This window comes from Turicimonas sp. TL08 (assembly GCF_054660695.1).
The window spans coordinates 1-54,821 of record NZ_BAAGDP010000018.1 but is presented as its reverse complement, the minus strand read 5'-3'; the positions used below and the strand labels follow the sequence as shown (position 1 = coordinate 54,821).

The following is a 54,821-nucleotide window of genomic DNA, read 5'->3' as shown; positions in this document are numbered from 1 at the left end:
AGGCCATAGCAGGGTGGAACCACTCCTTCCCATCCCGAACAGGACAGTGAAACGCCTCCACGCCGATGATAGTGAGTTGTATTTCTTGCGAAAGTAGGTAGCCTCCGGGCTCAATTATTTAAAACAGACCCTCGAAGTCATTACGGCTCCGAGGGTTTTGTCTTTCTTGAAGAACAATTATATTTTGCGTTCTCTCAGGATTTTTTGGATTTCATGCTTTTCTGCGTCAATCTTGTTCGGATTGGTTTTAGCACTTAAATCCTCTTTTTTCTTTTTGCCCAAGAAATAAGCAATTCTTTCAGCATTTGCGCCGGACGGATGTGGAATCTGAGGCAGCAAATTTTTTTCGTATTCGCTTCCTTTCAAAACTTTCTGAAGATAGTTGCTTACCTTGGGACCAAGAGGCAAGAGAAGAGCTTCCGGAGCCTTTTCTATTTCTTCAATGGTTAATGGTGCAGCAAAGCTGAAAAGTGCGGATTTCGGCTTTATATCGCTGGCAAAATTTGTTTCTTTTCCGTCTTTGACGAGGAAGGTTGGATAACGTATAGCGGAGGTCAGATTTCCGAGCTCTACATGTTTATCGAATAGCTCAGAAGTTGATTCAATGCCAAGGTAGTCGGCTACTCCGACATGATCCATCATTGCCACTAAGTTTTTTCTCATAGCGCCGCTGAAACTTCCAATTGGCTTGCATTTCTTCTGAATTTCTTCATCGGATAAACCTAATCGGATAAGCCGTTTTGCTTCAATAAGCATATTTTTCATTTGTTGTTCGCCGGGCGTGATGCCGATAACGAATATTTTTGCTTATGGATTTACATAGTCAAATGGCGCATAGTAGATTCTCTGCTCACTTAAGTCTTTGACTAGAAAATCGCTTTTGTCTTCAACGTCAGTAAAGTTGGCGATTGCATCTTTGTATTGGGAAAAGAGAGATTGTTTCATCTAAGGTCCTTAGATTTATTAAGATGACTAGATTTTGTCACCTATAACGCCATTTTTTGACTCATATATTTTTTAAAAAACATCCTTAATAACTGGGACGTCCTTTTTCCGTTACACGTTTGAAAAAATCTGCTAATTCATGAGGTTCTCTGAGACCAATTTTCTTTAGAGCTGCAGAGCGAATGACGTCGACGGTTCTTTTGGAAATGTTAAGCCGGGAGGCTATCAAAACCGATGTAAGTCCTTCTGCTACGAGTCTGCATACATCTTCTTCCCGCGGGGTCAGAGATGCCAAGACATGGCGTTCATGAATTATATCTGTCGCTCCAGCTCTAGCTTGTCTATCTTTATTTATTGCCCGTTCTATAGCTGGAATAAAAGTTTCTTGCTTTATTGGTTTTTGGAGAAAGTCGCAGGCACCGTCCTTCATCGTTTGCACAGCCATGTCGATGTCTCCATGACCCGTAAGAAAAACAATAGGACAAGGTGTACCCAGTTCGTTTAACCTTTCTTGAAGTTGGAGTCCACTCATCTTCGGCATCCTTACATCGAGCACGATGCAGCCTATACGACTCGGGGCATCCTTTATTAAAAACTCCTCTGCGCTTTCATAGGCCGCAACCTCATAGCCTTCGCATTCGAGTAAGAATGCCAGAGATTCCCGTAAAGAGTCATTATCGTCAACGATTCTAACTAATGGTTTCTCAGAGCGATTTGTGGTCATAACACTTTTAAGCTTTTATATAGTTTGCCGGACTAGTTTTTGGGAAAACAACTGAAACCTCAATTCCATGAGGTACTGATCTCTTAAACTCAATTACGGCCCCTAAATTTTCTATCAATCCTCGCACAATTGCCAAACCTAAGCCAAGACCTTCAGGCTTCATGCTGCTAAGAGGAGTGTTTAATGCTTCGAACTGTTCATCCGTTAACCTAGGTCCGTTATCTCGAATTATGATTCGAGGAGAGATATGAAAAGAAGAATCCTCTGGAGAAGAAGGTATATTTTCAGGAGAAGATGTGTCAGGATCTGCATTTCCATTACAGATAACAATCTCTACCTCAGGGTTTGGAGAGCTAGAAGCTGCTTCTACTGCATTTTTTAGAAGGTTGACTACGATCAATTCAATTTCCAAAGGATCAGCAAATATTTTGATATTAACTTCATTTGTCTTTATTCGAATATTGGATATATCCGTGGCTTTCTGAATAGCATACACAGCTTTGTCTACAACCGAACGTAAGTCCAAAAGCTCTCTTCCTGTTTTTTGTCCTTTGGCATATTCTCGAACTTTAGAGACTATCCGATCGGCACTGTAAGCTTCCTCCTGGATTTTCTTTAGACCCTTTAACAAAGTATTTGCCTGAGATAGATTTCCTGCTTTCTCGACAATTCTTAATAAGCCAAGTGAATAGTTGACGATGGCGCCTAAAGGCTGTCGAAGCTCGTGAGCAATAATTGTGGATATTTGACCTACAGCTCCGGTTTTCTGCAATAGAAGAATTCTCTTTTGAGCTTCATGTCTCTGCGCTTTTTCTTTTAGACGAGCTTGCTCCTGTTCGTGAAGTTCAATGGTTCTCTTTTTTAATAAATAAGATGTTCGGAACATATGAATAAGAAACCCGAATAACAAGCAACCTAGCAGAACAATTAATTCGCTTCTTTCAGCCCATATCCTTTTCCAAGTCCACTCTCTTAAGTATTCGTATGGGCCTAATTTCAATTTCTGATAGATTTGATCTACTTCTGAGAAATCGCTTGCGACACCCCATCTTCTTCCTTCTGTATCAGGTTTCATCGCCAGAACAGCAAGTGTCGCTCTTCGTGCTACTTCGGGCGCAGCATGCGGAGTGGAAAATAATGTCCAGTTAGGATACAGCTTAGTCGAGGATACGCATCCAGATGAAGTTTTTCCGATTGCACCCAATACCTTAAAAATTGAAGTATCTACCCCTTTTTCTTGGCTTTCCTCCAAAAAACAAGTTCGTAGAATTGCTACATCAGCTTCCTTGTTCTTTAATACTTCAAGAGCGTGCGGCATGTTATTGCCAAGGAGTATTTTATGGGAGAAAAATTTATCAGGATCGTAACCCTCCGAGGCGATCCTATCAAGGCCGATAAGCCATCCGGCAAAGGCGGTAATTCCTGTAATAGTAACCTTTTTCCCTTTAAGATCTGCAAGAGAGCTTAGATCTGCCCGATCCTTTAACACAACAAAAACTGAACCTTCCGCATGATTGGGATCAGGATGTTTGTTGCTAATAACTGTCGCTAAGTCTTTAGCTCCTCTTTCCAAACTTCGTCGGTAGGTGCCAGCCGAACTTAGGACTAAATCCGTATTAGAGGCGTCTATTTTTCTGCCGGAGTAGACGTAAGCCTCAAAATTTCCTCGTCCAAATTCATTTCGTAATTTCTCAAGCGTCCTCCAGAGAAGAGGTGAGTTGTCATTCGGTAATGCAAATTTTGTTATTGCCATTCTTATGAAAGGCTTTGATTTATCCCGAGGTCCTTCAGGAGAAATAATCGCAGAACCTATTGGAGTCCGTATTAGTTTTAAATTTTTAGAGTCAGTTTGTTCAGTGCTTGTGAAGAGAGTACTGCTGGAATTTTCTATTTTCTTTTGTCCATTCACTTCACTTGTTAGGCTTATAAAAAGAGCACAAAAAATAATGAGACTTGCACTTAATCTTTTCATAAATCAATAAGCGGAGAGGAGGGACCTTTTTCAGCTTACCAGCCTGACAGCCATTTAGGTTTAGTTCAGAGGTCAGGACTTCCCTGAGGTCCTAAAATCTTCCTCCACAAAAAATAGTCAAGACTTGGAGGTTGGGAAGGATAAGTAGGCAGAGACCTACAGCGTCTGAGTAGGTACTTTCAGATGGGAGTTTTTATTTATAGAGAATTAGAATTTTTTGAGTAAGTCTTGATCCAGATCAATATGCATAAGTATCTATCTCCGGAGAATGACTGACAAGGATAAAACATTTTTCTCAGTTGACTCTCAAGGATAGAAAATGATCTCTAGACGTCAGTATTTAAAAACAGGATCGACATTACTTGCTCTTTTAGGCTCTTCATGCGCTACAGCAAAAGCTGCCACTGCTCCAGGCAACCAAGTTACTCTTCAATACGATGTGGTTGTGGTTGGAGCAGGTACCGGCGGTCTCGTAACTGCGATTCAAGCGCATGATTTGGGACTTAAACCTATTGTTGTCGAAAAAATGGAGTGCCCAGCGGGAAATACTATTTATGCAATGGGATCCTTCGCAGCTTTCGGTACCAACCTACAGAATGAAGCAGGGGTTAAGGACTCAAAGGAAGCTTTCTATAGAGATTTTATGAAAGTCTCCGAGGATCGTGCAGATCCTGAACTTGTTCAGGTCTACGTAGACAATATTTCAGAGGCAGTTAATTGGCTGCAGAAAGATTTAGGAATTGCATTTAAACCGCTTAAAAAAGGCGTCTTCTCTCGTTGGCCTGCGGTGGATGGAAAAGGAATTACTGGCGGCGGCCAACTCATTCGATCTTTAGTGAAAGAAGCGGAAAAACGCAAGATTCCTTTTCTCTTCAATGCCAAAGTAAATAATCTTCTTGTCAATGAAAGAGGACACGTTATTGGCGTGACGGCTCAGTCAGACGACGAAATAAAAACTATTCATGCTAAGGATGGCGTGGTTATTGCAACCGGAGGATTTTCTGGTAATTCTGAAATGCTCAACACCTACATGGGAGGCACTCTTTCCAGACTTTGTCTTAGAGGCAGTCCATATGTTACCGGAGAGAACGTTACTCTTACCCGTCCTCTGGGTGCCCGCTTGGTGAACATGGACCAATTCCATTGCGGACCTATCGTGGCCGACACTCATTTAAACCCAAACATTGTAATTAACTCCGGAACAGGTTTTGAAATTGACGAAAACGGTAAACGCTTTGTGGATGAAAATTCGGTCTATACCGCTAAGTGTCGGACGACTGTACTGAAAACCCGCCGCAATATGGGCTGGCATATCATGTCGTCCAATTGTGAGAGAACAAAAGCTGCTGTCGAAAAGTACAAAAAGCTTAATACTGTGTTCTATGAAGGAAATACCCCGCAAGAACTGGCTCAAAAACTTGGTATCGATCCTAAAGCTTTTGTCGAATTATTTAACGCTTATAACAAAGCCGTTAAAGACAACACGCTAAAGAACTGGGAACCTCCCTGCACACTTAAAAACCCAGTGGAATTGACCGAGGCTCCTTTCTATGCTTTCCCCTTCCAAGGAGGTATTACAGCGACTTTTGGTGGGCCGAAAATTAATACGAATGCTCAGATTATCAATAATGAAGGTCGTCCGATCAGAGGTTTGTATGCTGTCGGGAATGCCGCCGGAGGATTATTTTTTGCCAACTATATCGGAGGAGCTCAGCTCGGGGGTGCAACGGTATTCGGCCGAAAAGCTGCTGCACATATGGCATTACACCACTCAAACTAAATTCGGAGCATACGATGAAAAAATTATTTAATTCTATAGTTCTTGCTTGTGCTGTGGCTCTTTCCACAAGTGCTTTGGCCTCTCCAAATGACGGGAACTTTTTGGCTCAACGTCACATGAAGAAAGGAATTCAATGCGCACAGTGCCATAGCAATAATGATGTAAACAAGCCTGTACGAAAAGCCGAGTGTCTAACCTGCCATCAGAGTTATGAAGCAATGGCAAAGCGTACGAGCGGTGTCGAGCCAAACCCTCATTACAATCATTACGGGGATCGAGATTGTTCTACTTGCCATAAGGGGCACCAGAGATCCGAGGTTTCCTGCAACACCTGTCATAAGTTTTCGCTAAAAACGCCGTAAAGGAGTTTGTAACAACCTAAGGGGATGCTGCTGCGGAGGAGTTCCTTTTCTCATCACAGTTGAAGAACTTCTCCGTACTGGTCCTCCTACCTTCCCATAGAATTTTCATCCTGAGCAAGGCCATATTGATGAAGATTTCTATGAATTTTGCTTTTAGCTCATTCGCCGAGAAACCTCCGTCCGAAAAGGCAGAGATGAGAGGAGTTTCGTTTTACCTTGATCTTGTACATATTTTTCTAACGATAATGACAGCATCCTTTAACAACGCCCTCGCCGATCGACCTGCCGAAGTTGCTTCAAAGGTTTGTCAGAAGCCGGGTTAAGAATCGCTGAATAAACGAGGAAGCGGGTTATGCTCTTTAACAATTAGAACTTTTGGAGAACTCCTTGCAGAAGTGAGGGCCTCCGGAAGATTCTCAGAATCTTTACGGCATCTAAGTGCCAAATGAACTTACCAGATCATTAAAAGGAGGCCCTCATGAACAATGATACTTCATATCACGCCACAGTCGGAATCGATATCGCCAAAAATGTATTTCAGGTTTTCAAACTCACAGAGGAAGGAGAGGTAAGCAATAGAGACGTTAAGCGTTCGGACTTTTTAAAACAGTTTCAGAACTGTCCTCGCTGCCTGATCGGAATGGAAGCCTGCGGCTCTTCTCAGTACTGGGCGCGCGAACTTCAAGCTCTCGGCCACGATGTTCGACTCATGCACCCCAAAGCCGTCAAACAATTCGTTAAAGGGTTCAAAAACGACCGCAATGACGCCGAAGGGAACCACCGGGCGCTGATTAACGGTGTGAGAGCTGTGGCTGTGAAAACTCCGAGAATTCGGGATATCAATACCCTGCTGACGATGCGGGATAAACTCATCAGAGATAAGATCAAGACAGTCAATCACGTTCGGGGAATCCTCTCTGAGTACGGTATCGTGATGAACAAGAGCGTCACGGCGTTTATGAAAAACGTTGGAGCCTCCGTCGCCGAGCTTGAATCTTAGGATGATGTATGGCCCGCTGTGGTTCTGCAAATCAAGAGCAGTCTGGAAGACATCCGCAAAACCATTGACCGGATCAAAGAGATTGATAAGCAGCTCGAAGCCTTAGCAAAAGAAACCAAGAACTATGAGAGGTTCAAAACGGCTCCGGGGGTCGGTTCGGTCACTGCCGCAATGCTGTGTGTTTTGCTGGCGGAACCGTCTTTATTTAGAAACGGAAGACAGTTCGCTGCTTACCTCGGCTTGGCACCGATGAGTTTTGGATCCGGTGGAAAGAATATATTCTGCTCCATTCCGAAGAAGAGCGGCAATATTGCGGTGAGAGCACTCATGGTGCAGTGCGCTCACTCGAAAGCAAAGAACTCGTATCCGAGCGGGTGGGTCGAGAGTATTTTAAAAGGAAACCCAAAAAAGTGGCGGTTATCGCGATTGCAAACCGGTTGGCGCACCAGCTCTGGGCTATGGCCAAGAAGGGTGAGGACCGGAAGAAGCAATCCGTCTTAGCAGCTGTTGATAAATAACATACTTAACATCAAAGAACTTCTTAAAAACTAGACTTTCAATAAATGTGAAATCGGTTACACCGACCTCTGGAAGACCTGTAGAGACTTTCAGCATATAAATGCTTTTTTCTAAATTAGGACCGGAGGTTGGTTATTCATTTTGGCCGCTGCCGTTAGTTGAGCAGATCAAGAGGTCGGATAAGAAATCAGTTTACCAATCTACAAATTGTGACCGGATACGGAAATATTGAAAGGAAAAAAAGAAGAAGTAGATGATGATGAAGTAACTTCCAATTCTTTAAAAGATAATTTTCCGAAGGCTACGGCTTCCGGAAAGAAATTTTTGTACCCTAAAGAATCCGTCGAGTCTGGTTGAGCAGGAATTTGAGCGTAAAAGTACAAGCGTGAAAGAGCATTCAGAAAACGCTTGAGGCACAGGGGTGGTTGCAAGATGCCGCGTAGTATGACGTTGAGCAAAAAATAGCCACGGTTACTGAAAGTTCTTAACTCCGGGAACCTCTCTAGAGTAATCTTCGAAGAGTTGGCTTTCAAAAATCCTACGAGATTTGAAACTGAAATTTGCGGAGGAGTTTCCTACAACGTGAATATGGTCTGCCTCTCCGTTAATTTCAAGTACGAAACAGCCTTTTGATTCTGCCAATGAACCCAAATTCCTCTGAGGTAGGCCAATACCGTCTCAGACATTTTCTTTCTTCGATATTTTGTTGTGAATATCAAATGCACCACAAGATTTGTGACCGAGTGTCTTTTTTGCAGAAGGGGTAACTGATCTGTCATACAATTAAGTAGATAAGGAAATGAGATGTTGCAGGCTACGAAAGTTCGGCTGTACCCGACTAAAGAACAAAAAGAATTTTTATCCGGCCAATTCGGAGCTGTGCGCTTTTGTTTTAATCGCTCTGCAGCACTGAAAAAGAGATTTTATGAAAAGAAGAGCATATCTCTTTCCATTATTAAGGAATTGAAGCCGCTGCTCTCAATAGCAAAGAAGTCCCGCAAATACGCTTGGCTTGCCCAATATGATTCGATTAGCTTGCAGGAAGCCGTTCGTCATGCTGACACAGCATTTAAAAACTTCTTTGCCAAAAGAGCTAAATATCCTAAGTTCAAAAGCAAAAACGGAAAACAATCCAGTTACCACTGTACAAGCGTATCCGTTGGCGAAAATTGGATAAAGATTCCGAAGTGCGATCCGATTAAAGCCGTAATCCACCGTCCGATTCTTGGCATCGTTAAAAGCATCACAGTGACAAAAGATCGTGTAGGAGAGTATTACGCCTCTGTTCTATGCGAAACAGAAGAAAAAGAACCCGAATCTATCAAGGTGCTTAAAGAATCAGCAATTAAAGGAATTGATGCAGGGATTAAAGTATTTCTTACAGATTCGGACGATCAGGAGATTGAGAATCCGAAAAGTCTAACCCGTCAGCTGAAAGCACTTCGTAAGCTGAGCAAAGCCGTCTCCAGAAAACAGAAAGGAAGTCATCGAAGAAAGAAAGCAGTAGCGAAACTGAGCAAATTCCATCGAAAAGTTTCTCGGAAAAGAGAGGACTTTCAACATAAAGTCTCAAAGCGAATGGTTGACGAAAGCCAAGCAGTCATTGCGGAGAGTTTAAAAATCAAGAATATGCTGCGCAATAAAAGGTTATCTCGTTCAATAGCAGATGCAGCGTGGGGCAGTTTTTACAACAAACTTGCATATAAATGCAGGAAAGCAGGAAAGCCGTTTGTACAAATAGACAGTTTCTATCCTTCTTCCAAGATGTGTCCCCGCTGTCTGCATAAATTTGAAGAGCTGACTCTTACTATGAGGCAATGGGTTTGTCCTCATTGCGGACAGCATAACCAACGAGACTATGCCGCTGCATTAAATATTAAGAGGCAGGGCATAGTGCAGTTAAAGGCGGCTGGGCATACCGTCTTGCGGCAATAGCCGTAACTCATGGAGACACTGTAATTCCTTACGAATGTAAGGTTGGAGTCGATGAAGTGAGAAGCCTCGTCCGAAAGGCCGGGGAGATGTCACCAGCTGAAGCTATGCGCACCCTCGCTAGGCCAATTGACGGTGACAAGCCTATCGTTGCCGGAGAGAGCGGTGCGGCAGGAGTTGCGGCTCTCATTGAAATAATGACGGATCCTCGTTTTGAAAAACAGCGTCAAGCGATGGGGCTTGATGAGAATGCAAAGGTGCTGTGCATTTCGACTGAAGGCGACACCGATAAGGCTAATTATCAAAGAATCATGGAAGGAGCATACCCAAGGCAAGAGTCGTAAACAACTTCAAAACTGAAAGTAGAGAGAAACCATTATCGGGAAGCATACTTCTGCTCGGAGTCAGGAAAATGCTTCTCGTTTTTTATTGGAATCCGCACCAATCGTTCAAATCCTACGTATCCGGTATGACAAAGTCCGCAAAAGTGCGGACCTTATTAATTGGGCGTGTGAGTTGAGCCCGGGTTTGCGTGAAGTGACTTAACAGCATACCGGCTGTACCAACCTTTCAAGAAGGTGCAGCCGGAAATTAGAGATTGGACTTCAATCAGGAGCCAAAGAGACACTTCAAAGGTTATTGATTAGGCATCTTTCTGCCGTCCTCTACTTCGACCACGTTTTTACCGCTGGTAATTTCCACATCGGCCCAGTAGCCCCAGTGGTAGACGGCATCCGTTTCGCTTACCTTACCGTCACCAAACATTAACCGGACAGTACCGCGATACGGCGTGAAAATCCCAAGGCCTAGGTAAGCATGAGCCATCCCGAAAACAGCAATGAGAATAAAACACACTACGTGAACGACTCTTGCCCAGACAATAGTAGAAGCACTCCACTCAACAGCCCATCTGCCTTCAGGTAAGAAACCGGTGCGAGACCATAGAATTAAACCGCTTATGGCTGCAATTATTACAGAGAATAACAACAGGCCGTCTGCCGCTCTTTGAGCACCTTTTACTTCTCTTTGCGGTGGCATATGAAACTTTGATGGGAAGAACATATACGGTACGAAATAGAGCCCGTACATCACATCGTCGCGATTCCATTTTTGGAAGATATCGACACGCCAAAACCTTAAGAATCCTTTGAAGTCAAAGAAAATAACCAGTAAAGGCACGACGATGAGCGGAATGGCGATTAATCGGTGCGTCCATCTCATCGCGATCGTGAAATCAGAACCTACCGCATTATTCCAAGCTTGAATTAATACGAACAAGCCGGTAATAGTTAAGGTAATTACAGAAATAGCTGCAGTCCAGTGGGTAAGTCTTGCAGTGACTGAATGTCTCTTAATATATTTCGTGATCATAGCTGAGCTCCTTTATTAGAGTCATTCTTCTTGAAGCTGTCCAAGTACTGTTCATTGATTTCCTGCTGCTTCTGATATTGGACGTTATCTTCGGCCAGACGCTTCTGGACAAGTTCTTCAGCAAAATTCTTTTGTCTTTCATTCCATGTTTCTTTGTCTTGCTCGACAGTGAGTTTGTGCTTCTTGTAGCCCAATGTCATGAAGTAAGACAGAGCTAACCCGGCGACGGTAACACCTGCCGCAATAGCGGTTGCAGGCTTAGAAACGGTATGGATGAATTTGGTTGCTGCCGAAAGAGAAGGATCGGTCGGTAAACCATAAGCCTCATGGTTATATTTGCAGACGGTTAAGATATGGAGTCCGCCCATTTCTTTTTCGCCGTAAAGTTCTGCATCTTTGTATCCTCTGCTCTTAGCAAATTCAACTTGGCGATGACCTTCTTCAATCATTTTCTCTCTCGGGCCGAACATCAGAGCTTCCGGCTGACAAGCTTTAACGCAAGCCGGAACTTCACCGTTATTCAGACGGGAATAGCACAGGTCGCACTTGTCAATTTTTTGAAGTTTGCCGTGATAACGAGGTACGTCAAACGGGCAAGCTGGCTGACACAATTCACATCCGATGCAGACTTTGTCATTGAACGTGACGGCACCGTTTTCCTCATGTTTCAGAGCACCGGACGGGCAGGCGTCTACACATCCGGCATCAGTGCAGTGGAAACAAGACTTACGTCCGAAAGCCCATTGAACCGGTCTGTAAGGGTCATCGGTTTCTTTTTCATTGAAAGTAATGATTAAACGTGTTTCACCATCGAGATCAACCGGGGACTGATAGCTTCCCGGGAACGGGTAGGCATTAAAGCCAAGAGATGAAAACAAATCATTCCATTGTTTACAAGCTATCTGACATCCTTTGCATGCAGTGCAGCGGGTGGAGTCAAATAACATCGCCATTTTTTTTCCAGTATATTCAGACATGATGGAATTCCTTTAGGCAACTTTTTCAATATTGACGAGGAACGCTTTGTATTCAGGAATAAAGCTGTTTCCGTCACCTACATTTGGCGTGAGATCGTTCATCGTGTCTCCCGTGGAATAACACGACTGCCAACTCCAGTGCCTAATCAGTCCAATGACATGAGTCTTTTTGCCGTTGATCATCAGCGGTTTAAACCGGACGGTTACCATTGCGAAAGCTTGAACGGATGCACGTCTGTTAAAGATTCTGACTACATCGCCATTCTTGATGCCTTTTTCTTCTGCCAGTTCCTTCGAGATTTCAATGAAAGGACGAGGCATAATTTGAACCAACCAAGGCTGGTTTCGGGTCTGAACACCGGATTGCCAGTGTTCGGCCATCGCATAAGTTGTAGCCACAATCGGGAATTCTTCCGGACTGCCGCGGTTAACGCCCGGCAAATCGGTAAACTGAATCATCGGATCGTTCTGATGGCCGTTGAAGACATTCTTGGTCGGCGATTCAAACGGTTCGTAAGCTTCGGAGAATGGACCGTCAACCATCTGTTGAGCAAAAAGTCTCGAGCATTCTTCCCAAGTCATATCGAAAGCTTTGTTATTAGGCGGAACCGGAACTACCGTACCGTTAGGAAGTTTTTCACTAGCAACGAAATCCGGAACGTCATTGCACTTCCATGAGCTGCCATTCCATTCAACAAGTGTTTTTTCAGGATTCCACGGCTTGCCCTGCATATTGCAGCTAGCGCGGTTATACAGAATTCTGCGGTTTGCCGGCCAAGAGAAGCACCAACCGGAATAAAGAGCAAGATCAGTCGGGTCAGCCATTGAACGTCTTGTGCAAGGCTGCATCATCGGTTCCCACTTGTGAGGATCGTTGTTGTAGTAACCGGAGTAAATCCAAAGACCGCAGGCAGTAGAGCCATCAGCTTTCAGATCACTAAAGCTCTTGATGAGTTTACCGGTCTTAGTGTTATAACCGTTTAATGCATGAGCTGCCGCTAATACATCGAGTTTGCCGTTTGGATTTCTATAGTTCCAATTGACCTTTGTGACTTGGTCAGGGCAGGCTCCGCCTTCTTTTCTATAGAGGTGCTGCAGTCTCAAGAAGAGCAAGGAAAGGATTTCGAAATCGCTCTTTGCGTCGCCCATCGGTTCGACAGCTTTCTGTCGCCACTGAATCCAACGTCCGGAATTGGTAATGGAACCTTCTTTTTCGAAGATCATCGCTGCCGGTAGCATATAAACCGTTGTATTGATCTTTGCAGGATCCATTCCCGGAGCTTTCCAGAAAGTAGCGGTTTCAGTCGGGAACCAGTCAGCCACAATCAACCAGTCAAGGTTGCGCATTGCCTCACGGGCAAATTTGGCGTTCGGCGTAGAAGTGGCCGGATTGCTGGCCATGACGATGTAGCCTTTACACTGGTTTTGGTTCATGTAGTGGAAGCTTGGCATCGTGGAGTCGTTATGCGCCAATGTGCGTTTCGGCCATAAGTCATAGCAGTAGTCATTGTCTACCGTTGCGTTGTCACCGTACCACTCCTTGAGCATGGAAACCAGAAGTTTCGGTTTATTCATATAGAAGCCGCTTCCCGGTGTCTCTGCATTCAAGTAAGCCGTAAGGTTCGGGTGCTGTTCTGCAATCGGCCATGCTAAATAACCCGGCGTGCTGTCCATACCGATACCCATGTCGGTTGAACCTTGAACGTTGGATTCGCCTCTTAAAGCATTGATGCCGCCGCCGGCAACACCGATGTTGCCGAGCAAAAGCTGAACCATACACATGCTGCGGCAGTTTTGAGAGCCGTAGTGGTGCTGAGCTTGTCCTAATGCGTAAATGATGCTGCCGCTCTTTCCCGGAGCGCCGGTCGAAGCAAATGTTTCATAGACTTTTTCCAGAACATTCTTTTCAATGCCGGTGACTTGAGAAACTTTATCAATGGTGTAGCGAGAATAGTGCTTTGCCATTAAGTTAAGAACGCAGTTCGGATCTTGAAGTGTGGGATCTTTTTTAGGAACTAATTCATCCGGCGGAGTGAACTTCGGTACACCCGGATCATTTACCCATTTGCCGTCTTCGCCATGAGCGTCTTTCCAGCTTAATTTCTTTTCCAGCTGGTATTTCCAAGTGCGTGTTTTGTAATTCTTAGCCTCAGGATCCCAGCCGGAGAAAAATCCCGTTTCCGGGTCAAATCCGAATGCCGGATCAATCAAATATGAGGCGTTGGTGTAATTTAAAACGTATTCTTTCTGATAAAGGCCGTTGGACAGAATGTAGTTCATCAAGCCGCCAAAGAAGGCGATGTCGGTACCCGGACGGATGTGAGCATAGATATCAGCTTGGGAGGCGGTACGCGTAAATCTCGGGTCGACAACAATCCATTTAGCTCCTTTGTCGATTCCTCTGTGAATCCAACGAGAGGACAACGGATGGTTTTCGCAGTTGTTGGAACCGATGGTCATATAGACATCAGAGTTTTTGAAGTCGCACCAATTGTTGGTCATAGCGCCGCGGCCGAATGACGGTGAAAGACCGGAAACAGTAGAAGATTCGCAGACGCGTGCCTGGTTATCGATTTCTACCATGCCTAAAGAGCGGCAGAATTTGTTGAAAGCGAAGCATTCTTCGTTATTGACTTTGCCGCAGCCGAAGGCTGCAATACCTTGTGTGCGGTTGACCGTGACGCCGTTGTCGGTTGCGGTAAATGTTTCGTCACGAGTTTTTTTGATTGCTTGTGCCATTTCGTTGATGGCATTGCTCCAAGAAATCGGTTCCCACTCAGACTTGCCCGGTCTGCGGACCAAAGGCTGAGTCAAACGATATGGATGCGGAACCAATTTTCCTTTTTTATCGATGATGTCGCAGAGACCTATCAAAGAAGAACCTTTTGCGCAAAGACCTCCTAAATTAATCGGGTTATCCGGATCGCCTTCTACGTTGACGATTTTTCCGTTGCGCGTAGAGGTGATGACACCGCAGCCGCCTGCACAGAAGCAGCAGATGCCAACGTTTTCTCGGGTTTCCTGCAGTTTCCAAGGAAGTTTTTGCGATGGGAGGAATCGATCTCCGGCAAGCGCCATGTTAGCGGCACCTATCAGGCCAAATGCACCGGAAGACTTTAGAAAAAGCCTGCGGGTAGTTTTTAAATTTTGCAAGGACATTTTATGCCTCAGGGGTAGTGTTAACACTAATTAGATAGTTCTGCAGACGAGTCTAGGTCTGGGGGTGTTATATAGATTTTCAAGACCTACCAGAATGGGTTTATGTCCTTGATTCGATGACGCATTTTGGGTGCGAGGAGATGTTTGAACGGATTTTTTTACTAGTTAGGAGTAAGGCTTAAAGATTAAAAGGTTAGTTTTAAAATTGAGGAGAGGGGTTGATTGGTTCGAAAGAAAAGACCTCCATCAATTATTCTTTTCTTTTTTTATAAGAGCTGTCCTTGTAGATAGCTTGGGTATCCTGTCTTCTAATTAAAACTTTGGTTTGAACGAAAGCAAATATTAAAACGTAAACTCTTTTGGAGAAGAAAACAACATCCCATTGTTTTATCTAAGAAATCTTAATCTCACAGACCATATCTTGTTCGAAGTTCAGTAAAAACAACTTCAACGGGAATGCCTTTGCCTTCTTCAATTTGTTTATATCCTTTTTCTAATTCGGCATAAAATTGTGCTGCTGAACTCTCCGCCTTACAGAGGAGTGGCCGAGGACGGAAAGTTTTGTGACACAGGAAAAATCTCTGTTCTAAAATCTTTTTTAATGCCGTAAAGTAGCGAAAACAATTTCTTCTGCAGCGTTTCATCGATCTTGAAATTAATTCCCATATTTTTAAGGCCAGAAATAAATATTCTGTGGGAGGAGTGTTGTCTTAACGGCTTACTAATGCCCGGTAATTCGAAAGAATAGAGTAGGGCTCTGCTGGAAGAACTCCCTACAGTACGGTCGACTGTCTTGATGTTGAAGCAGTTGCATCTGTTTTGTTTTACAGCAGGATATAGCGAATTTGAATAACGTAAGTGCTCTTGTTGTACGTTGTGTGATCAAAAGTTGATTGAAGGTAGAAAGACAATTTCTGCGCATTCAGCTTTAAAACTTTTAATCATTTTTCCGCAGGCTTTCGGACTGACTTAAAGAAAAATTTCCTTTGGTTGTTCCTCTAAGAAAATTCATTAGCCGACAGATAACAAGCCAAGAAGTGACAGGCAGAAACCTTTTCGAGTTCTCAGAAAAGCAATGAGACGGATACAGCTGCAGGAGATTCCATAAAAACTAAAGCAAGCGGGAAAATTTATCCATATCCAATTAGTAAAGGAGAGATTCATGAGTCTAATAGAACTTAGACAGGCATTTGAGCCGTACAGAAAGCCAATGTTGATGGTTTTTCCGGATCCGGCCGGAGGATACTTCATAGCTGAGATGTCCAAGTTGCAATTCTGTGATCTCAAGTACGCTGAGGATCCATATCTCGGGCCTTCCGTTTCGTTGTGGAGGGCAGATGAAAATGGAGAGTACTCTCGTATGTTTGTTTGGACTTGTTGCTTAGACTACATGGATATGATTGATGATTCAATTGAGACTTATATCGCTGAGGTGGCTTCCCGAAAAGGTTTCACAGTTGAATTTTTCTCTGACGCCGATAGCGTGATCGATGCGAAGTTGCCGACGTACTTCGAGGATCCTACCTACAGTGGCTTTGATCTGTTTGTTTTTCGAAAACAGATTCTTGAATATGAAGACTCTTTTCCGTTATCTGCCGAATCTCACAAAAAACTTGAAGAAGCTATCAAAGAGCTGAGGAAAAGAAATGTCCCGGGCCATATGCCGTGTCCTTGATCTGGCCGGAATACAACGGATTGGATAACTCAAGTTTGGTTAAGAGGAAGTTTTAGAGAGGTAAGGAAAAGAAACAGGCAGAGTTTTTAAGCTCTGCCCGTAGCTCAATTTTTAGAAAAATCCCGGAGTGATGCCAAGCCACTTGAAGTAAGTAGCGCCGGCCAATAAAAGTCCTGCCCAGTACAGCAGAGACATTACAAAACCGTAATAGAACGATTCGCCCATGGTGTATTTGTTTGTGCCGTACAGCATGGCGTTTGGTTTTGCATTGAATGGCAGGCTCCAGCATACGTTGATGCAAAGAGCAACTGGAATGGCCAAGGATAAGATGTCAATCTTCAGCTCTTGTGCAATGCCGATAACGATAGGCATGAAAATGATCGTGCGCATATTCTTGCTTTGGAAAATAAAGTGGCTGGCAATAAATATGCCGGTCAAAAGAGCATAAAGTGAGAAATAGCTCATGGAAGCAAGACCGAGCGTGTCCATCATGGCCTTGGTCAGCGTGTCCATTAACTTCGTTGTAGTTAAGCCTGCACCGAGAGCGTACGCACCTGCCGAGAAAATCATCAGATGCCAAGGAACATCAACGTCATTCCAATTTAAGAGTTTGAATTGAGGAGTGAGCATAATGACCGCTCCGGCCATGGCAACGACGGTAGCATTAAGACCGTGAATTTTATCGGTGGCCCACACTAAAAGTACTAATCCGAAAACAATGATGGCTTTGAGCTCATTGAGTTTAACCGGACCTAGATCCTCGTAGGCCTTCTTAAGAGATTCCATCCCGCCTTCAAGTTTCGGAAGAGTATCTTCTTTCGAGACCGGAAAGATGAATCTCATGCCGAGAGCATAACCGATGATTCCAAAACCGATGACCAAAGGAAGGCCGGCCATCAACCAATCGAAATAATAAATTGTGCAGCCGGCACCGGCTAAGAGTGCAATTGCAAGCAAGTTGGCGCCGGAGCCTGTCATAAAGGCATTGCAGCTGGCATTAATCATAACCAGGTTGTACAGCACCAAGTTTCTGGAGAAATTATTGGTTTTATCGGTTCCCGGAGCTCCGTAAACGGCAGAAATCACCATGAACAGCGGCATCATCAAAGCGGCTTTAGCAGCGGTCGCATTAATGAAAGCTGCCAAGATCACATTGATTCCTAGAAATGTCAGGAATATTGCAGAAGCATTTTTACCGAATCGAAGAATCAGCCACAAAGCGACTCTCTTGACGAGCTGAGTCTTTACTAAGGCACTAGCCAAAATAAATGCCGCAACGTTCAGCCAAATAACCGGATCGCCCAAAGTTGCCATTGCCGGCTTCGCTTTGAGTATTCCGGTTAGAACCAGTCCGCAAATCAAGATCATGGAGGTGACATAGTTTGGAACCGTTTCGCTAATCCAGAGAAACAGCGATGTCGCAAAGAGGGCGAACATAATTTGCTGTTTGTCATTGAGGATTGGAATCGGAATGAAGTAAGCCAAAAGCACGTAGATGGCCGCGGCAATAGGCAGGCCCCAACTCTTAAAGAATTCACCGACTTTTGTTAATTGTTTCTTCGGAAGCTTATTCAAAGAATAAGCATTCAAATCCAGAGGATCAAAGTTTTGCTGGCTGGTATTTGTAGTCATATTCTTCAAGGCGGTATTTCACCGCCTCCCTTTTCAGTCCACCCTAAACACGGAAGGTTCAGACCATTCCAAGTACCTGTTTAGCGGCTTTAAGATAGTTAGTATTCGGAAGTTCAGAGATCCCTAAAGCTTCCGTAGCTGTCTTCATGCTTTCGTAGTTCTCACTTTCGCAGCAGGCGGTTTCAACCATCGCACCGTTGAACCATACCTTGGCGTATTCGCAGATAACGCCGTTAACGGAGAAACCGAAGCGCTTCTTTTCGACCACAACTACAGCCAATTCGCTGTTCTTGCGGGCGATGTCTACGAATTCCTCAAGCGTGTATGTTTCTTGAGTAAGAGGAATTTCAACCTTCAAATGAGAGAGGATGACGTCGAGTTCTTCCTTTTTGACGGGGAAGCGGAACTTGCCGCGAGGTTGGAAGATTTCATAACCTTCCGGAGTTTCGCCGACCTTGGTCTTGATATCGAGCAAACCGTCACGGACTTTCACATTGGCATCATTGGTATTTCTTGACAAGAAATAGGTCTCAGCCGGCATAACGCGGGCTGCATAAAGAGTAGCTTTGCATTGCCACATGTGCTCCTGCACGCCTTTGATGATGTCTTTGCCAAAAACGCGGAACTCGGCTCTAGGAACGATCTTTGAAGCCTCTTCGGCACTAATTGCTTGATTCTTTTCATATGGATTGGCCATGACGTTCTCCTACTTGTCCCAAGTTGTGAAAGGATGTGCAACTAAGTTTGAGTTGAAATAGCGGGGATCGGAAGAGACCTCTTCGCCAAGCCAAGCCGGCTTTTCAAACGGTGTTTCTTCGGAAGGCAACTCAATCTCAGCCACAACTAAACCTTCGTTGACGCCATGGAATTCATCGATTTCCCAGGTCAAGCCATTTCCTGCAGGGATCTTGTAGCGGGTTTTTTCAATGATTGGCTTTTCGGCTAAATCGTCAAGCATCTTTACGCAATCGGCATGAGGAATGGGATATTCAAACTCAAGACGAGTGCAGCTGACGGTCAAACCCTTGATAGTGAGAAAAGCTTTGTCATCAATTGTGCGGATTCGGACGGTTCTTTCTTTTGCGCTGTTGAGATAGCCTTGACGGTAAAGAGTTCCGACGGCACCTTTCTTCCATTCATCGCCGATAACTAAAAATTTTCTTTCAATCTCTTTTGCCACTTTTGTCTCCTTAGAGTGTCCGTGAGTTACTAAGTTTGGATAGGAACATTGTGGATCCTCAGTAGCAAAAAGGAAAATTATTAATTCATATAAGACCTATAAGCTAATCTTATGAAATGGTAGCTAATCGGTTCCAGAAGTTTTGTTTTTTAACAATGAAATAAACTGAAAAGCTGCCGGAGATAAGTCTTGGTTTGGATTAATGCCTAGAAAATAGTCGGCCGTGACGCTAAAGTTCTTCACATGTACTTCTAATAGCTTTTCTTGCTTGATTTCTTCTTTAACAGCGACCAGCGGAAAAGCCGCCATTCCGATTCCGCTTTGGATTAAATGTTTTGAACTCTCAAGACTATTGACTTCAATCAATGGTGCTGACAAGAATTCAGATGCACCCACCGATCCGAACCATTCTTCTATCTTGGAGCGCATTCTGCTGCCTCTTTGGCGCATAACCAAATAGTTTTTGCCGAACTCTTCCGGAGTAATGGCTTTTTTAAGAGCTGCAAGAGGAAAAGTAGGTGAGCACACGCAAACGTAAGGCTCTTTGGACAAAAGCTCCTGATGGCAGTTTTTGAGGCCTTCTACATGCCTTGATAAAGCCAAATCAGCCGCACCTTTCTCCACCAATTCCGTGACATGGGCCGAGTCTCCCATTTCTAACCGAATATTGATGAGAGGATACGTTTTGGAAAACTCAGCGATGATGTCGGGCAAGAAGTAGTTGCCCATGACAGCACTAGCTGCGATGGTCAGCTCTCCGGTCTGCAGTTGATTGAGATCGTTGAAGACACTTTCAATTTCTTTAAATATTCCGAATAGCCGTTGGGTGTGGTTAAAAAGAATTTTTCCTCTGGCAGTAAGGCGGATTTGGCGCTTGCCTCTGTCAAAAAGAGGGTTCTTTAAAGCGTGTTCGAGGCCTTGTATTTGTTGAGATACCGCTGGCTGGCTCAGGAATAATACTTTGGCGGCTTCGGTAAAACTTCCCAAACTAGCGACAACGTGGAATGTTTTCAGATGCTCCAAATTCATCCGAGAAATGCCGGGAGCCGATTTAGTCATTTGGTCATGACCTCATAGTTGGAAGACATAGAAACCGGACGCAGGTCTTGGGTATAAAACCAAGGAAAGAATGAGCGCGCATCTCAGTCTTTAGAATGATCGCTTCTGGTGGCGTTTCTAATTTTGCGTTTAATGTTCGGGCCGAGTCTTTCTAACGCATCAATAGTGTTGAATACGGTTGCTCTGCCTTTGAGAGAAAGCGTCCGGAACTTTTTAAGCAGAACGTCTTCTTCCACGCCGGGGATGTGGCGCTCATCAGCAATGATAAAAAGGATGTCGAAGCCGATGGCAAAAAGCCGCGGCATTCTGAAGATGCCGGGATCAGTTTCACCGGCCTCAAAACGCTGGTAAGTTTCGAGAGGAATACCGAGAAGCTGGGCAATCTGCAATTCCGTGTAGCCCAGCCTTTCTCTCTCGAAACGCAGTCGGTCTCCGATTTCTTTTTTCTGCTTGGTGCTGGTAAGCGCCATAAGAGTCTCTTAAACGTTAAATAAGAAGTTCATGACGTCGCCGTCCTGAACAACGTAGTCTTTACCTTCAACTCTTAATTTACCAGCTTCTTTGGCTCCATTTTCGCCTTTGAAGTTGATGTAATCGTTATAACTGATGGTTTGAGCACGGATAAACCCTCTTTCGAAGTCAGTGTGAATAACACCGGCTGCCTGAGGGGCGAGGTCGCCTATATGAATTGTCCAAGCTCTGACTTCTTTTTCACCGGCGGTGAAGTAAGTCTGGAGGCCCAGCAGCTGATAAGCGGCTCTAATGACTCGGTCTAAGCCCGGTTCATGCATGCCGAGGTCTTCCAAGAAAACCAGTTTGTCTTCTTCCGGAAGGTCGGAAATTTCCGCTTCAATCTTGGCGCAAACGGCAACGACGATGGAATTTTCTTTGGCGGCATGTTCTTGGACTTGGTCAAGAAGCGGATTGTTTTCAAAACCGCCTTCTTCAACGTTGGCAACGTACATGGTCGGCTTCATTGTCAGAAGGAAGAGAGGCTTAATGACTTCTTTTTCTTCCGGAGTAAGTTCTACGCTTCTTGCAGGCTGGTTTTCATTGAGAGCCGGCTGAAGTTTTTCTAAGACTTTAACGAGCTTCAAAGCTTCTTTATCGCCGCCGGAGCGAGCCTGCTTGGAGTATTTAGCTAATTGCTTTTCAACGGTGGCCAAATCAGCAAGAGCCAATTCCGTATTAATGACTTCGATATCTTCGAGCGGGTTGACGTGGTTAGCAACGTGAGTGATGTTTTCATCTTCAAAGCATCTGACGATGTGCGCAATAGCGTCGCATTCACGAATGTTTGCCAAGAATTTGTTTCCTAAACCTTCGCCTTGGCTTGCACCGGCTACCAAGCCGGCAATATCAACAAATTCAACGGTTGCCGGAATGATTTTCTGAGGATGAACAATTTCAGCGAGCTTGGCAAGTCTCGGATCAGGAACTTCGACGATACCGACGTTTGGTTCGATCGTGCAGAACGGATAGTTTTCTGCGGCAATCCCTGCCTTTGTCAATGCATTAAAAAGAGTAGATTTGCCGACGTTAGGCAGCCCTACGATTCCACATTTCAAACCCATTTTTAGATTTCCTATTCTTTAAGCTTAATTTCTAATTTTTTCAATTCAGTTTCGTCAAAGACATCTATGCCGTTCTGCATAAGAAGCCGAGCAGTACAACCCGTACCGTCGCGCAGCTGGCCTGAAAAAGTACCGCCATAGATTCGGTCTTTTCCGCAAGAAGGACTTTTAGACTTTAAAACTGCTATTTTTATCCCGTTATTTTGGCAGTATTTTAAGGTGCTCTCAGCCCCTAATAAAAACTGTTTACTAACATCCGTTCCGCTTTTGTTTAATACTTTGTCCGTATGCTCATCTATTTCCGCCGGGATTCGCGGAACAGGAAGGCCCCCAAGCATCTCGGGACAAAGTTTGTGGACTTCGAAATCTTTATTTTTGAGGAAACTCAGCAGTTCACGGCACGGTTTTCCCGCACCGTCATAGCGGACTGTGTCTCCCAGCAAGCAGGCGCTTACTAAAATTTTGGAGACGGTCATGAATTAATTTTTTGCAAGGCGTCTTCAGTTTTTCCCTCTGCAATCAGAGGAAGAAACTCAATGCCTTTTGCGACGGCCTGAGAAATCAGGATTCGATCATCGGGACTCGGACGACTTAAGACGTAGTCGGCAACAGGTGTTTGAAGCTGCTTGTCTCTGGGATGGCCGATGCCGATGCGCAGACGCTGAAAGTTTTGAGATCCAATCAGAGAAGAAATGCTCTTTAAGCCGTTATGGCCCGCGCATCCTCCACCGATTTTGTATTTAATTGAGCCGGGAGGAAGGTCAAGTTCATCATGAACGACGAGGATCTCTTCCGGCTTGAACTTATAAAAAGAAATGACAGCAGAAACAGCTCTGCCCGATAAATTCATTAAGGTCGAGGGCTGCAATACGAGGATTGCATTCCCCGAGATATGGGTAGTAGCTGTTTCTCCGAAAAAGCGTTTGTTCGGTTCAAAGAAGCCTCCGAATTTTGCCAGAACTTCATCAGTAAACTGAAATCCGACATTGTGTCTGGTTCCAACATAAGGTTTACCAATATTTCCCAGCCCGACTATTAATTTAATCGGAGGCATCTTCACACCGCTCATTTACTTGCTCTTTCCTTTTTTCTTGTCCTTATCGGCAGTTCTCTTTGCTCTTTTACGAACAACAGGTTCTTCTGCGTCTAAGAAACCTCTTTCTTCAGGCGGACGATCATACCGCACTACACATTGTTTTCCTTTGATGTAGGCACTGCGTAATGCAAAAATAACGTTCTGAGCAATTTCTTCGTCAACTTCTACAAGTGAGTAGCGGTCTGCAATATCAATAGAACCAATCAGCTTGGAAGAAACACCTGCCTCGTTAGCAATGGCGCCAACCAAATCCTGAGGTCTGATGCCGGAATCTCTGCCGGTACCGATGAACAGACGAACCATTCCTTCAGATGTACGGCGCGGAGACTTAGATGGTTTTCTCGGCTTACGGCCTTCTTCCTTAACGCCAATCTGGCTCGGGATTTCAACGTCGTAAGAATCCTTCCAGTTGTTTTCGTTGGCCAGTTTGACGGCAGCGGCTGCGACATCCAAGACGTCGAAGTCATTGCTGAGAGTTTCAACGATAGAACGATAGCGTCCCAAATCGTTTTCGCCGACCAAAATTTCATGAACGGAGGCTCTTGTGAGATCGAGACGTTTAGCATGAACATCAGTTGCTGTCGGAACAGAAAGAATTTGAATCTTCTGTTTTGTCATGCGTTCAATGTTCTTAAGCAGTCTGCTTTCTCTCGGTTCCAGAATTGTGATGGCTGTACCTTCACGTCCTGCACGGCCTGTACGGCCGATACGGTGAACGTAGGTTTCAGTTGTAGCAGGAATACCGTAGTTGATAACGTGAGTTAAGTGTTCGATATCGATACCGCGGGCAGCAACGTCAGTTGCGACAATAACGTCGACTTGTTCTGCTCTGGCTCTCTTCATGACACGGTCTCTTTGGGCCTGATCCAAGCCGCCGTGCAATGGTTCTACGCTGTAGCCTCTGCCTCTAAGGCTTTCGGCAAGTTCATCAACTTCGTTTCTTGTACGTGCAAAGACGATAGCCAGTCTCGGGCTTTCGATATCCAAGATTCTGCCTAAAGCAGCAACTCTGTGGTTTCTGCCGACGATATATGCAGACTGTCTGACTTTAGGCTGTTCTCCTTCGGGAACCTTTTCCTTCGGGATAAGAATGCGGTACGGATTGTTCAGCTGATTTTCAGCCATCTTAGTAATTCTGGCAGGCAATGTAGCTGAGAACAATGCGGTTTGTCTTTCTTCAGGAAGAGCACTGAGAATTGCATCCAAATCTTCTGCAAATCCCATATCAAGCATTTCGTCGGCTTCATCGAGAACGACCGCTTGAATATCTTGAAGATGGAGGGTACCTCTGCGAATGTGATCTAAGGCTCTGCCCGGTGTTGCAACAACAATGTGAACGCCTCTGTTAAGGGCTTTGATCTGACGGCTGTAATCCTGACCGCCGTAAATCGGTGTTACATAAACACCGGAGTCTCTGCTGTAGCTCAGAATAGCTTCAGAGACCTGAATACACAATTCACGTGTCGGGGTCAAAATCAATACTTTCGGATTCTTTGGCTCACTGTTCAAACAGTATCTTTGAATCAACGGCAGAGAGAATGCAGCTGTTTTACCGGTACCGGTGGCTGCTTGACCCAAGACGTCTCGTCCTTCAAGAAGGGCTGGGATAGAATGTGTTTGGATTGGAGTCGGTTCTTCAAAACCCAACCTTGATAAAGCGTTGGCCAGCTTTTCGTCAAGGCCGAGTTTCATGAATAGATTTTCAGACATTAAATTCTCCAGTGCTGTGCCTGCACAGCAATTAATATTGTCTGCATTATGAATAAAAAACGCCCTGTACCCGAAAGGGCACAGGGCATTTTGAGTAAGTAACCTTTTGTTATTGCTCAGCAGACTTTTCAGCTGTTGCAGGAACAGCGTCAGCAGCAACTTCCGGTTCAGCCGGTGTATCAACTTCTTCAGTGATAACAACAGCGGAAGCAACTGTCGGATCTTCTTCAGGTTTGAGAACTGCAGTAACGCCTTCAGGAAGAGCCAAGTTAGAAACGTGGATCGGTTCCTGAACTGTCAAGCCGGAAAGATCAACAGTGATGAATTCAGGAAGGTTAGCCGGCAAGCAGGCAACTTCGATTTCAGTAAGAGTGTGTGTAACGTTTGCTTTTTCAACAACAACGGCAGGAGATTTTTCTTCGCCGATGAAGTGAAGTGGAACGTGCATATGGATTGGTTCGTCAGCAGCGATACGTTGGAAATCAATGTGCAAAACTTGCGGTTTGTACGGATGCATCTGGAAAGCACGGAGAAGAACTTTTTCGTTCTGACCGTCTAATTCCATATCGAGAATGGAAGCATGGAATTTTTCCTTGCGGAGAGCGTGGAAAATTTCATTGTGATCGAGCTCGATAGGAGTAGCTGGAACCTTTCCGCCATAAACAATGCCAGGAAGTTTGTCAGCGCGGCGAAGGCGGCGGCTCGCACCCGTACCTTGAGCCTTACGTGTAGATGCAGTAAATTTCATTTAAAAAACTCCAAAAACAAATCTACTGACCGCGACCAGTCAGTAGAGGAATAAAATTAATTTTTGCTTTTTTATTCGGCAAACAAGCTGCTTACCGAGGATTCGCAAGCAATGCGTGAGATTGTTTCACCAATCAATGAAGCGCATGTCAACTGTCTGATTTTCGGACAATTTAATGCGTCTTCGCGAAGCGGAATTGTATCAGTAACTACGACTTCATCGAGAGCTGAATTTGTAATTTTTTCAACTGCTGCACCGGAGAAAACAGGATGAGTTGCATAAGCCAAGACTCTCTTAGCTCCTCTTTCCTTAAGTGCATCAGCAGCATGACACAATGTTCCGGCAGTATCAACGATATCGTCAACAATAACGCAAGTTCTGTTTTCGATTTCACCGATAATATTCATGACTTCAGAGACATTAGCTCTGGGACGGCGCTTATCGATAATGGCCAAATCCGTTTCCATTCTCTTGGCAACGGCTCTGGCTCTGACAACGCCGCCGACGTCCGGAGAAACGACGACTAAGTCAGAGTAATTCTTCTTCCACAAATCACCGAGAAGAATCGGGCTGGCGTAGATGTTGTCAACTGGAACGTCGAAGAAACCTTGAATTTGGTCAGCGTGGAGGTCCATTGTCAAAACGCGGTCAATGCCGGCAGCCTGGAGCATATTAGCTACGACTTTTGCACTGATAGCGACGCGGGTTGAACGAGGACGTCTGTCCTGACGGGCATAACCATAGTAAGGAATGACAGCCGTGATGCGAGCTGCGGAAGCTCTGCGCAATGCATCAACCATAATGATCAATTCCATCAAATTATCATTAGTCGGTTGGCAGGTTGGCTGGACAACGAATACGTCCTTACCGCGAACATTTTCAAGAAGTTCTACTTGAACTTCACCGTCAGAGAAACGGGAAACTTTAGCGCGACCAAGGGGGATATTTAAGTGATTGCCAACAGCTTCAGCAAGCTTTGGATTGGCATTGCCTGAAAAAACCATCAGGTTGTCTGGGACCATTTGGACCATGATTTGTATGCTCAAATAAATAAGGGTAAGAACGGAAAGTAAAAGCCCAAAATAAATGGCAGGAGAGGAAGGACTCGAACCCTCGCATGCCGGGATCAAAACCCGGTGCCTTGACCAACTTGGCTACTCTCCTGCAACTATCTAATTTTTTTGAACTTTTAACAAGTCCAACTCCATAACGGATGTTTCTTCAAACCTTTGACAGTCCACTGTCTCCAGTTCTCAGGAAGTGGTATTTTAACCGATTTTTCACCCGGATTTTTTTCAGCCACATAAACAGCTGAACCAGACCCGGACATTCTCGGATTTCCGAAAGGAGTCAGCAACTTAACGGCTTGTTCAATCGGAGCATACAAGGATCGGGCGACTGTTTCCAAGTCATTTCGACCCCAGGGTGACTGAACAAAATTGTGCAGTTGCTGTTTAAGGTTCGCTATTGTGCACAAATTCGTATTACGTGTCAAATCAGGGTGATTAAAGATTTCTGCCGTTGAAACACGTACTCCCGGGAAGATTATTTGGAATTGCATCTCTTCAGTTTCCACCGGCTGCAGAACTTCTCCGATGCCTTCTGCAAATGCGGTTTGGCCAAAGATAAAGAAGGGGACATCGGCCCCGAGTTTTACGCCGAGTCCGCAGAGGTCCTGCCGGGTCAGTCCGAGGCCCCACATTTGGTTTAAGCCGATGAGCACAGTCGCTGCGTCCGAGGACCCTCCTCCGAGACCGGCCCCATCAGGAATATTCTTTCTGACGGTAATTCGTACGCCTTTGTCTGGGCATTTTTCTTGGAGAAGTTTGGCAGCTTTCCAGCATAGATCGCTTTCGACGGACCAGTTGATATCGCCGGCTCTTTCGATTTTTCCGTCGGGCAATTCTTCCAGATCGATGTAATCAAAAAGTGAAACTAATTGAAAAACTGACTGAAGAAGGTGATAACCGTTGTCTGTTCTCCCGACAACATGTAGAAACAAATTAATCTTTGCCGGTGCCGGTAAGTCAAAGTAATTCTTAAGTTTCTGGGTTTTCTCAGAAGAATCTTGTGATGCCATAAATTTCCCGCTCAGATGTTTTTGTTGATTCTATCTATTCAGAAAGCTTTTGCTTGGAAGTGAAGAATAGTTTAAGTCTCATCGAAAAAGTAAGACGACTCTAGTCCGTTCAAAATCATGTCGAGGTTGTCTATATCGTCACTTAATGCTCTTTGCGAAAGAACGTTCAATTCCAATTGGTTAATCAAACTCCTATCCATTGCCTGGAGATATGATGTTTTGTCGACTTTGGTCCAATCTATGACTCTTCCAAACTGTTTCCGTAAAAGCATATTGAGCCAAATTCGAGTCGTCCAGCAGCTTTTCTTCCTGAACGGATGAGCTAAGTTCATCTCGATGTATTTAGAGAGTATCTCTGGGAAGTTACTTTGGGGCAATTTTTCGATTTTTGATAAGGCATCCTCAAGATATACGACACTCAAATATCTGAAACTTCCTTCGGACAAGTTGGTTTGCCGCAGGCAACCTGCGTCCGGATAAAACTCCTTGAAAAGAAACAAATGAAGTTGCCTCAAACTTTTGAAATTTCCAACTTCGAATTGACGGACCGCTACTGTGGAGAAGAGCAGCTTGGCGTTCTCCAAACTTTTTTTATCACTATCTTGCACAGTATCCAATTTAATTGTTTTCAATGTTAGGCAGAGGAAAGAGGTCGACTCATAGTTTTCTCAGCTGCTTCTAAAAGAACTGAACGGAACCATTGATGAGCCGGTTCGTGGTGAGTCCGATCGTGCCAGAGAAAGACCGGAGACCAAGGTTGTTCCGTTACTAAGTCCTTCGGAAGTACTGTCAGCGGTAAATTACCAATTAACTTAGAGGCGGAGGTTTCGGGCAAACGTCCAATAAAATCGCTATTGGCTAAAACGTGCGGCACCGTCAGCAGATACGGAGTATCGAAAGCAATGTTGTCTCCATCTTCAAATCCTGACGACTCAGGCGTAATTTTGTTTTCGGAGTATCCGTACTTTACTGCGACAAAGCGGAAGTTCTTTAGGTCGGATTTTTTGATAACTTTTCCTGCTTTTAATTTGAGCGCTAGAGGATGAGAGTTTCTCACGCAATACAAATGATTGGTGCTGTAGAACTGTTTGAAATGAAAGTTTTTGCCTAATTCTTTTAGTTTTAAGTTAGGCGGAGCATAAATAACTATGTCTATATTTCCTTTCTCAAGAGACCACTTGAAATGCTCGTGGATGGGAATGATCGAAATACGAATGTTAGGAGCTTGCTGAAACAAATTGCTGAGTGCGGGGACGACAAACTTTATGACGGCATGATCGATGCATCCTATCCTAAATTCCTGCGTAAGATGTTTTCTTGAGAAAACTGTCGGACTGGATAGTTGTTCAATTTTTCGTAATATTTCCTGTATTTCATGAATCAGCGATTCCATTTTTGGAGTCGGCATCATTGCTCTGCCGCTTTTCACGAATAGTTGATCGTCAAATATTGCGCGTGCTTGGGCTAAAAGTCGAAAACAGGTCGCAGTTCCTTTTCCTAGACGGCCGGCTGTGGATTCGAGGTTGCGGGACTCATAGAACTCAGCAAGAAATCTAAGTAACTCACTTGAAGGCTCTTTACTAGTCATATCGTTATCAATTTTGATAGGTTGTTTTGTCAATTTTAATCAAATATGACAGGTAAATACCTCTACTCAAAACTAAGAGGAAATTCCACAATCTTTCCTAAGCAGACCCCCAATGCTGCCAAGGAGACTAACTATGCAAACACTCTCAAGAAGGCAAATCTTAAAGGCTATTTCTGCACTGCCGGTATTCTCTCCGGCTACCTCAGTGCTGGCGCAAGCCGCTGCCCCACAAACACAAGAATGGACCGGATTTGCTCTCTGCGATTCCTGTAACCACGTACCTTTTTGCGGTATTGAATTTCAAGCCGTAGGCAATAACGTTATCAGCATTAAAAACTGGAAAGAGAATCCTCGTCACTGGCTATGTTCCAAAGGGATGAGTACGTTACAGCGGCTATACAATCCCAACCGCTTGCTTTATCCGATGAAGAGAACTGCTCCTAAAGGGGCTGCAGATCCCGGTTGGATCCGCATCTCTTGGGACGAAGCTTATAAGACCATTGCGGGCAATATGCTTGCTGCCAAGAAAAAATATGGTCCTGAATCCGTCATGTTTTATGCCGGGGATCCTAAAGAACCAAGACCGGCCATCTACCGTCTGGCTCGCTACTTTGACTCTCCAACGTGGTCTACAGAATCCTCAGCAGCTTGCCGTTCGGGCTGTATGATGGCTGAACAACTCAATTTCGGCCAACCAAACAACGGATCAGCGCCGACTAAAGACACGAAGGTCTACATGATTATGGCGACTAACGTTTGGGCGCAGCCGCTTGGTTGGTGGGAAGCAATTAAGGCAGCCAAGGAGCGCGGATGCAAGATTATCACCGTTGATACAAGAAGAACAAAAGCCGCTGAAATAGCAGACGTTCACTTGGCTCCGAACGTAGGAACAGACGCTGCTTTGGCTGCCGGTTTGGCCCGCGTTCTTATTAAAGAAAATCTGATTAATAAACCGTTCATTGATCAGTGGACGCATGGTTTCGAAGAATACGCTAAGTATGTTGAAGAATTCACTCCGGAGAAAACCGCCGAAATTACCGGCGTTCCGGCAGATAAGATTGTTGAAGCTGCACGGCTTTGGGCACAAGGTCCCGGCTCTTTTACATTGACAACTCAGTCTTTGTCTCATAATTCAAACGGCGTTAACAATACCCGTGCCTTGTTACTGCTGCCGATTTTGATGGGTTATATTGATATCCCCGGCGGAGTGCCTTTCTCGCAGCCTCCTAAAGGCCTGTCAATGCCAGCGTTCGGCCTTCATACTGCAATGGCGGAAAAGAAATGGTGGAATTCACCGGAAACAAAAGCCCGTAGGTTTGATAAAGATGAAGTACCTCTCTGGCACAACTTGCAGGATCAAACTAGTCCTAACAACTTGCCTGAGTGGGTGAGAGACGGCAAGGTTAAAGTATTTTGCGGATGGGGATTCAACGTCAATATTTGGCCTCAGCCCGAGATCTATAACGAAGCCTTTAAAAATTTAGACTTTGCTTTTGCCGCCGACTACTTCTATCGCAAAGACAGCCATCGCTACATGGATATTATTCTTCCGGCCGCAATGAACTATGAGCGTCATGCACCGTTCGGTTGGTATGGTCCTAATATTGCTGTCCGCAAGCCGGTCAAACCGCTGGGAGAGGCGAAAGAAGACTGGCAGATTGCCCTGGAACTTGGATGCATTCTTGATAAACCGGAACACTTCTTTGACGGAGATCCGCAAAAAGCTCTTGACTTCATCCTTCATCAGTATGAAGGCGGGGACTTGAATGCTTTCAGAAATGCGTTGCCGAAGATCAGCCATATCCCAGCTCCTAAGCCCGGCTTCAAGAAGTATGAAGACGGCAGATTGCGCCCGGACGGCAAACCGGGATTCAATACGCTTTCCGGCAAGCTTGATTTCTTCTCAGACAGAGCTGCTAAGTTCGGATATCCGGGACTTCCGATCTATAAACCGATGACAGCGTTAACCAAAGAGTTTGATTTGCGTCTCATCAATGGAACCCGCAAGCCGTATATCACTCATAGCAAGACTCGCACGGACCAGCCTTATCTGATGGAAATTGAAGATGGTCTTCATGTCCACATCAATCCGAAAGACGCTGAAGCGAAAGGCATTAAGGAAGGCGATACGATTTTGATTACTTCACCTTACGGGGGACCCATTGAAGCAACGGCAGTTGTCTCGCTGATTGTCCCGAAGGGAACCATTGATGCCCAGTACGGTTGGCTCGATAACCAGAACACCCAAAAACTCATGAACAGAGATAACCGAGATCCGATGTCCGGATATCCAAGTTACTTTGAAAATCCTGTTCATATCGAAAAGAAAGCCTAAGGAGGAAAGTCATGAGTAAGTATGGAATTATTGTCAACGCCGATGACTGCGTAGGCTGTCATGCATGCTTCGTTGCCTGCAAAGAAGAAAATCAGGTTGCACCGGGCGTTAAGTGGAATCATTTGGAAAGACTGGAACATCCGGCAGAACAAGTCATTGAGTATTTCCGAGTGTCTTGCATGCATTGTGAAGATCCTGCTTGCATGAAAGTCTGCCCGGTGAAAGCTGTGTATTTCGGCTCTCACGGAGAAGTATTAGTTGACCAGGCTAAATGCATCGGCTGTAAAGGCTGCTTGGCCGCCTGCCCGTATGGAGCACCGAAGTTCTCTGATCCTAATAAGCAATCATACTTCGGCGAGCTGAAACCATTAGGGGGACCATCGGCTGCTCTTAAGAGCTGGCAGAAGCGTATAGCAGGGAGGGCTGAACACTGCACACTGTGTACGCATCGTACTTCTGAAGGCCGTTTACCAGCATGTGTGGAAGTGTGCTCAACACATGCTTTACAGCTTGTCGATTACGATAAACCGACCGATGCTCAAAAAGCTTTGATTGCAAGGGCCCAGATGATCAACCAAGGCGCAGGAACCTCTCCGAAGGTTAGATTTGTTTCTTCAATTACTGACTTTACCGGTCGTAAGGTGAGGGCATAATCCAGTAACGGCGCCCTGCTTTGGCGGGGTGCCGTGCCCTGCGAATAACAATAAATAATCGGCCAAAATTGCGGAAGAAAGGATAAATATGGATTATCAAGAAATCACTCGAGAAGACTGTGCAGAAGCAATGGCAAGAATCCTTATGGTTTTGAGCCGGATTGTTCTCGAGCCGCAAGACAACAGCTCAGACTACGAAAAAGCACAAATTGCCTTCAATGCTTTTGCAGAGGGTGTGGATTATCCCGGAGCAGTTTTCCAAGAAGTTATTTTTGATGAAGAGTTTGAAAGAGAGTTTGCAAAGCTCTTTTACGGAGTCGGAGATACAACTATTGGGTTAACCCATTCTTTTTGGAGCGGCGGATTAATAGCCGTTGCAGGAGAGAAAACTCGGGAGGCTTTCAAAATTTATCACGACAGCGGTCTGAGCAATACTTCAACTCTTCCCGATGACCATTTGGCAATTGAGCTTACTTTTCTAAGCCATCTTTTAGCGCAAAACAAGGTGAAAGAGGCCCAAGGGTTTGCTTCTGAAGAGGTTCTTCAGTGGTGGCGAACGGCGCAGGAAAATATCAACAATAAGACTCAAAACGGCAGCATCAAGAACTTCTTCGCTGCTGTAACATCGGCCTTAGAGTTTGTAGAGAGGATGTAGAATTTTCCAAATATAACAATCCGTTATCTTGGCAAAAGAATCAGAGTTACCGCAGGCGTGCGGTAAGACTCTTGTCTTTTCATCACGATTCTCGTGAGTTTGTTTTCGCTATTTCTTTCAGCCGTCAATTCCCAACCGGAGGCGGCTAATTCTTTTTCTGATTGTTGAGCATCTTTCTTGGAAGAGAGCCAGTCTACCAAGTCAGTAAGATCTAAAGGAGCGCCGATGACTCTTTCCGTAATTTCTTGGCTTCTGCGGGCTTTAATCGGTTCTTCATTCGAAATGGCAAGAACCGCTCCGTCTGAGTTCTCTGTTAGTGTTGCAGCATTGGATCCCAAAGGCCCTTTCAGAATTAATTCTTTCTGTTCCGTTGAAGACGTCAGCAAGAAAGTTCCGGAATTCCTGTCAGCTTTTCCGTCTTTCAAAAGAGTAATGGAAAAACGTCCGTGCCACTCTTCAATAGCCGTACTCTTTTGAATGGATGGTGTAGAACAGCCTGCTAAAACCAGCATTGCTGCAGTCAAAACGGAGAAACCAAATTTCTTCATTCGATGATTCCGAGTCTTTTGATTAACGCTTCAGTGTCTTCTGAATCAGGCCAAAGTTCTTTGGCTCTCTTTAAAACCAGGCGAGCTTCGTCCTTTTGATTGGAAACCCAATAGGCTTCTGCAAGGTGAAGCATGATGTCTTCACTCTCTAGAAGCTGTAAAGCATCGTTGAGATATCCGATTGCTTCGGTGTAATTTTTTTCTTTAAAGCTTAGCCAGCCCATGGAATCCAAAATATACGGATTAGACGGATCAAGCTGGTACGCCTTGCGAATGTTTTCTCCTGCCTCTTTCAGACGGTTAGTTCTTTCAAGAAGCGTATAACCTAAAGAGTTATAAGCATTAGCAAAGTTGGGGTCTATCTCTAAGGCTCTCTTTAAATAATTCTCAGCCATAGAAATGAGATCCAAGCGTTCAGCGATCATGGCTGCTTCATAGAAGAGACTCTTAGATTCAGGATACTTTTGCAAATACTTTTCTAAGGTCTTAAGAGCTTCTGTATCGCCGTTAAGTTCAGCGATCAAACGAGACTCAACTGCTGCGACCTCTTCGGCTACGGCGTTGTTGTCGCCGGGGTCAACTTGCTTGAGGACTTCAAGTGCTTCCTTATGTTTATCTTCATGAGAATAAACATTGGCTTTCTGAATCAAAGCGGCAGGCTTCATTGAGCCGACAACGCGATCAGCAAGCGCGAGAGCCTCTTCATATTTTTTGTTTTCCAGGGCAACTTCGCTCAGCAGCAAGAGAGCCTTCTGCGGGATAGTTCCGCTCTCAGCATCGTCTTGAGGAAGTTTTGCTAGTTTATTAAGCAAGTCCTCGGCTTCTGTCTCGTGATTGTTTTGAAGCAGAGAAACTGCAGTACTTAGTTCAAATTCGTAGTCGTTCGGATACTTTTTGACTAACTCAATTAGCTGGTTGTAGTCGGAAGAGAGCAGCAAAAGCTGAGCATACGAATCCCGGATTCTTAAATCTTTAGGGTTTTTGGCCAGATACTGGCCGAGAACCTGACGAGCCTCTTTTTGACCTGCATTGGACTTCTTCTGCAACAAGACAGAAACTAGTGTCATTACGCTTTCCGGATTGGGTTTCTGTTTGTAGCTCTCTTTAGCAAACCTTTCCGCTGCTTTTTGGTTGCCGACCAATCCTTCTAATCGGGCCAAACCGAGTTTCGTTTCCGGAAGTCTCTTGAACTTCTCAGTAGCTTTGCGAAAGAACGTCAGAGCCTTCTTCCTGTCTTTTCCGATTAAAAGTTGGCTCTGCAGCCCAAGGATGACTTTTCCCGGATCCTCTACCTGGGATAAGAAAGACTGTGTAGTCAACAGAATCTTGTTGTATTCCTGGTAGTGGAGGCCAATGCGAATGAGCATCTCCTGAGCATGTCTATTGCCGGGGGCCAGTTTATTCCACAGCAGCACTGACCGCATGATTTCACGAGGAGCTTTGGCAACTTGTGCAATCTGAACAGCTCTTTCTGCCAGTCTTGGGTCACCTGTTTCTTCGGCTACATTCATGTAAGTGCTGTATGCCGCTCCTAATTCATTACGCTGCAAAGCAATTTCGCTGGCGATTAGTTGGAAAAGGAGTCCTCCGGTGAGCTCAATCTCAGGCAAGCTATCAGGAGAGAATTTTTTAGGTTTTGGCGGATCAAAGACCAGATTCAGCTCCTTCTTAGAAGCAGGCACAGCTGCTGCGTCAGCAGTCATAGGGATAGCGGTAAAAGCTATCGCCGCGGCGCATAAGCAACTAACTAATCTATTGAAACCCATATAAAAATTAACCTAAAAATCGATCCAAGAGTTTAGCCGAGTTATTAGTTAGTTTGCATTGTTACGGGATGAGTTTGAGCGTTCATCATTGGCAATGTTCTCGTTTGAGGAAATCTCCCAGCTCTATCACTAACCGCAAGGCGTTAGCCTTAATAATCAAGGAACGTTGAGAAAGGCAAATTTATGACAACTTCCTAAGGTTGGAAACCAAATAAATATATTTTCTTGAATATCTCATAAATTCAATGAATTTTCGGTTGAAACTCCAGTTATTCTCGGCAAAATTACTCGCAAAAAGTTGAAACCTAACTCCCTGAACATGATTAAAGGCATTCTTGGAAAGGTTTGAGCCTATTGAACGAAACAGAGACTTCTTATTATCGGAACTAACCTAGCTACCTAACGAAAAAAGAGCTCTTTGTTTAAGCGAATGAAAGAATGCGGTGAAGGACAGCTGATAAAGTTATGAAGGATTGATGATATTTCTGGGTTGCTAAGACGTTTAGCTTATAAAATATAAAACTCGTCCTACAAAAAGATAGTTAAGAAAATTTCTCAAAAACTATTAAAAGTATTGACTTAACTGTCTCCCCATTGAAAACGATTCAGCCAAACTCCCAAGTAATTGCACACGATACAACTTCTTGGGAGCCTGGGATTATTAAGTATTACTTCTGACTTTCAAAATAGCCAATGCTGAAAAGCATATAAGTCTTAATGAATTTTAAATACTGACTCAAATTTACATGTTCGTCATCAGAGCCTAGCACGGCAAAAATACCTGGCCCGAAGTGGGGGACATTTTGCTTGTAAGCGTTCGCTAATTTAGCTGCATCGCCGGCCCCAGATCTTCTGCCCGGCCTGAGGGGTTTCGAGAAAACCGTGCGGTAGACATCCATACATCTAATAATATCGGGATGATTGGAATCAATTACCAGTCGTGGACCGGCAAATAAAGTTGTAAGGCTATAAGCTTCTTTAATTTGAGGTATGTTATCTAAAAGTGCGAGAAATTCTTGTTGGGCGCTCTCAATGCTTTCTCTCCTTGTGTACCTCCTGTCGATCCAGAGAGTACATTTTGCCGGATGCATGTTTACTGTTTTTCCTTCAAATCCCGCGCTTATCGAAGTGACCGAAATAACAGCGCCAGACGTATCTTCCGGGAAATATCTTTCCGCCATTAGCTTTTTGTCGTATTGATGGATTTTTTCAATAACCTTATGAGCTTTTTGCAGGGCATCTTCTTGTGCTAGACGGGTTCCGGCATGCCAACCATCGCTCGTAATTTCCAGTTTCCAAGCAATGCGGCCGTCTGTATCCACAATAATGGTCTCCTCGGAAGCTTCCATGCAGATCGTGAAGTCGGCCTTCATGAGTCCTTTCTCTATACAGTAAAGCAGCCCAGCGCGGCTTCCTTGTTCTTCATCACAATTTAGAGCAAGAGAGATAGTGCCGGATGGCTTAAAACCTAATCTTTTTAAAAAGGTGATAGCCATAATCCCCGCAGCATTCCCGCTTTTCATGTCTGTTGCCCCGCGGGCATATATTTTGTCGCCAATTATTTCGCCGGACCACGGATCTCTGGTAGGGTTAGATTCGGGTGGAAAGACATCCAAGTGTCCGTTAAATAACAATGTTTTGCCCTCGCCTCCTTTCCAGTCCATGAGAAGGTTCGGACGATCTTTTTCCCCTTCTAGAAGTTCGGGGTTAAATCCGTTATTCTCCAAAAAACTAGCGAGGTAAAGAGCAGATTCCTTTTCTTGCCCGGTTGGAGAGGGAATTCGAAGATAGTTTTGAAGAAATGTAGTGGCTTCCTCACTATGGGAGTCAACATACTCAGAAATAGTTTGATAGTCCATTTGCTTTCCTTTTTAACAATTACAGAAGCCAAACAATGAGAAACCCCAATGACACGGAGATAACTGCACAAATAGTGCCGAAGATTTGAAATGGATTATCGATGAGGTATTTACCCATTGTGGTCGTGCCGGAACGATCTAAAGAGCAAGCAGCAATCGCCGGACCATTAATTGGGAAGAGAGCGAAGCCGTTTACCGCCGGATACATGGCAATAAGAGCTAAAGGTGAGAGGCCAAGCGCAAATCCCAGCGGCATAATTGCTCTTGTTGTGGCACCCTGAGAGTTCATTATTGCCGCCATTAAAAACAAGACAAAAGCAAAAGTCCATGGCTCGGCTTGAACCAAGGATCCGAATGTTTCTAATAACACATCTTTATTAGCTGCAACGAAAGAGTCAGCAAGCCAAGTACATCCAACAATGCAAACCATTGTCGTCACTGCAGATTGCAAAATTTGACTCGAGGCTAATTTCTTAACGCTTGGTCGGCAGACAATAACCAAGATCGCTCCGACAAGAAGCATAGTGAGTTCAATAGTGGCTGCCATTCCCATGGGCTGCTTGGCAGCATAGGGAGTTCTTAATTCAGGGTAGATACCTGCCAAAACGATGTAAATAAGGCCTAACAGGAAAAATCCTAATGAGAATTTTCCTTTCAAGCCTATGTCCTTAAGTTCTACAATTTTAGGAGACTCAATTTGACCGTTTTTTAAACGACGTTGAAATTCCTCATCCTTATCCAATTCCTTGCCCCATTTCATAAAAAAGAGCGAAGTGGCAAGTACTCCGATCAAACCGGCAGGCAAGCTCACCATCAGAATTTGAGGCAGTGAAATTTCCGGATGTCCGTAGTGGATGAAAAGACCGATCATCGCCGCGGTTGCCGCAGAAATCGGACTTGCGGTTATAGCGCACTGAGCAGCCATCGTTCCGGTTACCATAGCCCTTTCTGGCCGAATTCCATTTCGGTAAGCTACTTCAAAAATAACTGGCTGCAGTGCAAAGCAAACCATTGCTGTGCCCGCAAAGAATGTTAAAAAGAACATTACCAGAGGAGCCAGAGTGGTTAGGTGCTTAGGATGTTTCCTAAGAATCTTTGCTCCTATCGCCGTCAGAAGATCTAGGCCTCCGCACTGTTCAATAACAGCAGAACACGTGCAAACGCACAAAATAATAAAACAAACATCTGCTGGAAGCGCTCCGGGAGTAACTCCAAAAAATAAGGTTAATATTCCCAGACCTAAGCAGCTGATAATACCGATCCCCATTCCACCAAATCGCGTACCAAGCAAAATGGCGCCGATTACTATTAAAAATTGAATGACTGTAGACATTTTGAATAACTCCTGCTCTCCTTGTTAGAGCTTTCTCCTTGTGGTTAATAAGAACAGTTTCACTGTATCGACATCAGGAGTTGTGTATTACGATTTATAATATTTCTGTATCGTTTATATTAAATTTGCTAATACGCTGATAGACATGGGTACTCTGCAAAATGCAAAAATCTTGTTGGCTGTACAACGGTTAGGAAGTATTAGTAAAGCAGCCCAAGAGCTAAATATTTCCCAGCCTACCGTCTCTGTTATCCTCAAAAAAATAGAATCTGAGGTCGAAGGCGACATCTACTACCATAATGAACGTCCCATTAAACTCACGCCTTTAGGACGGATGCTCTCTCATCAATTTGAAAAATTTGTCGAATTGGATGATCAAACTAAAAACTATATTAAGACTTTTAAAAAAGGATTCCTTCCTTCTTTTCGAATTGGAACCGTTGATTCTTTTTGCCCTAATATCAACCCTTATTTTGTGCCGAATTTATTAGAACATACTCAGAAACTAGTCATTGAAGAAGGTTCCACTTTGGAGCTGGCTGATTGGATAAAGAAAAACAGAATAGATATAGCAATAATGAATATGGATCTTCAGGAAGAGGAAGGAATCGTTTCCGAACTAATTTTTACTGAAGAGTACGTTATTGTGCTTCCAAAGTCTCTTCTGATGCACGCTAATTCCACGGTCGGTGAGAATTTAGAGCTTATGAGCAGATTAAGTTTTATCTATCTTTCCAACTTATCCTTTGATAAGTTGACACAGACAAGATTTCTTAATAACTTGGGTATTAAGCCTCCTAAAAGTATTGAATTGGACGACTTCTCAACTGTCTGTCAGATTGTAAATTCAGGCCACGGCTGGACATTGCTAACTCCCCTTGAACTTTGGATAGGCCGAGACTTTCTCAAAAATATAACCATCATTCGCCCTCCTTATACCCGCTTTTATAAGCCTTTTTATTTTGTTCATAAGCAATGGATGATGCCCAAATTTGAAAATCTATTAATATCTTTGTTAGTGTCGGCAATAATGGACAAGTTTGTTCCGGTAATGACATCTAGATTTCCTGAATTAGCTCCTTATTTAAAGTTATCTGAATCCATTGCAAAAAAAGATTTCAGGGAGTTGGTGTAATCCCAGCCAACTATCTTCTCCCCGGATTAGCAAAAATGGCCGAGGAAGTAAAACCTTTTATAGACTTCCTCGGCACAAAATCTCAGCTATAGGGTCTTTCTAAGACCTCGAAGAGGTTAAAACCTGTGATACATGCCAAAAATACCAGTCCAGCCTCTCAAGTCATTTACTAACTTAGCGGCTTTGCCTGCCGTGCTCCAACCGCCATAGCTGTAAAGTCCGGTACGTTTAGAGATAGGATAAACGTAGGCAGCTCCAATCGAGAAGGTATTGAATTTGTCCTCACCCGAAATGTCAGGATTCATCTTATCTTTTACTTTGCCGAAAGCATACTGAGTTTGCCCCATGAGAGTTCCTCCCCATAAAGGTGCGCTCGCGCCAAGGGAAAAGGCATTAAAATTCGCCCCTTTTCCTGTTGATTGCAAGATTGGAGGAATAACATCCGTTCCGGCTTCATATTTCTTCCAATCCACTCCGGGTAGTGGGGAGTGGATGGCAAGCTCATAAGCACCGTAGATTTTTATCGTGCCAAAATCGTAGGACATTCCCAGATTGAGAAGTTGAGTTGCCTTGTAATTTGATCCATCAATTTGCTTTTTGTTTTTATTATCCAAGACTTCGTAGATCAAATTTGTTTTCAAAGCGCCCGAGTCATAGGCAACACCGACACCATAGTAGTGTCCGTTTCTTGACCATTTACTATCGTCACCGGTTACTCCGTTTGAATACATCATTTGAAGTTTCCAGCCTCCAAAATTGGGGGATACATAAACGATAGAATTATCATAACGATCCGTGAGGTAAAAACTTCCGTACATATCTCCTAGGATTGAGTAACCGGTCATAAGCGGAGTGCCTCCAAGCATTGAATATGAACCGAGATCAGAACCTAATCCACCAAATCTCCCGAGTCCGATTTCACCCCATTGGCCGCCAACTTTTAACGTAGTTTGTCGGCTAAAAGCCTTTCCGGTTTTATGTTCCGCCCCCGAGCTCATTTTGAATCCTTGCTCAAGAACAAATCCAACGTAGTTCCCTCCGCCCAGCTCTTCCGTGCCTTTAAGACCCCAACGGTTTCCATAAAGGTTGCCGTTACTCATTTGGACCTTTGTATCATCTCCTTTCAGTTTAGATACTGTGATGCCGCCATCTAAAACACCATACAATGTGACATCTGATTGCGCCTGCACGATACCCATCGCGGACATTGACGCCAAAGCAACCACCACAAGCTTTTTCATGTCTTCTCCTAAGAATTTTGCTTTTAACACATTTGCTTAGCCTTTCTTCAATCCGATTTAAGTTTTAAGAGGTTGAGAAAGGACAAATAAGTTGCAAAGAGATCGCGTTTCGGAACTACGAAAACCTAATCCTCTTTACGGCTTCAATTCTCTAGAAGAGCGAATAATCCTTTGTCTCTTATTATTTATTGCTATTTGGTTTATTAAGGTTTTTAATATTCGCACTATATTTGCTGAATGCCGAGCGTTCAGATTAAAGGAGAAGTAAATTTGGCCGCTTGTCGCTTTGTAAAAATCTCCGTACGACAAATCAGCGTCTTGACTTCCTTTCGAAGCTATTAGTTAAATCTGACAAGAACAATATAACCTGATGCAAGATCATTTAAGGTTTTGAGATTTTCAATGGTTGTAAGGTTGGGCAAGCATACCAACATCATTCGTCTTACTTATAGGAAAGAATTCAAGAAAAGCTATACCATCCTTGCATCGTTTCAACTTCTTTGCTGGCAGTAGCCAAAAAATTTTCACTCTAACTTACAAAGAGAAACATCCTTCGCAAAAACTAAGGATTTGGGAACCGAGTAAACCAAGGATAACTTCGGTTGGCATCTTCCAATCTTGTTGGTTATGCGGATTGTTTTGGAAAGGTTGGAGATGCGTGAAAGAATGAATTGGAGTGCCTGCTGGGTTAAATTTGCGGAAGAAAGTATCACGCAGAGTTCCGAGAAAAATACTTATAAGTTTTTGCCGCCCATTCCTTAGTTTTCCTCGATAACGAACTAAGGGGTTAAAGAAAAACATAAATTTCTGTATGGATTTTCTGAAAAATTTTGCCAACGAATTTTCGACCCTACATTGATAAAATATCAAAGTAGTTAATTTGTGTTTAAGGAGATAGGAGAGGAGGATTGAAGTGCCAAAATTTCATCTCTCATTCTCTCTTTAAAGCGATCCTTTTGCAATCAGGACTAACCTTACTGGAAGCCCCAAATGAAAAAAGAAGATAGCCTCCTTGCGTGGAGGGTGTTCGTTAATGCTCTTGAAACCGGCAACCTTACGCAAACCAGCATCATGTTAGATATTGACCCGGCAGCCGCAAGCCGACATTTGGATAGTCTCGAGGAGGCGCTTGGAGTTCAGCTACTTTATCGCAACCGGCGCCCCTTTATCGCTACTGCGGAAGGAGACGATCTTTATGAAGATGCTTGCAAGCTTTTGGCTCTCCAGGAGCAAATGCTACATCGAATCGGAAAAGCAGCCCGGCGTAAAACACGAGCAACACAGGCAGTTATCACTGTTTCTGCAGCCCAAGGATACGGCCACGGTTGGCTGATGCCGCGTCTGCTTGAATACATGAAATGTTATCCCGATATCACGTTCGACACTCTCACTGAAAGGAACTTGAAGGATTTGGCGGATGGAAAAATTGAAGTTCTTTTTGCCGTACACCGTTTCAATCGGCAAGGATTTGTTATCAAGCCTTATGCCACATTGCCATGCCTAGCTTTCGCCTCTCCATCCTACATTCAGCAATATGGCATGCTGGAAAATCCTCAGGACTCTGCTCTGCATGTAGGGCTTACGCGTTCCGGAAACAATTTCCCGATTTCCAAAGACTTGGTCACCAACGGCACGGATTTCAAGGCTCTTTCCTGGGGAAAGGAAATTAAAGCAGAAAATTCGATCCTTCTCAAAAAGCTTGCAGTTCAAGGAGTTGGCATTGTTTTTGACTTGCCTGTAGGTTTTTTCATTGATGAGTTGGAAAACGGACTTCTGGTTCCGGTTCTTAATAACTGGCGAAGAACGCCGTTTATGGCTTCGGTGGTGACGACCGAGAAGCTATATAAGTCAGATGAAAGAATTAAAACTTTTGTTGACTGGATGACGCTTTATGAAGGTAAAGCTTCAAACCAAAGAACGCTAAAGGCCTTGAGTTTGATGAATAAAAACCTTCGAGATGTCTTTACCGACGAGGAGGATTTCTATCATCCCGAGCAAGCTTTTTTTAAGTCAAAAAGAACAAAAAAGACAGCAGTGTAAACCCTTATTTATTTTGATTAATTGTCAATAAAGGATTGAGAACCTTCTATTTCTCCGTTGAAGCTGAATTTCTAAAATTTCTCCCAGATGCAAGAAAACGCATCAACCCAAATCAAAGGAGATAAAAAATGACTGTTCAGCTTTCTCGTCGAAATATTTTGAAATCCACAGCTCTTGCTGCCGCTGGTTTTATTCCGGCAGCAGCTGCTATTGCTCAAACAACTAAGATTCCTACCCAATGGGATGAAACCACGGATATCATTATTGTTGGTTCCGGTTTTGCCGGTCTCTCAGCTGCCGTCGGCGCCAGCAACGCAGGTGCCAAGGTAATCATTCTTGAGAAGATGCCGACCATCGGTGGAAACTCTGTCATCAACGCCGGTGACATGTGCGCTGTAGGAACTCCTCAGCAGGCTGCAAAAAACGTTAAAGACTCTCCAGAACTGCTCGCTCAGGATATGCTCAGAAACGGTCTTTTCCTCAACGATCCGAAGAAAGTGAAGTTTGTCGCAGAGCATGCCAATGACAATTACAAATGGCTCGTTGACGAAATCGGTGTTGAATTCATGCCGGTAGTTGGATTTACCGGCGGCCACAGTGTCCCCCGCGCTGTGACAACAACCGCAGGATCTGGCTCAGGCATTATCATGCCGCTTGCTGCCTACCTAAAGAAAAAAGGTATTGAACCGAGAACCAGAAACTACGTTGAACGTATTTATCGTGATGACAACGGCCGCGTCGTTGGTCTGTGCGTGCGCGAAGGTTATCGCTTTGGTAAAGAAGGTTCCGGCAGACCTAAAAACATTCAGGCTACAAAGGCAGTTTTACTTGCTCATGGCGGTTTTGGTGCCGACGTAAAGTACAGAAGTCTTTTGGATCCGAAATTAACTGAAATTTTCAAAACAACGAATCAGCCGGGTGCCACTTCAGAAATGTGGAAGGAAGCAGCACGTATCGGAGGAATGATGATCCAGTCCGATTGGATTCAGTGCACTCCATGGAACAATCCGCTTGAAAAAGGCATGGGCTACACCTGGAACTTCGGCCAGTACGTTGCCGGCGAGGCAGGTATCTGGGTTAATACAGAAGGCAAGCGCTTCGTTAACGAAAATGCTAACCGAAAGGTTCGTGCCGATGCGATCCTTGTTGAACAAGGCAAAGGTCTCAAGGCAGTTGCCGTTGCCAATAAAGCAGCGACAGCTTCTCTTGAAGGTCGTCGTCCGGGATTCATGGATAAGGCACTTAAGGATAACCTCATCAAACAGTATGATTCCTTGGATGCGTTAGCTGCTGATTGGAAGATGCCGGCCGATACTCTTAAAGCAAGTATTGCCCAGCTTAACGGGTATTTCAAGGACGGCAAAGATCCTCAATTTGGAAGAATCGTTAAGGATCTGAAGCCAATGGAAGAAGGCCCTTGGTATGCTATGGAAATGTCTCCTAAAGTTCACCACTGCATGGGCGGCTTGGCAACTACTATTGACGGCAAGGTACTGGATGTCTCAACTCTTGAACCTATCCCCGGACTTTACGCTGCAGGTGAGGCTACAGGCGGAACTCATGGCGCAGTTCGCATGGGTACAAACGCAATTCTTGACTGCTTAGTTATGGGAAGAGCTGCCGGTACAGCCGCTGCAACTCAGGGCTAATTTAAGGCTAGTAGGGGTGCTGCGGCACCCCTAGCAGGAGAGGATAAATGAGAAATTCTTTACTCGTAAGCTGTTTGGTAAGTTTTATGTTGGGTTCAGGATGCATGTGCGCTCAGGCGGCAGGTTTTGCGGACGGACATACATCAAAAGGGGTTCCTTGCGAAGCCTGTCATGTTTCCAAAGAAAAGCCGCAGATGCCGACTATCAACAATTGTGTCAAATGTCATGAACTTGAGGCTTTAACCGCAAAGACCGCCTCGGTTAAGCCGCAAAACCCGCATACATCTCCTCATTATCAAAATAAATTAGAGTGCAACAATTGCCATATAGGCCATGAGCCTTCGGAAAACTTCTGCGGACAGTGCCACAACTTTGAATATAAAGTCCCTTAATTCTATTTTCTTGATTGATTGGTACTTTTCTCCTTGAACTTTAGTTCGGCCGGCTTCAGTCAGTGAGGTCGGTTATTTTTTTGAAGAGACTTAGTGGTCCGAACTTATACGTTTAAGTTTGGCTGGAGACATGAAGTAACAGCTACTTATTCACATATCCGCTTCTTCAAGGAACACTTTCGATCTAGGCATCGTTTGCTGTTTTTACAGATGTCGTTAGTACAGCGAAGACTCACTATATCTGTATCGACTAACAGTTCTTAAAGATGGTGCTGCACTCATACAAAAAGCAATTAATATCAATGGTTAGTTCGAATAAAGCTTTCTGTTTTAGATTGTTTAAGAGGAGAAATTCTCATCATGAAGACTCAAAATTTTTTCTGGACAATTGTGAGTATTTGTGAGGATAATGAATTGTCTCAAAACGTTAGGAGAAAAACAATGAAGCCTCAACATATTTTTATTGAACTAAGCGGGACTTCCAGAGAGATTGGTCTGAAATATGGTCAGGAAGCGAAAGCCATGATTCATCGCAACCTGGAATTCTACAAAGTCTTTTTCAAAGAATACGCTCATATGGAGTGGAACGAGGCTCAACATTTGGCTCAGAGTTTTATTCCTCTTATCGAAAAAAGCGCTCCTGATCTCTTAGAAGAAATGCGTGCAATTGCCGAGGGTGCCGAACTTTCTTTTGAAGATATTCTTACACTAAATTGCCGCAGCGAAGTTATTTTTGCGCGTCCTGACGGCTGCAGTTTTATCGGTTTCCTTTCCAAACACGGGAAAGACGGCCACGTGTATATGGGACAGACTTGGGACTGGCTTATTCCGGCAGTTGAGAACGTCTGTGTCTTAAAGATTCAGAAAGAAGGAAAGCCTGATCAGCTTATCGCCGTTGAAGCCGGCATGGTCGGAGGAAAAGGCCTGAACTCCGCCGGTATCGGTGTATGCCTCAATGCTTTGAGCGTCGGAAAAGGTAAGGTTGGTATGCCTCTCCACGTTCTTTATCGCATGATTTTGAACACTACTAAGGCGAGCGATGCCGTTGAAGTGGTTTCTTTGGCACAAAGAGCTGGCTCAGGTAATTTTGATATTGGCACGGCTTCGGACTACATGTTCTGTCTTGAATACACTCCCGACAATTTCGATGTGCTTATGAGCGAAGGCGAACCAATCTGTCACACAAACCACTATCTGTCGCCGCTTTTCTTGGCCCAAGATACATTCAAGCGTGACTTGCCGGAAACATTTATGCGCCTCAACACTCTACGTCGTAAGGCGAAAGAGCTTGAATTCCCGGTTGATGAGAAAACGATTTTTGGAGTTTTATCTTCCCATCAAAACTTCCCGGACTCGGTTTGTTCACACGAGGATCCAATCGACTCTAAGTACAAGAGGTTCTGCACAATTTACGGCATTGTTATGGACCTCACCGCTCGCCGCCTCTGGATCACAGATGGACGTCCGTGCGAAGGAAAGATTTCGACATACGCACTCTAACAGCGTTTAGCGTTTTCTTAGTATCCAAATCATAATTTCATCACCTCCAAGTATCCTTGGAGGTGGTTTCATCTCACAAAATTTCTCCCGCTTTTTGGTTCGCGAAATCTTTTTGTTTAGGCCAAGTATTTGTCAAAACTCAGTTCTGGGAGCAGACTTCCGAAGTCTTCAGAACGCTTTTTCGCGGGTAAAAAAATGAAAAAGCGGAAAGACCAAAGATCCTTCCGCCTTCGAAACCAGTTACCGGCTAAAGACTAGAGAGCTGTGATTCTCTCAATCTGCTTACCTGGGTCAACAACGATAGCTTTCATGCCGCGGGCTTCAATAGCATCTTTACCGTGTTCAGTACAGATTACGGTTGCGCCTTTAGAAACCAATTCACCGTTGAAGAGAATCTTCTTGCCGTCGACGAAAGAAGCAACCGGAGTTTGAGTTGCCAAATCGTAGACAGTAATGTCGGCATCAGCTCCGACAGACAAGTGTCCTTTGTTTTCTAAACGAAGCATGCGGGCTGGATTCAAAGAAGTCTTCTGAGCGAATTCGCTGAGAGACAAGATGTCGAGCTTAACTAAGGACAAGCCTTGAGAAAGAATGACGTTGCGTGGAATGCAGCCGCCGTCAGTAGAAATTGCGTCAACAACAAAGGCACCGTCATCGCGTTTAGCCTGAGCTAAGGCAATGCGTGGAAGCGGAGGATTGATATTGAAGCTTCCGCCAACGTTAGTCTTGGCAGCTTCCCATAACTTAAGTGCTTCTTCACCGGTCATCAGATCAGAGTATCCGCCAGCGTCGTATACAGCAAAAGCTTTGCGGGCAAGGAGAGCTTTTCTGACACCGTCGGCATCTTCTGTGAATCCAAAGGCTCTTAAGCAGTTGCCTGTAACCTTAGATTGGATAGTGCCGTCAGGATTGCAAGTCAAACGAGTACCGTTCTTCGGAGAAACATAGCTTTCGCAGAAAATGTTCGGATTAGCTTTGAGCAAATCGATAGCAATTTTTGTCTCTTCCATTGCTTCATGGATAGCGCCGCGGCAGTACGCATTAATGTGAGCCAGATGCATCGGATATCCGTCGGCCATCTTAACGGCTTCAATCATGCCGTTAATGTTGGAGCCGTTCTTCGTAGTGCCGGCATGCCAGGCAACATAAGCGCGTCTTTCAAGAGCCGTTCTGATGAGAAGAGCGGAAACTTCTGGATCCAAAGGATAATGGCCGCCAAGGAGCTTGACACCTAAAGCACCGTCTGCGAGAGATTTGTCGATAAGGTCAATCATCTCTTGCTGACTTGGAGTGGAGTTCTTGAAAGTGAACGGAGGGGAGGCAAACTGAAGGATTGCCATGTTGATGCCTACGCCGTATTCCGGAACATTGTCTAAGATGTCATCAAGCGGACCTGCCATATCCAAGCAGGTAGTTACGCCGTTCATTGCAAGCATTCTCGGACCGAATGGAGAGCCCCACATTGTTCCAAGGTGAACGTGACTGTCGATGATGCCCGGCTGAAGAGTTTTACCGGTGAAGTCAATAACTTCTTTGGCTTCTTCCTGAATTTCTCTTTGGACTTTCGCGATCTTGCCGTCCTGAATAGCAACGTCAGCAACTCCATTGACGGAGTTGAGAGGATCGACTACCCAAGCGTTTTTAAGAAGTAAGTCGTACATTATGTTGTTCTCCATTGTGATTGAGATGAATACCTAAGCCTAGTAAGTTTGGAAAATTTTTTCAAGAAGTTTCTGATTTCGGCCAAACCTGTGAAGTGCAAGTTGAAGAAGAATCCTGCATTTTTGAGCAGATAAGGTTCCTCCGGGAATCATTTGCATTTCCTGCCATTCGGCTTTGCCTTTGGTGACCGGTCCGGATCCGGTTCTGCTGGCTCTCACAACCGCAGGTTGATGCTCCGAATCTTTCAACACTTTCTCGACAACTGCCGGGACAGTACTGTTTCCGGTTAGTTCTAGGATAATTCCATCGGGTTTAGAAGCTAAACACCGTTCGAGTTGATGCCCGTCTTCATCAGCATGAGAAAGAATGATTTCAACTCGGGGAAAATCTTCAGCTTTGAAACTTTCTGAAATATGGAATTCAGAACTCAAAGTATGAGGTTTAACGGATTGAGTCAGGAAATCAATATCCTCTCCGATGATGTATCCCAGCGGGCCTGAAGTGGGTGAGCAAAAGGTCTCAACGGAAACCGTATTGGTTTTGGAAACGTCTCTTGCTCCGTGAATTTGACCGTTTAAAGATACAAGGACACCTTTGTTCCAAGCCTGTTTTGACGAGGCAAGTCTTACTGCATTCAGCAGATTGAGCGGGCCGTCAGCTGATATCGCCGTCGCAGGCCTCATAGAGCCGGTCAAAACAACTGGTTTCTCGGTCTTAAGGGTCAGATTCAGGAAAAAAGCCGTTTCTTCCATGGTATCTGTGCCGTGGGTGATAACAAATCCATGAATCTTGGGATCCTCAGCCAACTTGTTGATAGTGCAGGTAAGCTTTAGCCAATCTGAGAGCTTGATGTTGCTTGACCCAATGTTCAGAAGAGGCAGGGCATCAATGTTAGCGATTTCAGCCAAAGCAGGAACTGCAGAGATAATGCTGCGGACATCCAAACCTTGGATACTGTATCCGGTCATTTGCGCCCCTGAGGCACCGGAGCTGACAATGGTTCCTCCGGTACCGATAATGACAATATGAGGTTTAGTCATAATGATGTAGGGGTTTAGTTAATTATTAACGCATAAAGATGGCAAGCAGTACAACCGCAACAATCATCGGAACGAAAGTGCGTTTAGCTACATCGAAAGGATTTGCTTTAGCCAATCCTGCTACCAGAATGGTAATACCGGCGATCGGAGATGCTGTACGGCCAGCTGCGCCTGCCAAGAATGCAAGAGAGCCAAGACTGTGGATATTCATGCCGAACTCGGCAGCATGAGGTGTTACTGCAGAGTTGAAGGCCATCGCACCTGCGTCGCCGCTTCCCATCAGGACGGAAAGAACAAACGGACCGATGGAGCCGCCCCATTGAGCGATTTCATTAGATTGAACCATTACGCTGATCAAACCTTTGATAAGGCCGGAGGCTGTTAAACCTGCAGCGAGCACACCTGCCGCAATGATAATGCCCATGATGGCGCCGTAAGAGTCGCCCATGCCTTTGAAGAATTCTTTAGAGAATTGCTGAGGCTTTTTGAAGCTGACGAGGAGACAGACAATTGTACCAATGACCATGGCCTGAGCAACACCCATCTTAACGGTTGGAACCCAGAAGGTGAAAACAAGCATTAAGACGATAGGAATCAATGGAACGAGGGCTTTAATTGGGCTTGGTTTGAAATCGGTGGTTGCTTCTTGCTGTTCTAATGCTTGGACTGATGTTTTTTCGCCCTTGTTGTCGCCAAGGAGCCAGCAAACAATGAAAAGGCCGATTGCACCGACAACACCGATCATCAAGGAGAACTTGCCGTGATAAGAAATGAGCTCCATGATGGTCATGTGAGCCATATCAGAAACATAGGCGTTGTGGGACAGGCCCGGAGAGAGCAAAGAACCTGTGGTTCCCATTAGAACGGCAGCTGCTGCAGCTGCGGGTTTAAATCCGGCTCTTAAGAGCAGGGGAATCATTGTCGTACCTACGACAGCGCCAACACCGGCTGCTGATGGAATGGCGATATTGATGCCGAACGTCAGCAATGATGTGATTGGGATCATTAAAAGACCAACGTTTCTGATAGGACGGGTCAGATAATGAACTAAAGAGCGGTCGCATTCAGTAAATGTAACGCAGTAGGCAAAACCGGTAGCGGAACAAATGGCTCCGATTAAGGCTGGATTAACCATGGTTTTTGCGAAAGCATTTAAACCTGCCATCGGGTCCAGGGCTAAGCAGCAGAGGAGGAAGCCGCCTCCAAAAAGGACTAGACGAGTTTCGTATTGTTTGATGAGAAGGTAACCCATGAGAATGAGTACCAGAATTGCAATCCATCCGGTAATGGGCATAAGAGTCTCCTTAGAAGGAAGTTGGGGAGGTCAGTTCTATCTTCTTAGAACTTGAAGAAATTTTAAGACCTCTTGGCCAAGTCATTAGAATGCCAAGTATGATTAGTAGGAATAGTATTGTCCTAAGAACTCTGGAAAACCCGAGGAAAAATCAAAATATAACTCTGAATAATTCTTAAAAGTGAGAAAAGGTTCTCAATTATCCCACCTTAAAACCGTCTTTGACCCATGGAGCAAAATCAAGAATCTGAGGAATAAGCTGCCGCTCTACATACCGCGTGCTGACGTCATAGATGATTCCTGATTCAATAAGGAACTCTTGCTCGCGGCCAATGAGAAATACTTCCCGAGAAAACAGCGGAGGCTGCATTGGTCTAACAATTAGTTTAGGCAGCATATGAAGGTTTTGAAGGATTGTGGTCGGCCGTGAAAATCCCCAGCCGATGCCCTCAGAGATTAATTTAACCATTAAAGCGTTCGTATCCACTGAAATTCTATCCGGGAAGGTGAGCCCGTGAACTCTCATGAAGGTGTCATTAATTTCACCTGCACCGGTTTCACTCCAATACCTCACTAACGGAAGTCCGCAAGTGGCAAGTCTTTGCCAACTCCAAGTTTGATCTTTTTCCTTTTCAAAGCTTTTCGGAAGCATGAGGATGGAAGGTTCGGTAAAAATCCTTTTTGTGAAGATGTGCGGAGTTTCACTGGACACTACGTTGGTGATAATCAGATCCAGCTTGCGTTCAACGAGTCTTTGCATCAGGACATTTGCACTTGCAGAAATCATCGTGATTTGTGAAAGATTCGGAAGCGCGTGCTTGATAATTTCAAATCCCAGATGCAAATGAAGGCTTTCGAGGATTCCAACGCGAAGAATGGGTTTGATGTAATTTTTGCTCTGCAGGGAGGAAAGCGAGCGAAGCATTTCTCCTTTCAGCCCATGAAGGTTTTTATGCAGAAGACGAGCTTCGGGAGTTAATGCCAGAGGCCGAGAACTGCGGATGAAAAGCTCGAAACCAAGCTCTTTTTCGAATTTCTGCATGGTCTTAGAAACGGCTGACTGCGTTATGCCCAGGGCATTGGCCACAGCCGAAAAGTTCCGCATATCGCAGCACATCATGAACATGACCGCCGGCGCACTCAGTAAAGAATTGCTGATATGAGGTTTCATGGAGCAGTCCTTCGAGGAAAGAGGTTGGTAGGTTTAATTCGGCGAGAAGACCTGTGCTTCCGGTTTTGCCTCTGAGAGCTTTTCCAATGGAACGACAATCTGCGGAGCTCCCTCTACCCACGGTGCAACCTGATAAGGCTGAAAATGAATAATGACTTTACCCGGAGCCAATTGGATTTCACTGAAATTTGCAAGCGTAGGGTACGTTCCGTAGGCAATCATGTCTGCGTCGGCTTGTTCACCGATTTTTTCTTTAAGTGCCGATGCGCAGAACTGAGACAGAAGCTTTAATGCCACGGAAGGTTCTTCAAACAAATCTTGGAACTGAAGTTCTCGGTCAGTCTTTAAGTCAAAATTGAGGACATCTTCGGAATAGTTGCCATGAGCGCCTCCCGAGTAAGACTCAATGGTGAACACTATGCTCACAATGTCTTTAGAAGGTTGAGTAACTGTGAAAGAGCCGTTCATATCCCACTGAGCAAGCTTTCTGCTTTCTTCATCCATCTCTTCAAAATTTTCATTTGCCATTTGCAGATAGGCGGCTGCTTGATTGTCGACGAAGAATTTAATTGCTTTATCAATATTTTTCTTACCGAAAACCGGATAGGACATAGAAACGGAGGGCCGTTTTGCGTTTTCAATTTGAAGAGTGCTGTTTTGGTATTCCAGAAGTTGTTGAGCCGAAACGGCACTTGCTGAGCAGGGAAGAACCAAAGAGCAAACAGCGATGAAGCATACGATAGGAAGTTTGTAGTAATGCAATTCGAATTCCTCTCAATGTTCTAAAAGCCTGCCGGCATGATAACACCGGATATCAAAGAAGCCTTGGAAAATCTATCGTCTTCACTTGAGATTCTTAGTAGAAATAAGGATAGGTTAGCCGGCAGCCGAAGAAAACAAGTGAAAACTCTGTCTTGGGTGATCAAAAAACTATCCGAAAATCCAAAGAAGTCGTGCTCTGTCATCCATAATCTAATAACACTTTATTACAACTTATCAAGAAAAAGGATTTTCCATGTCGGCTGCTCTAAATGCCGGCCCGATGCAGCAGGGTCCGGATATCAATAAAGGTTGGATTATCACGATTGTGGCCTACTTTGTCGCCATCGCATTAGGCGTCTGGGTTGGTGTTTGGGGAGGAGAAGTCTCCAACAGTGTCGCAGCCTTCCTCAGTACTGTGTTCATTAAGTTATTTAAGTTCATCAGTATTCCGATTATTTCCGTTTCTATCATATCGACCCTGGCATCTTTATCAGAGTCTCAGGATTCCGGAAGAATTTTTAAACACACCATCTTCTATACATTGCTGACAACCTTGCTGGCTGCTGGTTTGGCAGCGATTCTCTATGTGCTCTTTTCTCCGGCTAATGTTGCTATGCCGGCCGAGACTGCGCCTGCAGTAGCCGGACTTGCTAAGCACTCTTATTTGGAATATGTTCAATCGGTTATTCCGGATAATTTTCTGACGCCGTTCCAGACAGCAAACGTTCTTTCCGTTTTGTTGATTTCCCTGGCGGTCGGTATTGCTATTTCCAAGCTCCCGCAGAACTCTAAGCCGAAAGAAGTTATCTACAACTTCGTCGTCGCGTGCCAGCAAGTACTTTTCATTATGGTCAAGTGGCTTATCGTCATTTTGCCGTTAGGTATTTTTGGTTTCGTGGCTTCTCTGGCCCAAGAGCTTTCAAGCGGCATTCAGTTAGGAGGTTTGGCAACTTACTTCATCGTAGTGGTCGCTGCTAACTTAATTCAGATGTTTATCGTGCTTCCGGCCTTCCTGCTGATTAAGGGCATCAATCCTCTCAAGGTCGCTAAGGGAATGTTCCCGGCCCTGGCTGTGGCGTTTTTCTCTAAATCTTCTGCCGGTACGCTGCCTGTCACGATGGCGAGCGCAGAAAACAATCTCCGCATTCATCCGGAAGTATCCCGCTTCGTTCTGCCGATCTGCACCACAATCAACATGAATGGGTGCGCCGCTTTTATTCTGATCACGGTGGTCTACCTTATGCAGAATGCGGGTATTGAAATTACTCCGATGACATTGGTTATTTGGGTCTTCATCGCAACCATTGCCGCTATCGGAAACGCCGGGGTTCCAATGGGCTGTTTCTTCCTCTCAGCAAGCTTACTTGCCAGCATGAACGTTCCAATTCTTCTGATGGGCGTAATTCTTCCGTTCTATGCAGTTGTGGATATGATTGAAACCACCCTTAATGTTTGGTCGGATAGTAATGTCGCTACGGCGGTCAATAAGGATTTATTTAACCAGGCGCCTTAACCAAAGTTAAACCAACGAAGCGGAATTCGGAAAAACCGGTTCTGCTTTTCTTATGGAGTTTTGAGTCGCGGGAGTTGAGCCACACATTGATTCTGCGATCTTCTGTGGATACATGAAACAATAGAAACTTAGCCGGAGCGCTGCTTTTCTTTAAAGGCATCTATACGATTAAAAAAGGAGGCTAGCTGCATGGCTGTTTTAAAAGGCAGTTTGCTCAGCGCTGAGGACCGATTCAATGTAGTGTTTGATAATAGAAATAGGTGCACCCCCACAACTTGCAGCAAAATAAGAAGGAGCCCAGAGAGCATCCCCCCATAACATGCTACGAATGGAGGGATATTTCTTTTTTCGAATAAGACGGCTTGATACTCCTTTCAGAGAATTGACTGAACGAGATATAGAGACTTTAGGTGGGTAAGTAATTAACAAATGAACGTGATATTTTTCGCTATCAAACTCTACTAAGTCAGCTTCAAAATCATTACAAACTGAGGGAAAAATTATTTTCAGTGCGTCCAATATCTGTTTGGCAAATACGTATCGTGTGTACTTAGTGGCAAAGACTAAATGAATATGCAAATTCAAAAGACATTATCTGTCGTATCTGATATTAGTATCTAAGCCCATGACCAAATTTTAATTTGCCAAGGAAGTCAGGAAACAAAGATGCAGATAAGACGAGCTTTTAGATTTGAATTGTGCCCTAGTGGTGCCCAAGCTCGTTTGATGAGCCAATTTGCGGGTTCCTGTCGCTATGTCTATAACAGAACTTTAGCCACAGAAAAGTCACTTTTCGGCAAAGATAAAGCACATCGGTTCAACTATGTAGAGTGTGCCAACCGTCTCGTTCTGTGGAAGAAAAAGCACTCTTTTCTGAAACTCTGTCATTCTCAAGTCCTCCAACAAGCATTGAAAGATTTGGAGAAAGGATACAAGAATTTTTTTGCCAAGAGAGCGAAATTTCCAAGGTTCAAAAAGAAATTTCAGTGCGATTCATTCCGATTCCCGCAGGGGTTCAAAATAGATGAGGATAAACAAAGAATCTATTTGCCGAAAATCGGAACAGTCGGCTACAGAAAGAGCAGAAGCATCATTGGCAAACCAAAGAACATTACGGTATCTCGAGAGGGTCTAAAGTGGTTCGTTTCCATTCAGACTGAATTTGAAATAGAGCCTAAGCGGATGATTAA

Annotated in this window: 50 protein-coding genes, 1 tRNA gene and 1 rRNA gene; 18 read left to right on the top strand and 34 right to left on the bottom strand. The window is 44.5% G+C overall.

The annotated features are described in order from the left end of the window. Positions 1-110: ribosomal RNA gene (gene rrf, locus ACYQ4O_RS09635) — 5S ribosomal RNA — on the top strand; the annotation flags it as partial. A 67-nt stretch (positions 111-177) separates the two neighbouring features. Here rrf and ACYQ4O_RS09630 read toward each other — a convergent pair. The 4 genes from ACYQ4O_RS09630 to ACYQ4O_RS09615 form a co-directional block, all read right to left on the bottom strand. Then, positions 178-765 carry a hypothetical protein gene (locus tag ACYQ4O_RS09630; protein WP_460175467.1) on the bottom strand — a complete coding sequence of 196 codons (588 nt, stop codon included), beginning with the start codon at positions 763-765 and terminating at the stop codon, positions 178-180. A gap of 42 nt (positions 766-807) precedes the next feature. Beyond that, on the bottom strand, positions 808-945 hold the full coding sequence (locus ACYQ4O_RS09625; RefSeq protein WP_460175466.1) for a hypothetical protein: 138 nt from the start codon (positions 943-945) through the stop codon (positions 808-810). Between the two features lie 85 nt (positions 946-1,030). Then, positions 1,031-1,669 (bottom strand): response regulator transcription factor, encoded by a 639-nt coding sequence (locus tag ACYQ4O_RS09620; RefSeq protein ID WP_460175465.1) that lies wholly within the window; start codon positions 1,667-1,669, stop codon positions 1,031-1,033. Between the two features lie 7 nt (positions 1,670-1,676). Continuing rightward, on the bottom strand, positions 1,677-3,422 hold the full coding sequence (locus ACYQ4O_RS09615) for a sensor histidine kinase (protein ID WP_460175464.1): 1,746 nt from the start codon (positions 3,420-3,422) through the stop codon (positions 1,677-1,679). Between the two features lie 538 nt (positions 3,423-3,960). Here ACYQ4O_RS09615 and ACYQ4O_RS09610 point away from each other — a divergent pair. The 6 genes from ACYQ4O_RS09610 (at position 3,961) to ACYQ4O_RS09585 (ending at position 9,578) form a co-directional block, all read left to right on the top strand. Continuing rightward, a complete protein-coding gene (locus ACYQ4O_RS09610) occupies positions 3,961-5,421 on the top strand; it encodes an FAD-dependent oxidoreductase (protein WP_460175463.1) in 1,461 nt (486 codons plus the stop codon). A 14-nt stretch (positions 5,422-5,435) separates the two neighbouring features. Next, positions 5,436-5,783, top strand: coding sequence for a cytochrome c3 family protein (locus ACYQ4O_RS09605; RefSeq protein WP_460175462.1), 348 nt, complete (start codon positions 5,436-5,438; stop codon positions 5,781-5,783). A gap of 478 nt (positions 5,784-6,261) precedes the next feature. Next, positions 6,262-6,783, top strand: coding sequence for an IS110 family transposase (locus ACYQ4O_RS09600; RefSeq protein ID WP_460175461.1), 522 nt, complete (start codon positions 6,262-6,264; stop codon positions 6,781-6,783). A gap of 18 nt (positions 6,784-6,801) precedes the next feature. After that, positions 6,802-7,284, top strand: coding sequence for a transposase (locus ACYQ4O_RS09595; RefSeq protein WP_460175460.1), 483 nt, complete (start codon positions 6,802-6,804; stop codon positions 7,282-7,284). An 822-nt stretch (positions 7,285-8,106) separates the two neighbouring features. Continuing rightward, positions 8,107-9,237: an RNA-guided endonuclease InsQ/TnpB family protein gene (locus ACYQ4O_RS09590; protein WP_460175459.1), complete on the top strand. Its 1,131-nt coding sequence runs from the start codon at positions 8,107-8,109 to the stop codon at positions 9,235-9,237. A gap of 86 nt (positions 9,238-9,323) precedes the next feature. Beyond that, a complete protein-coding gene (locus ACYQ4O_RS09585) occupies positions 9,324-9,578 on the top strand; it encodes a hypothetical protein (RefSeq protein WP_460175458.1) in 255 nt (84 codons plus the stop codon). Positions 9,579-9,870: 292 nt separating this feature from the next. Here ACYQ4O_RS09585 and ACYQ4O_RS09580 read toward each other — a convergent pair whose 3' ends face one another. Genes ACYQ4O_RS09580 through ACYQ4O_RS09570 form a run of 3 tightly spaced genes read right to left on the bottom strand, consistent with a single transcriptional unit; the run spans position 9,871 to position 14,741 of the window. Then, a complete protein-coding gene (locus ACYQ4O_RS09580; protein WP_460175457.1) occupies positions 9,871-10,605 on the bottom strand; it encodes a cytochrome b/b6 domain-containing protein in 735 nt (244 codons plus the stop codon). Next, positions 10,602-11,582: a 4Fe-4S dicluster domain-containing protein gene (locus ACYQ4O_RS09575; RefSeq protein WP_460175456.1), complete on the bottom strand. Its 981-nt coding sequence runs from the start codon at positions 11,580-11,582 to the stop codon at positions 10,602-10,604. The genes ACYQ4O_RS09580 and ACYQ4O_RS09575 overlap by 4 nt, the downstream gene beginning before the upstream one ends. 12 nt (positions 11,583-11,594) lie before the next feature. Beyond that, the gene (locus ACYQ4O_RS09570) at positions 11,595-14,741 is read right to left on the bottom strand and encodes a molybdopterin-dependent oxidoreductase (protein ID WP_460175455.1); all 3,147 of its coding nucleotides are present in this window, start codon (positions 14,739-14,741) and stop codon (positions 11,595-11,597) included. Positions 14,742-15,903: 1,162 nt separating this feature from the next. On the opposite strand from ACYQ4O_RS09570, the gene ACYQ4O_RS09565 reads away from it, so the two are divergent. Further along, a complete protein-coding gene (locus ACYQ4O_RS09565) occupies positions 15,904-16,416 on the top strand; it encodes a hypothetical protein (RefSeq protein WP_460175454.1) in 513 nt (170 codons plus the stop codon). A gap of 111 nt (positions 16,417-16,527) precedes the next feature. On the opposite strand, the gene ACYQ4O_RS09560 is transcribed toward ACYQ4O_RS09565, so the two are convergent. The 15 genes from ACYQ4O_RS09560 to ACYQ4O_RS09490 form a co-directional block, all read right to left on the bottom strand. Next, a complete protein-coding gene (locus ACYQ4O_RS09560; RefSeq protein WP_308513758.1) occupies positions 16,528-18,048 on the bottom strand; it encodes an SLC13 family permease in 1,521 nt (506 codons plus the stop codon). A 58-nt stretch (positions 18,049-18,106) separates the two neighbouring features. After that, on the bottom strand, positions 18,107-18,745 hold the full coding sequence (locus ACYQ4O_RS09555; protein ID WP_460175453.1) for a hypothetical protein: 639 nt from the start codon (positions 18,743-18,745) through the stop codon (positions 18,107-18,109). 9 nt (positions 18,746-18,754) lie between these two features. Continuing rightward, positions 18,755-19,228, bottom strand: coding sequence for a CYTH domain-containing protein (locus ACYQ4O_RS09550; protein ID WP_066594592.1), 474 nt, complete (start codon positions 19,226-19,228; stop codon positions 18,755-18,757). A gap of 123 nt (positions 19,229-19,351) precedes the next feature. After that, complete coding sequence (locus ACYQ4O_RS09545) at positions 19,352-20,287, bottom strand: LysR family transcriptional regulator (RefSeq protein ID WP_308513760.1); 936 nt, start codon at positions 20,285-20,287, stop codon at positions 19,352-19,354. A gap of 83 nt (positions 20,288-20,370) precedes the next feature. Further along, positions 20,371-20,757, bottom strand: a complete 387-nt coding sequence (locus ACYQ4O_RS09540) for a helix-turn-helix domain-containing protein (RefSeq protein WP_066594589.1) — start codon at positions 20,755-20,757, stop codon at positions 20,371-20,373. Between the two features lie 9 nt (positions 20,758-20,766). Continuing rightward, positions 20,767-21,861, bottom strand: a complete 1,095-nt coding sequence (gene ychF, locus ACYQ4O_RS09535) for a redox-regulated ATPase YchF (protein ID WP_308513761.1) — start codon at positions 21,859-21,861, stop codon at positions 20,767-20,769. An 11-nt stretch (positions 21,862-21,872) separates the two neighbouring features. After that, positions 21,873-22,337, bottom strand: coding sequence for a 2-thiouracil desulfurase family protein (locus ACYQ4O_RS09530; protein WP_460175452.1), 465 nt, complete (start codon positions 22,335-22,337; stop codon positions 21,873-21,875). Further along, positions 22,334-22,930, bottom strand: a complete 597-nt coding sequence (gene pth / locus ACYQ4O_RS09525) for an aminoacyl-tRNA hydrolase (RefSeq protein WP_460175451.1) — start codon at positions 22,928-22,930, stop codon at positions 22,334-22,336. The genes ACYQ4O_RS09530 and pth overlap by 4 nt, the downstream gene beginning before the upstream one ends. After that, positions 22,931-24,667, bottom strand: a complete 1,737-nt coding sequence (locus ACYQ4O_RS09520) for a DEAD/DEAH box helicase (protein WP_308513764.1) — start codon at positions 24,665-24,667, stop codon at positions 22,931-22,933. A 109-nt stretch (positions 24,668-24,776) separates the two neighbouring features. Beyond that, a complete protein-coding gene (locus tag ACYQ4O_RS09515) occupies positions 24,777-25,415 on the bottom strand; it encodes a 50S ribosomal protein L25/general stress protein Ctc (protein ID WP_460175450.1) in 639 nt (212 codons plus the stop codon). A 71-nt stretch (positions 25,416-25,486) separates the two neighbouring features. Continuing rightward, positions 25,487-26,437 (bottom strand): ribose-phosphate pyrophosphokinase, encoded by a 951-nt coding sequence (locus ACYQ4O_RS09510; protein WP_066595976.1) that lies wholly within the window; start codon positions 26,435-26,437, stop codon positions 25,487-25,489. A 65-nt stretch (positions 26,438-26,502) separates the two neighbouring features. Next, a tRNA-Gln gene (locus ACYQ4O_RS09505) sits at positions 26,503-26,579 on the bottom strand. A gap of 25 nt (positions 26,580-26,604) precedes the next feature. After that, positions 26,605-27,495, bottom strand: coding sequence for a 4-(cytidine 5'-diphospho)-2-C-methyl-D-erythritol kinase (gene ispE, locus ACYQ4O_RS09500; RefSeq protein WP_460175449.1), 891 nt, complete (start codon positions 27,493-27,495; stop codon positions 26,605-26,607). Between the two features lie 71 nt (positions 27,496-27,566). Then, positions 27,567-27,917 carry a hypothetical protein gene (locus ACYQ4O_RS09495; RefSeq protein WP_286313584.1) on the bottom strand — a complete coding sequence of 117 codons (351 nt, stop codon included), beginning with the start codon at positions 27,915-27,917 and terminating at the stop codon, positions 27,567-27,569. A gap of 212 nt (positions 27,918-28,129) precedes the next feature. Further along, positions 28,130-29,116: a LysR family transcriptional regulator gene (locus ACYQ4O_RS09490; protein WP_460175448.1), complete on the bottom strand. Its 987-nt coding sequence runs from the start codon at positions 29,114-29,116 to the stop codon at positions 28,130-28,132. A 100-nt stretch (positions 29,117-29,216) separates the two neighbouring features. Here ACYQ4O_RS09490 and ACYQ4O_RS09485 point away from each other — a divergent pair, with 100 nt between their 5' ends. From ACYQ4O_RS09485 to ACYQ4O_RS09475, 3 genes are all read left to right on the top strand, one after another. After that, entirely contained in the window at positions 29,217-31,418 is a 2,202-nt protein-coding gene (locus ACYQ4O_RS09485; RefSeq protein WP_277030204.1) for a molybdopterin-containing oxidoreductase family protein, read from the top strand. Between the two features lie 11 nt (positions 31,419-31,429). Beyond that, positions 31,430-32,071, top strand: coding sequence for a 4Fe-4S dicluster domain-containing protein (locus ACYQ4O_RS09480; RefSeq protein ID WP_277030202.1), 642 nt, complete (start codon positions 31,430-31,432; stop codon positions 32,069-32,071). Between the two features lie 88 nt (positions 32,072-32,159). After that, on the top strand, positions 32,160-32,726 hold the full coding sequence (locus tag ACYQ4O_RS09475) for a molecular chaperone TorD family protein (protein ID WP_277030200.1): 567 nt from the start codon (positions 32,160-32,162) through the stop codon (positions 32,724-32,726). 23 nt (positions 32,727-32,749) lie between these two features. Here ACYQ4O_RS09475 and ACYQ4O_RS09470 read toward each other — a convergent pair whose 3' ends face one another. The 4 genes from ACYQ4O_RS09470 to ACYQ4O_RS09455 all read right to left on the bottom strand — a co-directional run bounded on the left by ACYQ4O_RS09470 (position 32,750) and on the right by ACYQ4O_RS09455 (position 38,232). Continuing rightward, positions 32,750-33,274, bottom strand: a complete 525-nt coding sequence (locus ACYQ4O_RS09470; protein WP_277037042.1) for a lipoprotein insertase outer membrane protein LolB — start codon at positions 33,272-33,274, stop codon at positions 32,750-32,752. Further along, entirely contained in the window at positions 33,271-35,040 is a 1,770-nt protein-coding gene (locus ACYQ4O_RS09465; protein WP_277030196.1) for a tetratricopeptide repeat protein, read from the bottom strand. Before ACYQ4O_RS09465 ends, ACYQ4O_RS09470 begins: the two co-directional genes overlap by 4 nt. Positions 35,041-35,708: 668 nt before the next feature. After that, entirely contained in the window at positions 35,709-36,899 is a 1,191-nt protein-coding gene (locus tag ACYQ4O_RS09460; RefSeq protein WP_277030195.1) for a M20 family metallopeptidase, read from the bottom strand. Between the two features lie 19 nt (positions 36,900-36,918). Beyond that, positions 36,919-38,232, bottom strand: coding sequence for an anaerobic C4-dicarboxylate transporter family protein (locus ACYQ4O_RS09455; RefSeq protein WP_277030194.1), 1,314 nt, complete (start codon positions 38,230-38,232; stop codon positions 36,919-36,921). A gap of 145 nt (positions 38,233-38,377) precedes the next feature. On the opposite strand from ACYQ4O_RS09455, the gene ACYQ4O_RS09450 reads away from it, so the two are divergent. Beyond that, on the top strand, positions 38,378-39,367 hold the full coding sequence (locus ACYQ4O_RS09450; protein WP_277037039.1) for a LysR family transcriptional regulator: 990 nt from the start codon (positions 38,378-38,380) through the stop codon (positions 39,365-39,367). 116 nt (positions 39,368-39,483) lie between these two features. Here ACYQ4O_RS09450 and ACYQ4O_RS09445 read toward each other — a convergent pair whose 3' ends face one another. Next, positions 39,484-40,608 carry a porin gene (locus tag ACYQ4O_RS09445; RefSeq protein WP_277030190.1) on the bottom strand — a complete coding sequence of 375 codons (1,125 nt, stop codon included), beginning with the start codon at positions 40,606-40,608 and terminating at the stop codon, positions 39,484-39,486. A 990-nt stretch (positions 40,609-41,598) separates the two neighbouring features. On the opposite strand from ACYQ4O_RS09445, the gene ACYQ4O_RS09440 reads away from it, so the two are divergent. The 4 genes from ACYQ4O_RS09440 (at position 41,599) to ACYQ4O_RS09425 (ending at position 46,189) form a co-directional block, all read left to right on the top strand. Beyond that, positions 41,599-42,648, top strand: a complete 1,050-nt coding sequence (locus tag ACYQ4O_RS09440; RefSeq protein WP_308513782.1) for a LysR family transcriptional regulator — start codon at positions 41,599-41,601, stop codon at positions 42,646-42,648. 128 nt (positions 42,649-42,776) lie between these two features. Beyond that, positions 42,777-44,297, top strand: a complete 1,521-nt coding sequence (locus tag ACYQ4O_RS09435; RefSeq protein WP_308513783.1) for a flavocytochrome c — start codon at positions 42,777-42,779, stop codon at positions 44,295-44,297. 47 nt (positions 44,298-44,344) lie between these two features. After that, complete coding sequence (locus ACYQ4O_RS09430) at positions 44,345-44,689, top strand: cytochrome c3 family protein (RefSeq protein ID WP_277030184.1); 345 nt, start codon at positions 44,345-44,347, stop codon at positions 44,687-44,689. A gap of 441 nt (positions 44,690-45,130) precedes the next feature. Next, on the top strand, positions 45,131-46,189 hold the full coding sequence (locus tag ACYQ4O_RS09425; RefSeq protein WP_460175447.1) for a C45 family autoproteolytic acyltransferase/hydolase: 1,059 nt from the start codon (positions 45,131-45,133) through the stop codon (positions 46,187-46,189). Positions 46,190-46,443: 254 nt separating this feature from the next. Here the strand turns inward: ACYQ4O_RS09425 and ACYQ4O_RS09420 are convergent, their stop codons facing one another. The 5 genes from ACYQ4O_RS09420 to ACYQ4O_RS09400 form a co-directional block, all read right to left on the bottom strand. Further along, positions 46,444-47,850 carry an amidohydrolase family protein gene (locus ACYQ4O_RS09420; RefSeq protein WP_277030181.1) on the bottom strand — a complete coding sequence of 469 codons (1,407 nt, stop codon included), beginning with the start codon at positions 47,848-47,850 and terminating at the stop codon, positions 46,444-46,446. Positions 47,851-47,889: 39 nt separating this feature from the next. After that, positions 47,890-48,891, bottom strand: coding sequence for an asparaginase (locus tag ACYQ4O_RS09415; RefSeq protein WP_277030180.1), 1,002 nt, complete (start codon positions 48,889-48,891; stop codon positions 47,890-47,892). 25 nt (positions 48,892-48,916) lie between these two features. Next, positions 48,917-50,185, bottom strand: coding sequence for a C4-dicarboxylate transporter DcuC (gene dcuC / locus ACYQ4O_RS09410; RefSeq protein WP_066594558.1), 1,269 nt, complete (start codon positions 50,183-50,185; stop codon positions 48,917-48,919). Between the two features lie 199 nt (positions 50,186-50,384). After that, entirely contained in the window at positions 50,385-51,356 is a 972-nt protein-coding gene (locus tag ACYQ4O_RS09405; protein WP_277030178.1) for a LysR family transcriptional regulator, read from the bottom strand. Positions 51,357-51,389: 33 nt separating this feature from the next. Beyond that, complete coding sequence (locus ACYQ4O_RS09400; RefSeq protein ID WP_277030176.1) at positions 51,390-52,118, bottom strand: DUF3298 and DUF4163 domain-containing protein; 729 nt, start codon at positions 52,116-52,118, stop codon at positions 51,390-51,392. Positions 52,119-52,371: 253 nt separating this feature from the next. On the opposite strand from ACYQ4O_RS09400, the gene ACYQ4O_RS09395 reads away from it, so the two are divergent. Next, positions 52,372-53,631 carry a dicarboxylate/amino acid:cation symporter gene (locus tag ACYQ4O_RS09395; protein WP_277030174.1) on the top strand — a complete coding sequence of 420 codons (1,260 nt, stop codon included), beginning with the start codon at positions 52,372-52,374 and terminating at the stop codon, positions 53,629-53,631. Here the strand turns inward: ACYQ4O_RS09395 and ACYQ4O_RS09390 are convergent. Together ACYQ4O_RS09390 and tnpA are read right to left on the bottom strand one after the other, a co-directional pair. Continuing rightward, positions 53,615-53,791 (bottom strand): hypothetical protein, encoded by a 177-nt coding sequence (locus ACYQ4O_RS09390; protein ID WP_304382548.1) that lies wholly within the window; start codon positions 53,789-53,791, stop codon positions 53,615-53,617. The two genes, ACYQ4O_RS09395 and ACYQ4O_RS09390, sit on opposite strands and share 17 nt — an antisense overlap. A 38-nt stretch (positions 53,792-53,829) precedes the next feature. Further along, the gene (tnpA, locus tag ACYQ4O_RS09385; RefSeq protein WP_460175446.1) at positions 53,830-54,216 is read right to left on the bottom strand and encodes an IS200/IS605 family transposase; all 387 of its coding nucleotides are present in this window, start codon (positions 54,214-54,216) and stop codon (positions 53,830-53,832) included. An 81-nt stretch (positions 54,217-54,297) separates the two neighbouring features. On the opposite strand from tnpA, the gene ACYQ4O_RS09380 reads away from it, so the two are divergent. Continuing rightward, on the top strand, positions 54,298-54,821 hold a 524-nt coding region (locus ACYQ4O_RS09380), incomplete at its 3' end, for an RNA-guided endonuclease InsQ/TnpB family protein (RefSeq protein WP_460175445.1).

Excerpts from the sequence above, each read along its gene's own strand:
- ACYQ4O_RS09470 (WP_277037042.1), bottom strand. The coding sequence starts at position 33,274 with ATGAAGAAATTTGGTTTCTCCGTTTTGACTGCAGCAATGCTGGTTTTA.
- ACYQ4O_RS09570 (WP_460175455.1), bottom strand. The coding sequence starts at position 14,741 with ATGTCCTTGCAAAATTTAAAAACTACCCGCAGGCTTTTTCTAAAGTCT.
- ACYQ4O_RS09420 (WP_277030181.1), bottom strand. The coding sequence starts at position 47,850 with ATGTACGACTTACTTCTTAAAAACGCTTGGGTAGTCGATCCTCTCAAC.
- ACYQ4O_RS09625 (WP_460175466.1), bottom strand. The coding sequence starts at position 945 with ATGAAACAATCTCTCTTTTCCCAATACAAAGATGCAATCGCCAACTTT.
- ACYQ4O_RS09460 (WP_277030195.1), bottom strand. The coding sequence starts at position 36,899 with ATGGACTATCAAACTATTTCTGAGTATGTTGACTCCCATAGTGAGGAA.
- ACYQ4O_RS09450 (WP_277037039.1), top strand. The coding sequence starts at position 38,378 with ATGGGTACTCTGCAAAATGCAAAAATCTTGTTGGCTGTACAACGGTTA.
- ACYQ4O_RS09435 (WP_308513783.1), top strand. The coding sequence starts at position 42,777 with ATGACTGTTCAGCTTTCTCGTCGAAATATTTTGAAATCCACAGCTCTT.
- ACYQ4O_RS09475 (WP_277030200.1), top strand. The coding sequence starts at position 32,160 with ATGGATTATCAAGAAATCACTCGAGAAGACTGTGCAGAAGCAATGGCA.
- ACYQ4O_RS09455 (WP_277030194.1), bottom strand. The coding sequence starts at position 38,232 with ATGTCTACAGTCATTCAATTTTTAATAGTAATCGGCGCCATTTTGCTT.
- ACYQ4O_RS09560 (WP_308513758.1), bottom strand. The coding sequence starts at position 18,048 with ATGACTACAAATACCAGCCAGCAAAACTTTGATCCTCTGGATTTGAAT.
- ACYQ4O_RS09585 (WP_460175458.1), top strand. The coding sequence starts at position 9,324 with ATGTCACCAGCTGAAGCTATGCGCACCCTCGCTAGGCCAATTGACGGT.
- ACYQ4O_RS09440 (WP_308513782.1), top strand. The coding sequence starts at position 41,599 with ATGAAAAAAGAAGATAGCCTCCTTGCGTGGAGGGTGTTCGTTAATGCT.
- ACYQ4O_RS09465 (WP_277030196.1), bottom strand. The coding sequence starts at position 35,040 with ATGGGTTTCAATAGATTAGTTAGTTGCTTATGCGCCGCGGCGATAGCT.
- ACYQ4O_RS09425 (WP_460175447.1), top strand. The coding sequence starts at position 45,131 with ATGAAGCCTCAACATATTTTTATTGAACTAAGCGGGACTTCCAGAGAG.
- ACYQ4O_RS09395 (WP_277030174.1), top strand. The coding sequence starts at position 52,372 with ATGTCGGCTGCTCTAAATGCCGGCCCGATGCAGCAGGGTCCGGATATC.
- ACYQ4O_RS09430 (WP_277030184.1), top strand. The coding sequence starts at position 44,345 with ATGAGAAATTCTTTACTCGTAAGCTGTTTGGTAAGTTTTATGTTGGGT.
- ACYQ4O_RS09485 (WP_277030204.1), top strand. The coding sequence starts at position 29,217 with ATGCAAACACTCTCAAGAAGGCAAATCTTAAAGGCTATTTCTGCACTG.
- ACYQ4O_RS09590 (WP_460175459.1), top strand. The coding sequence starts at position 8,107 with ATGTTGCAGGCTACGAAAGTTCGGCTGTACCCGACTAAAGAACAAAAA.
- dcuC (WP_066594558.1), bottom strand. The coding sequence starts at position 50,185 with ATGCCCATTACCGGATGGATTGCAATTCTGGTACTCATTCTCATGGGT.
- ACYQ4O_RS09630 (WP_460175467.1), bottom strand. The coding sequence starts at position 765 with ATGAAAAATATGCTTATTGAAGCAAAACGGCTTATCCGATTAGGTTTA.
- ychF (WP_308513761.1), bottom strand. The coding sequence starts at position 21,861 with ATGGGTTTGAAATGTGGAATCGTAGGGCTGCCTAACGTCGGCAAATCT.
- ACYQ4O_RS09515 (WP_460175450.1), bottom strand. The coding sequence starts at position 25,415 with ATGAAATTTACTGCATCTACACGTAAGGCTCAAGGTACGGGTGCGAGC.
- ACYQ4O_RS09405 (WP_277030178.1), bottom strand. The coding sequence starts at position 51,356 with ATGAAACCTCATATCAGCAATTCTTTACTGAGTGCGCCGGCGGTCATG.
- ACYQ4O_RS09600 (WP_460175461.1), top strand. The coding sequence starts at position 6,262 with ATGAACAATGATACTTCATATCACGCCACAGTCGGAATCGATATCGCC.
- ACYQ4O_RS09605 (WP_460175462.1), top strand. The coding sequence starts at position 5,436 with ATGAAAAAATTATTTAATTCTATAGTTCTTGCTTGTGCTGTGGCTCTT.
- ACYQ4O_RS09620 (WP_460175465.1), bottom strand. The coding sequence starts at position 1,669 with ATGACCACAAATCGCTCTGAGAAACCATTAGTTAGAATCGTTGACGAT.
- ACYQ4O_RS09580 (WP_460175457.1), bottom strand. The coding sequence starts at position 10,605 with ATGATCACGAAATATATTAAGAGACATTCAGTCACTGCAAGACTTACC.
- ispE (WP_460175449.1), bottom strand. The coding sequence starts at position 27,495 with ATGGCATCACAAGATTCTTCTGAGAAAACCCAGAAACTTAAGAATTAC.
- pth (WP_460175451.1), bottom strand. The coding sequence starts at position 22,930 with ATGAGCGGTGTGAAGATGCCTCCGATTAAATTAATAGTCGGGCTGGGA.
- ACYQ4O_RS09415 (WP_277030180.1), bottom strand. The coding sequence starts at position 48,891 with ATGACTAAACCTCATATTGTCATTATCGGTACCGGAGGAACCATTGTC.
- ACYQ4O_RS09480 (WP_277030202.1), top strand. The coding sequence starts at position 31,430 with ATGAGTAAGTATGGAATTATTGTCAACGCCGATGACTGCGTAGGCTGT.
- ACYQ4O_RS09575 (WP_460175456.1), bottom strand. The coding sequence starts at position 11,582 with ATGTCTGAATATACTGGAAAAAAAATGGCGATGTTATTTGACTCCACC.
- ACYQ4O_RS09565 (WP_460175454.1), top strand. The coding sequence starts at position 15,904 with ATGAGTCTAATAGAACTTAGACAGGCATTTGAGCCGTACAGAAAGCCA.
- ACYQ4O_RS09555 (WP_460175453.1), bottom strand. The coding sequence starts at position 18,745 with ATGGCCAATCCATATGAAAAGAATCAAGCAATTAGTGCCGAAGAGGCT.
- ACYQ4O_RS09510 (WP_066595976.1), bottom strand. The coding sequence starts at position 26,437 with ATGGTCCCAGACAACCTGATGGTTTTTTCAGGCAATGCCAATCCAAAG.
- ACYQ4O_RS09610 (WP_460175463.1), top strand. The coding sequence starts at position 3,961 with ATGATCTCTAGACGTCAGTATTTAAAAACAGGATCGACATTACTTGCT.
- ACYQ4O_RS09530 (WP_460175452.1), bottom strand. The coding sequence starts at position 22,337 with ATGACCGTCTCCAAAATTTTAGTAAGCGCCTGCTTGCTGGGAGACACA.
- ACYQ4O_RS09615 (WP_460175464.1), bottom strand. The coding sequence starts at position 3,422 with ATGGCAATAACAAAATTTGCATTACCGAATGACAACTCACCTCTTCTC.
- ACYQ4O_RS09540 (WP_066594589.1), bottom strand. The coding sequence starts at position 20,757 with ATGGCGCTTACCAGCACCAAGCAGAAAAAAGAAATCGGAGACCGACTG.
- ACYQ4O_RS09390 (WP_304382548.1), bottom strand. The coding sequence starts at position 53,791 with ATGCCTTTAAAGAAAAGCAGCGCTCCGGCTAAGTTTCTATTGTTTCAT.
- ACYQ4O_RS09520 (WP_308513764.1), bottom strand. The coding sequence starts at position 24,667 with ATGTCTGAAAATCTATTCATGAAACTCGGCCTTGACGAAAAGCTGGCC.
- ACYQ4O_RS09545 (WP_308513760.1), bottom strand. The coding sequence starts at position 20,287 with ATGACTAAATCGGCTCCCGGCATTTCTCGGATGAATTTGGAGCATCTG.
- ACYQ4O_RS09445 (WP_277030190.1), bottom strand. The coding sequence starts at position 40,608 with ATGAAAAAGCTTGTGGTGGTTGCTTTGGCGTCAATGTCCGCGATGGGT.